Annotated in this window: 49 protein-coding genes, 1 pseudogene and 1 riboswitch; of the genes and pseudogenes, 41 read left to right on the top strand and 9 right to left on the bottom strand. The window is 35.9% G+C overall.

The features are described 5' to 3' along the window. Window positions 1-221: 221 nt before the first annotated feature. Window positions 222-327: riboswitch (SAM riboswitch) on the top strand. A 292-nt stretch (window positions 328-619) separates the two neighbouring features. The 8 genes from metE to NYQ66_RS11600 all read left to right on the top strand — a co-directional run bounded on the left by metE (window position 620) and on the right by NYQ66_RS11600 (window position 9,835). Then, on the top strand, window positions 620-2,908 hold the full coding sequence (gene metE / locus NYQ66_RS11635) for a 5-methyltetrahydropteroyltriglutamate--homocysteine S-methyltransferase (RefSeq protein ID WP_259869616.1): 2,289 nt from the start codon (window positions 620-622) through the stop codon (window positions 2,906-2,908). A 149-nt stretch (window positions 2,909-3,057) separates the two neighbouring features. Beyond that, window positions 3,058-3,999 (top strand): stage V sporulation protein K, encoded by a 942-nt coding sequence (gene spoVK, locus NYQ66_RS11630; protein ID WP_259869613.1) that lies wholly within the window; start codon window positions 3,058-3,060, stop codon window positions 3,997-3,999. Window positions 4,000-4,102: 103 nt separating this feature from the next. After that, on the top strand, window positions 4,103-4,318 hold the full coding sequence (locus NYQ66_RS11625) for a stage VI sporulation protein F (RefSeq protein ID WP_259869610.1): 216 nt from the start codon (window positions 4,103-4,105) through the stop codon (window positions 4,316-4,318). 210 nt (window positions 4,319-4,528) lie between these two features. Continuing rightward, window positions 4,529-5,764, top strand: coding sequence for a GTPase HflX (gene hflX / locus NYQ66_RS11620; RefSeq protein ID WP_259869609.1), 1,236 nt, complete (start codon window positions 4,529-4,531; stop codon window positions 5,762-5,764). A 2-nt stretch (window positions 5,765-5,766) separates the two neighbouring features. Continuing rightward, window positions 5,767-7,011 carry a methionine gamma-lyase family protein gene (locus NYQ66_RS11615; protein WP_259869607.1) on the top strand — a complete coding sequence of 415 codons (1,245 nt, stop codon included), beginning with the start codon at window positions 5,767-5,769 and terminating at the stop codon, window positions 7,009-7,011. Window positions 7,012-7,216: 205 nt separating this feature from the next. Beyond that, window positions 7,217-7,612, top strand: a complete 396-nt coding sequence (locus NYQ66_RS11610) for a MerR family transcriptional regulator (protein WP_259869605.1) — start codon at window positions 7,217-7,219, stop codon at window positions 7,610-7,612. A gap of 29 nt (window positions 7,613-7,641) precedes the next feature. Next, the gene (glnA, locus tag NYQ66_RS11605; protein WP_259869603.1) at window positions 7,642-8,973 is read left to right on the top strand and encodes a type I glutamate--ammonia ligase; all 1,332 of its coding nucleotides are present in this window, start codon (window positions 7,642-7,644) and stop codon (window positions 8,971-8,973) included. Between the two features lie 172 nt (window positions 8,974-9,145). Beyond that, window positions 9,146-9,835 (top strand): abortive infection system antitoxin AbiGi family protein, encoded by a 690-nt coding sequence (locus tag NYQ66_RS11600; protein WP_259869601.1) that lies wholly within the window; start codon window positions 9,146-9,148, stop codon window positions 9,833-9,835. 60 nt (window positions 9,836-9,895) lie between these two features. Here the strand turns inward: NYQ66_RS11600 and lexA are convergent, their stop codons facing one another. After that, a complete protein-coding gene (lexA, locus tag NYQ66_RS11595; protein WP_259869599.1) occupies window positions 9,896-10,522 on the bottom strand; it encodes a transcriptional repressor LexA in 627 nt (208 codons plus the stop codon). 282 nt (window positions 10,523-10,804) lie between these two features. Between lexA and NYQ66_RS11590 the strand changes: the two genes are divergently transcribed. From NYQ66_RS11590 to NYQ66_RS11560, 7 genes are all read left to right on the top strand, one after another. Continuing rightward, a complete protein-coding gene (locus tag NYQ66_RS11590) occupies window positions 10,805-11,470 on the top strand; it encodes a YneB family resolvase-like protein (RefSeq protein ID WP_259869597.1) in 666 nt (221 codons plus the stop codon). Window positions 11,471-11,638: 168 nt separating this feature from the next. After that, window positions 11,639-11,878 carry a DUF896 domain-containing protein gene (locus tag NYQ66_RS11585; protein ID WP_259869594.1) on the top strand — a complete coding sequence of 80 codons (240 nt, stop codon included), beginning with the start codon at window positions 11,639-11,641 and terminating at the stop codon, window positions 11,876-11,878. A 143-nt stretch (window positions 11,879-12,021) separates the two neighbouring features. Beyond that, window positions 12,022-14,022 (top strand): transketolase, encoded by a 2,001-nt coding sequence (gene tkt, locus NYQ66_RS11580; protein WP_259869591.1) that lies wholly within the window; start codon window positions 12,022-12,024, stop codon window positions 14,020-14,022. A 216-nt stretch (window positions 14,023-14,238) separates the two neighbouring features. After that, window positions 14,239-14,667 (top strand): sporulation inhibitor of replication protein SirA, encoded by a 429-nt coding sequence (sirA, locus tag NYQ66_RS11575; protein WP_259869588.1) that lies wholly within the window; start codon window positions 14,239-14,241, stop codon window positions 14,665-14,667. A 72-nt stretch (window positions 14,668-14,739) separates the two neighbouring features. After that, window positions 14,740-14,958, top strand: coding sequence for a YneF family protein (locus NYQ66_RS11570; protein WP_259869585.1), 219 nt, complete (start codon window positions 14,740-14,742; stop codon window positions 14,956-14,958). Window positions 14,959-15,189: 231 nt separating this feature from the next. Then, the gene (locus NYQ66_RS11565; protein ID WP_259869582.1) at window positions 15,190-15,894 is read left to right on the top strand and encodes a cytochrome c biogenesis CcdA family protein; all 705 of its coding nucleotides are present in this window, start codon (window positions 15,190-15,192) and stop codon (window positions 15,892-15,894) included. An 85-nt stretch (window positions 15,895-15,979) separates the two neighbouring features. Beyond that, entirely contained in the window at window positions 15,980-16,453 is a 474-nt protein-coding gene (locus NYQ66_RS11560) for a CcdC family protein (protein ID WP_259869580.1), read from the top strand. Window positions 16,454-16,463: 10 nt separating this feature from the next. Here the strand turns inward: NYQ66_RS11560 and NYQ66_RS11555 are convergent, their stop codons facing one another. Continuing rightward, a complete protein-coding gene (locus tag NYQ66_RS11555) occupies window positions 16,464-16,892 on the bottom strand; it encodes a DUF2621 domain-containing protein (RefSeq protein ID WP_259869578.1) in 429 nt (142 codons plus the stop codon). 250 nt (window positions 16,893-17,142) lie between these two features. On the opposite strand from NYQ66_RS11555, the gene NYQ66_RS11550 reads away from it, so the two are divergent. Continuing rightward, window positions 17,143-18,258, top strand: a complete 1,116-nt coding sequence (locus NYQ66_RS11550; RefSeq protein ID WP_259869576.1) for an ATP-binding protein — start codon at window positions 17,143-17,145, stop codon at window positions 18,256-18,258. A 57-nt stretch (window positions 18,259-18,315) separates the two neighbouring features. Here NYQ66_RS11550 and NYQ66_RS11545 read toward each other — a convergent pair whose 3' ends face one another. Further along, window positions 18,316-18,432: a small acid-soluble spore protein P gene (locus NYQ66_RS11545; protein WP_259869574.1), complete on the bottom strand. Its 117-nt coding sequence runs from the start codon at window positions 18,430-18,432 to the stop codon at window positions 18,316-18,318. 115 nt (window positions 18,433-18,547) lie between these two features. On the opposite strand from NYQ66_RS11545, the gene NYQ66_RS11540 reads away from it, so the two are divergent. The 10 genes from NYQ66_RS11540 (at window position 18,548) to rsgA (ending at window position 28,007) form a co-directional block, all read left to right on the top strand. Beyond that, window positions 18,548-18,745 (top strand): hypothetical protein, encoded by a 198-nt coding sequence (locus NYQ66_RS11540; protein WP_259869572.1) that lies wholly within the window; start codon window positions 18,548-18,550, stop codon window positions 18,743-18,745. Window positions 18,746-19,417: 672 nt separating this feature from the next. After that, window positions 19,418-22,126, top strand: coding sequence for an aconitate hydratase AcnA (acnA, locus tag NYQ66_RS11535; protein ID WP_259869569.1), 2,709 nt, complete (start codon window positions 19,418-19,420; stop codon window positions 22,124-22,126). Between the two features lie 108 nt (window positions 22,127-22,234). After that, on the top strand, window positions 22,235-22,822 hold the full coding sequence (locus NYQ66_RS11530; RefSeq protein ID WP_259869568.1) for a TlpA disulfide reductase family protein: 588 nt from the start codon (window positions 22,235-22,237) through the stop codon (window positions 22,820-22,822). 21 nt (window positions 22,823-22,843) lie between these two features. Continuing rightward, the gene (locus tag NYQ66_RS11525; protein WP_311202019.1) at window positions 22,844-23,020 is read left to right on the top strand and encodes an FbpB family small basic protein; all 177 of its coding nucleotides are present in this window, start codon (window positions 22,844-22,846) and stop codon (window positions 23,018-23,020) included. 135 nt (window positions 23,021-23,155) lie between these two features. Next, the gene (locus NYQ66_RS11520; RefSeq protein WP_259869566.1) at window positions 23,156-23,299 is read left to right on the top strand and encodes an acid-soluble spore protein N; all 144 of its coding nucleotides are present in this window, start codon (window positions 23,156-23,158) and stop codon (window positions 23,297-23,299) included. 11 nt (window positions 23,300-23,310) lie between these two features. After that, window positions 23,311-23,544, top strand: a complete 234-nt coding sequence (gene tlp, locus NYQ66_RS11515) for a small acid-soluble spore protein Tlp (protein ID WP_259869565.1) — start codon at window positions 23,311-23,313, stop codon at window positions 23,542-23,544. Window positions 23,545-23,664: 120 nt separating this feature from the next. Beyond that, complete coding sequence (locus tag NYQ66_RS11510) at window positions 23,665-25,947, top strand: AAA family ATPase (protein ID WP_259869563.1); 2,283 nt, start codon at window positions 23,665-23,667, stop codon at window positions 25,945-25,947. Further along, a complete protein-coding gene (locus NYQ66_RS11505; protein WP_259869561.1) occupies window positions 25,944-26,366 on the top strand; it encodes an acyl-CoA thioesterase in 423 nt (140 codons plus the stop codon). Before NYQ66_RS11510 ends, NYQ66_RS11505 begins: the two co-directional genes overlap by 4 nt. Window position 26,367: 1 nt before the next feature. Continuing rightward, entirely contained in the window at window positions 26,368-26,667 is a 300-nt protein-coding gene (locus NYQ66_RS11500; protein WP_259869559.1) for a hypothetical protein, read from the top strand. 275 nt (window positions 26,668-26,942) lie between these two features. Then, window positions 26,943-28,007, top strand: coding sequence for a ribosome small subunit-dependent GTPase A (gene rsgA, locus NYQ66_RS11495; RefSeq protein WP_259869557.1), 1,065 nt, complete (start codon window positions 26,943-26,945; stop codon window positions 28,005-28,007). A 43-nt stretch (window positions 28,008-28,050) separates the two neighbouring features. On the opposite strand, the gene NYQ66_RS11490 is transcribed toward rsgA, so the two are convergent. The 4 genes from NYQ66_RS11490 to plsY form a co-directional block, all read right to left on the bottom strand. Beyond that, complete coding sequence (locus tag NYQ66_RS11490) at window positions 28,051-28,935, bottom strand: manganese catalase family protein (protein ID WP_259869556.1); 885 nt, start codon at window positions 28,933-28,935, stop codon at window positions 28,051-28,053. 79 nt (window positions 28,936-29,014) lie between these two features. Next, window positions 29,015-29,248 (bottom strand): membrane protein insertion efficiency factor YidD, encoded by a 234-nt coding sequence (yidD, locus tag NYQ66_RS11485; protein ID WP_259869555.1) that lies wholly within the window; start codon window positions 29,246-29,248, stop codon window positions 29,015-29,017. 12 nt (window positions 29,249-29,260) lie between these two features. Next, entirely contained in the window at window positions 29,261-30,190 is a 930-nt protein-coding gene (gene folE2, locus NYQ66_RS11480; RefSeq protein WP_259869553.1) for a GTP cyclohydrolase FolE2, read from the bottom strand. Window positions 30,191-30,414: 224 nt separating this feature from the next. Continuing rightward, entirely contained in the window at window positions 30,415-30,999 is a 585-nt protein-coding gene (gene plsY / locus NYQ66_RS11475) for a glycerol-3-phosphate 1-O-acyltransferase PlsY (protein ID WP_259869552.1), read from the bottom strand. 519 nt (window positions 31,000-31,518) lie between these two features. Here plsY and parE point away from each other — a divergent pair. From parE to NYQ66_RS11445, 6 genes and pseudogenes are all read left to right on the top strand, one after another. Further along, window positions 31,519-33,474, top strand: a complete 1,956-nt coding sequence (parE, locus tag NYQ66_RS11470) for a DNA topoisomerase IV subunit B (protein ID WP_259869549.1) — start codon at window positions 31,519-31,521, stop codon at window positions 33,472-33,474. 15 nt (window positions 33,475-33,489) lie between these two features. Beyond that, a complete protein-coding gene (gene parC, locus NYQ66_RS11465; protein WP_259869548.1) occupies window positions 33,490-35,946 on the top strand; it encodes a DNA topoisomerase IV subunit A in 2,457 nt (818 codons plus the stop codon). 176 nt (window positions 35,947-36,122) lie between these two features. Then, window positions 36,123-36,587, top strand: a complete 465-nt coding sequence (locus tag NYQ66_RS11460; protein ID WP_259869547.1) for a flavin reductase family protein — start codon at window positions 36,123-36,125, stop codon at window positions 36,585-36,587. 196 nt (window positions 36,588-36,783) lie between these two features. Continuing rightward, window positions 36,784-40,413, top strand: coding sequence for a dynamin family protein (locus NYQ66_RS11455; protein WP_259869546.1), 3,630 nt, complete (start codon window positions 36,784-36,786; stop codon window positions 40,411-40,413). A 199-nt stretch (window positions 40,414-40,612) separates the two neighbouring features. Further along, window positions 40,613-40,753: pseudogene (locus NYQ66_RS11450) on the top strand (YozQ family protein); the annotation flags it as partial. Between the two features lie 245 nt (window positions 40,754-40,998). After that, entirely contained in the window at window positions 40,999-41,610 is a 612-nt protein-coding gene (locus tag NYQ66_RS11445) for a DUF421 domain-containing protein (protein WP_259869545.1), read from the top strand. Between the two features lie 86 nt (window positions 41,611-41,696). Here NYQ66_RS11445 and hisJ read toward each other — a convergent pair whose 3' ends face one another. After that, window positions 41,697-42,533 carry a histidinol-phosphatase HisJ gene (gene hisJ, locus NYQ66_RS11440; RefSeq protein WP_259869543.1) on the bottom strand — a complete coding sequence of 279 codons (837 nt, stop codon included), beginning with the start codon at window positions 42,531-42,533 and terminating at the stop codon, window positions 41,697-41,699. A 203-nt stretch (window positions 42,534-42,736) separates the two neighbouring features. Here hisJ and NYQ66_RS11435 point away from each other — a divergent pair, with 203 nt between their 5' ends. The 8 genes from NYQ66_RS11435 to hisIE are packed head-to-tail and all read left to right on the top strand — an operon-like array spanning window position 42,737 to window position 49,084. Further along, window positions 42,737-43,861 (top strand): ATP phosphoribosyltransferase regulatory subunit, encoded by a 1,125-nt coding sequence (locus NYQ66_RS11435; protein WP_259869542.1) that lies wholly within the window; start codon window positions 42,737-42,739, stop codon window positions 43,859-43,861. After that, complete coding sequence (gene hisG / locus NYQ66_RS11430; protein ID WP_259869541.1) at window positions 43,858-44,478, top strand: ATP phosphoribosyltransferase; 621 nt, start codon at window positions 43,858-43,860, stop codon at window positions 44,476-44,478. The genes NYQ66_RS11435 and hisG overlap by 4 nt, the downstream gene beginning before the upstream one ends. Continuing rightward, window positions 44,475-45,755, top strand: coding sequence for a histidinol dehydrogenase (hisD, locus tag NYQ66_RS11425; RefSeq protein ID WP_259869539.1), 1,281 nt, complete (start codon window positions 44,475-44,477; stop codon window positions 45,753-45,755). The genes hisG and hisD overlap by 4 nt, the downstream gene beginning before the upstream one ends. A 43-nt stretch (window positions 45,756-45,798) precedes the next feature. Further along, the gene (hisB, locus tag NYQ66_RS11420; RefSeq protein WP_259869537.1) at window positions 45,799-46,386 is read left to right on the top strand and encodes an imidazoleglycerol-phosphate dehydratase HisB; all 588 of its coding nucleotides are present in this window, start codon (window positions 45,799-45,801) and stop codon (window positions 46,384-46,386) included. After that, the gene (hisH, locus tag NYQ66_RS11415) at window positions 46,383-46,979 is read left to right on the top strand and encodes an imidazole glycerol phosphate synthase subunit HisH (protein ID WP_259869535.1); all 597 of its coding nucleotides are present in this window, start codon (window positions 46,383-46,385) and stop codon (window positions 46,977-46,979) included. The genes hisB and hisH overlap by 4 nt, the downstream gene beginning before the upstream one ends. Beyond that, window positions 46,979-47,680, top strand: coding sequence for a 1-(5-phosphoribosyl)-5-[(5-phosphoribosylamino)methylideneamino]imidazole-4-carboxamide isomerase (gene hisA / locus NYQ66_RS11410; protein ID WP_259869533.1), 702 nt, complete (start codon window positions 46,979-46,981; stop codon window positions 47,678-47,680). The genes hisH and hisA overlap by 1 nt, the downstream gene beginning before the upstream one ends. Beyond that, window positions 47,680-48,438 (top strand): imidazole glycerol phosphate synthase subunit HisF, encoded by a 759-nt coding sequence (gene hisF, locus NYQ66_RS11405; protein ID WP_259869531.1) that lies wholly within the window; start codon window positions 47,680-47,682, stop codon window positions 48,436-48,438. Before hisA ends, hisF begins: the two co-directional genes overlap by 1 nt. Beyond that, entirely contained in the window at window positions 48,428-49,084 is a 657-nt protein-coding gene (gene hisIE / locus NYQ66_RS11400) for a bifunctional phosphoribosyl-AMP cyclohydrolase/phosphoribosyl-ATP diphosphatase HisIE (RefSeq protein WP_259869529.1), read from the top strand. The genes hisF and hisIE overlap by 11 nt, the downstream gene beginning before the upstream one ends. 267 nt (window positions 49,085-49,351) lie before the next feature. Here hisIE and msrA read toward each other — a convergent pair whose 3' ends face one another. Beyond that, complete coding sequence (gene msrA, locus NYQ66_RS11395; protein WP_259869527.1) at window positions 49,352-49,885, bottom strand: peptide-methionine (S)-S-oxide reductase MsrA; 534 nt, start codon at window positions 49,883-49,885, stop codon at window positions 49,352-49,354. Between the two features lie 108 nt (window positions 49,886-49,993). On the opposite strand from msrA, the gene NYQ66_RS11390 reads away from it, so the two are divergent. Further along, window positions 49,994-51,397, top strand: coding sequence for a PAS domain S-box protein (locus NYQ66_RS11390; RefSeq protein ID WP_259869525.1), 1,404 nt, complete (start codon window positions 49,994-49,996; stop codon window positions 51,395-51,397). Window positions 51,398-51,464 lie beyond the last annotated feature (67 nt).

Genomic DNA, 51,464 nt, shown 5'->3' with positions numbered 1-51,464 from the left:
TAGTTGGGGCATTGCCCCTGTGAGAGTAGGACGTCGCTAGGCAAACTTAAAACAACTTATTCTGAATGCTTTTATTCAGAATAAGTTGTTTTTTTGTTGTTTCTTTTGTAATTTAATTCAGTTAATAAATATTAAATTTATTTTTGGAAAATACTTGAATAAATTAACAACATGAAATATACTAAGTTAGAGTTATTAATTTCCAAAAAATTCATATTTAGTTCTTATCAAGAGAGATGGAGGGATTGGCCCTATGAAGTCTCAGCAACCAGCCTAAACTAGGCAAAGGTGCTAATTCCAATAGGTTTATAACCTAGAAGATAAGAAGATCGTTCTTGTATGCAGAGGCCTTTCTTCTTAGAAAGGTCTTTTTTTATTGCTTTTTTGTAGGGAGGTGAAAAATGGTATGTCTTTAAGAGGATCCAATATAACCAATTTTAAGAGTGGATCAAATGAACCTATCAAAGTTAAGTCACCAAGCATTTACATACCTCTAATACGATGGAATTATGCCATTTACCCCAACTAGACATTTAACACGAATCAATCTAGCAGTAGAATTAGCGCAAATTAGGTGATGAGTTTTATATTTATATAAAAATTTAGGAGGTATAAAGAGATGACGAAGGTTATTAGCTCAAATCTTGGCTATCCAAGAATTGGAGAAAAGCGAGAATGGAAACAAGCCTTAGAACTGTATTGGAACAAATCCATTACAGAGCAAGAATTGGGTGTGAGAACAGACAAGATTCGCCTTAACAACATAAAAAAACAACAAGATAAAGGTATTGATCTCATTCCTGTTGGAGATTTTTCTTTCTATGATCATGTATTGGACACCTCAATCATGTTCGGTATTGTTCCAAGTCGCTTTCATTACGAAGGTGGAAAGATTGATTTAGATACGTATTTTGCAATAGCGAGAGGTAATAAAGATGCAGTTGCTTCTAAAATGACAAAGTGGTTTAATACAAACTATCACTATATTGTTCCAGAGTTAAAAAATGTGACCCCTGAGATTACAGAGAACTTGCCCTTAAAGTATTATAAAGAAGCAAAAAGCAAATTAGGGGTAGATGGAAAGCCTATATTTTTAGGTCCTCTTACATTTCTTAAGCTATCTCAAGGATATGAGGAAGAAGATCTTTCGGATTTAATAGATACCTTCACGCCTCTTTATATAACGATATTACAAGAGTTAGAAGAATCTGGGGTAAGCTGGGTGCAGGTAGATGAGCCTATTTTTGGAATGAATCTAAGTGAATATGAGCTTGAACTTACTCATAAGGTGTATCAATCCATCCGACAAGCAGTGCCTTCTTTGAAAATTATCATTCAAACTTATTTTGAAAGTGTCACGAACTACCAAAGTGTTTGCGATTTACCAGTTGATGGCATTGGATTAGATTTTGTGCATGGAGATACTTTTTCCTTACTGAAAAAGTATGGATTTCCTAAAGGAAAAGTGTTGGCGGCGGGGGTTGTAGATGGTAGGAATGTCTGGCGTGCAAATGTGGAGCAAAAACTAAGCTTGTTAGAGGAAATTGTAAGGTATTCAGATAATACACTGATAGTTCAGCCATCTTGTTCATTGTTACATGTTCCAGTTTCGAAAACGCTAGAAAATGAGATTGATCCTATTATCTTGGATCGACTATCATTTGCCGATGAAAGGTTAGAGGAAATAGCTATCTTAACAAAAGGTCTGCGTACGGGTAGAAGTAGTATTCGTAACGAAATAATTGAAAGTAATCGATCTTTACACCGGGTAAAGGAATCTAGTTATCGTGAAAATCAGAATATAAAAGATGAAATTACTAGCTTAAGTGAGGCGGATTTTACACGCACACTGCCGTTTTCGGAGCGAATTAAAGAACAGAGGAAGCAGCTAGGCTTACCACTTTTACCAACTACTACAATAGGAAGCTTACCTCAAACCCAAGAAGTTAGACAAACAAGAATTAAGTGGCGGAATGGGGAGATTTCCGGACAACAGTATGACCAATTCATCCAACAATCCATTCAAAAATGGATTAGTATTCAACAAGATATTGGCCTCGATGTTTTCGTGCATGGTGAATTTGAAAGAACGGACATGGTCGAATATTTTGGTGAGAAATTGAAAGGTTTTATTGTAACGAAGTATGGTTGGGTGCAGTCTTATGGTTCGCGTTGTGTGAAACCACCACTTATTGTAGGAGATGTATCATTTAAGAACCCGATGACAGTTAAAGAAACTATATATGCACAATCCTTAACAGATAAGCCTGTCAAAGGAATGTTGACAGGGCCTATTACTATTTTAAATTGGTCATTCGTTTATGAAGATGTCCCACGTTTTACGGTGTTAAATCAAATTGCATTAGCGCTGAGAAAAGAGGTGGAGGCATTAGAGGGCCATGGAATAAATATAATCCAAGTGGATGAACCTGCACTTAGAGAAGGACTTCCACTAGATCGGGATAAGCAACCAGCCTATTTGGATGCTGCTGTTTACGCATTTAGACTGGCTACATCATCTGTGAAAACTGAAACACAAATCCATACGCATATGTGTTATTCAGACTTTAAAAACATATTTAATGCAATCGATAATCTGGATGCAGATGTCATTTCTATTGAAACTTCTAAAAGTCATGGTGAGTTAATCGCTACATTTGAGGAGAATACGTATGAAAAAGAAATTGGGCTGGGAGTCTATGACATTCATAGCCCGCGTATTCCTAGCCTGAGCGAAGTGAAACAAAACATTAATCGTGCCTTACAGATTATTTCACCACAACAGTTTTGGATTAATCCAGATTGTGGATTGAAAACTAGAAAAGAGGCAGAAACAGTCGATGCGCTCAAACTAATGGTGCAAGCAGCAGAAGAAATAAGAGAATCGTATATTGCGTTTCAGCAATAGTAAAATTAAACCTTTCTTCTAGTCAAAGAAGAGAGGTTTTACTATTATACGGTTCAGTACACATTTTAACTAAGATGCTTTTTATTTTTTGCCTCTTAATATTTCATAGGCATTTGTCACACACCCACATTATCTTACGTATAATATGGATGAATAAGGGGTGGTTTGACGTGGAATCTCAAGTATCATTTAATAAAAATGGGCAAATCAATATTGTTTTGCATGAAAGAGATAATATTGTTACGGAAAGCAATGAGCAAATTAATATGGAGAGCAACGACCCTTTTAAACGCATAGACCAAGATTTTTCATCCTTTATTGGGATGGAACGCCTAAAAGATACGATTAAAGAAATATACGCAAACATTCAAATTAATCAACAAAGAGAAAAAGTAGGTTTGAAAACACAACAGCAAGTCTTGCACATGCTTTTTAAAGGGAATCCTGGTACTGGAAAAACAACAGTGGCTAGAAAGCTTGCTAAGGCGTTCTACGAAATGAATATATTATCCAAAGGTCATTTTATAGAAGCTGAAAGGGCAGATTTAGTGGGCGAATATATTGGACACACTGCCCAAAAGACACGAGAATTAGTTCAAAAGGCAATGGGTGGCGTGCTATTTGTTGATGAAGCATACTCCCTTGCGCGAGGTGGAGAGAAAGACTTCGGAAAAGAAGCGATTGATACGTTAGTGAAGCACATGGAAGATCATCACAGTGAATTTATATTAATTTTAGCTGGATATCCAGGTGAAATGGATCAATTTCTATCTTTAAATCCTGGTTTAGCGTCAAGATTTCCTATTGTGATGGATTTTGAAGACTACACCATCAATCAATTACTAACAATCGCGAAGCAAATGGCTATGGAAAGAGAATATCAAATCACGAAAGAAGCAGAATGGAAGCTACGAGACTATTTAATGAAGCAAAAACAAAAACATTCTTATAATAATTTTTCAAATGCAAGATTTGTTCGGAATACAATTGAAAAGTCTATTAGAAAGCACGCTGTTCGATTAATGAAAAAACAACGTTATTCTACTGAAGAACTAATGTTAATAACCAAGGATGACTTAATGTTAGATTGAATAAATGCCCCTTTAAAAAGTAAGGGGTTTTTATTATTTATACAACAATCGTCCATACCACATTTTAGTACTGACATAAAATATACAAAGAGGTGATGTGGGAATGCGAAATATTAGGAAGCAAATAGAATGGAAAACGGGAATTCCGATGGATAATATTAATAAATTGATAAACTCCTATCAGAAAATGGATTTAAGTGATGAGTATTATGCAAGAAAATTCATGAAACAGATTGGCAGACAAACAGGAATGCCAATCCCAAAAGAAGTACAAAATAGGATTGTTCCCGTATTAATGAAAAGAGGTCGTAAAAAATAAAAAGTGATGTGCAGACCGTGATGGATGGTTTGCACTTTTTTCGTTAACAATAAAAATGGAGGTTAAATTTGTTCGATTTTCCTGTTTGAAACATAAAAAAGAGGCTATATTTTCTTTTCTGTCTTCACTTTGATAAAATAAAACTATTATACATATCGACAAATAATGCAGAAATTACAACTTACTGGACTCGAGAAAGAGGTTTTATTAATGGAAGAAAAAGTGTTAATTATTGCTGTTCACCATTCAGGTTATGATGAACAGCGTTTGCAATTTTCAATTGAAGAACTGCAGTCCCTAACAGAAACAGCAAAGGGAAGTGTGTTAAAAGTGGTTACCCAAAAGCGCGAAAAAATTCACCGTGCTTTATACATGGGGGAAGGAAAGATTGAAGAAATAAGGGAAATGGTAGAAGAATTAGAGATTGATTTAGTTATTTCTAACGATGAATTATCCGCTGGTCAGATGCGTAATTTAAATGAACGTTTAGGCGTTCGTATAATAGATCGAAGTCAATTGATTCTCGATATTTTTGCCCAACGTGCCAATACAAAAGAAGGTAAATTACAGGTTGAATTAGCACAGTACCAATACATGCTTCCTAGACTTCATGGACAAGGACAAGCCTTATCACGATTGGGTGGCGGGATAGGAACTAGAGGTCCTGGTGAAACGAAATTAGAATCTGACCGAAGACACATAAGAAGAAGAATAGATGAGATTAAGCGAAGGTTAACAACGGTTGTTAATCAACGTGAACAATACCGAAAGAGGCGAAGAGAAAACAGAGCATTTCAGATCGCTATTGTTGGATATACAAATGCGGGCAAATCTACTATTTTTAACCGATTAACACAAAGTACTTCTTTGGAGGAAAATCAATTATTTGCAACACTTGACCCAATGTCTAGACAATTACGTTTGCCTTCAGGTCTGCAAACCATCATTACCGATACAGTAGGATTTATACAAGATCTTCCTACATCATTAATTGCAGCCTTTCGTTCGACTTTGGAAGAAGTAACGGAAGCAGATTTTATTTTACATATGATAGATGCGTCTCACCCTGATCAGGTGCAACACCAAAAGACTGTCTTGAAACTGTTGGAAGACTTAAATGCCCAAAACATTCCTATGTTAACGGTTTATAATAAAGAGGATTTGATTATGGAAGAATTTATCCCACATGCGCATCCATTTATCAAAATAAGTGCTTATAAAGAGAATGATTTAGACAAAGTACTTAAGAAAATAGAGGAAATGATTACGGAAAGTTGGGAAGGTTATCGCACAATTGTTCCAGAATCTCAAGGTAAGCTATTACAACAACTAAAACAATATACCATTATACAAGAGCAGCAATACGAAGAAGAATTAGAAGGATATACCGTGAAGGGTTATATTGCACATGATCACCCGTTGAAAAATGGTATGAAGGAGTCGTAAACGTGTCAAAGTTTGAAGAGTTAGCAGATGAAATAGAATTAGAATTAGATCCGCAGTTTAAAGAGATCCAAAAGGTAGCAGAACAGAATCAAAAAAGAGTGTTGCATGCCTTTCGGGATCAAAGGGTAAGTGATAGCCATTTTAATACGACTACTGGTTATGGCTATGATGATTATGGAAGAGATGCGCTAGAAGGTGTATATGCCCAAGTTTTCGGTGGTGAAGATGCGTTAGTAAGGCCTCAAATCGTTTCGGGAACACATGCAATTACGACGGCTTTATTTGGTGTCTTAAGGCCAGGGGATGAGTTGTTGTACATAACTGGAAAACCTTATGATACGTTGGAAAAAGTAATTGGAACAAGCGAGAAAAATACTGGATCTTTGAAAAACTTCGGGATAGACTTTAAGTCTATTGGGTTAATGGACAATGGTGAGATTGATTATAATAATGTGCAGAAGAATATGCATGAAAATACGAAAATGATTGGCATACAAAGGTCGAAGGGGTATGACGATCGACCATCTTTTACGATCAAGCAGATTGAAGAAATGATTAAGTTTGTTAAAGAAATAAAACAAGATGTGATTGTGTTTGTTGATAATTGTTATGGTGAATTTGTAGAATTGCTTGAGCCTAACCATGTAGGAGCCGATTTAATTGCAGGCTCTTTAATCAAAAATCCTGGGGGAGGAATCGTTCGTTCTGGAGGTTACATAGTTGGACGAAAGGATTTAGTTGAACTGGCGGCGAATCGTTTAACAGCCCCTGGACTTGGAAAAGAAACTGGTGCTAGCTTGGGGATGTTACAAGAGATGTTTCAAGGCTTGTTTTTAGCACCTCATGTTGTAAGTGAAGCAGTGAAAGGGGCGGTGTTCTCTTCACGGTTTTTAACTGCTTTAGGATTTGATACCTCACCAAGCCATGATGCTTACCGAACAGACTTAATTCAATCCGTGAAGTTCAGTAGTGCAGACCAAATGATTAGCTTTTGTCAGTCAATACAACACGCATCACCAGTAAATGCTTATGTGACACCATATCCGTCATCTATGCCAGGATATACAGATGAAGTCATTATGGCAGCCGGAACTTTTATCCAAGGAGCGAGTCTAGAATTAACAGCGGACGGTCCAATTCGTCCACCTTATATCGCTTTTGTACAAGGTGGACTTATTTATGTGCATGTTAAATTGGCTTTAATAGAAGCGGTTCTTCAAATGGATGAAAAGGGGTTTATTAGTTAGCTAGTTTGGAATTTGAACTTTATTTTATGTAAAATAGGGTGACATCTAGGGAAAAGTATGGTTTAGTATTAAAAATGCGGTATTTTCTGAATCTTATTTAATTTTTAAAAAATTTAATGTAAACAAAGCTAACACGTGTTGACAATTATATTTTCATGTGTATAATTAAGTTATGGAAAAGTTGATGAAGAAAGGGGTTGATGAAATGAGCGATATAGATAGACGTTCGATGCCCTTATTTTCCATAGGTATTGTCAAGGATTTGACTAACCTGACAGCTAGACAGATCAGATATTACGAAGAACATAACCTGATTCATCCAGCAAGAACAAATGGTAATCAAAGATTATTTTCTTTTAACGATGTAGATCGGTTACTAGAAATTAAGGAACTGATTGAAAAGGGAATAAATCTAGCAGGTATCAAACAGGTACTTTCTATTAAAGAGTTACCAACAACTAAAGAATTGGATGAGGATCAAGAAACTCCTGAATTGTCAGATAAGGAATTGAGAAAATTGTTACACAAGGAATTATTTAATTCAGGAAGACTTGGCAAAGCTTCGTTACGTCAGGGAGAATTATCAAGATTCTTCCATTAAAAAGAAATATTAAAGGAGAGGGAAAAAACATGGGATTAACAAGAGAAGAAATCAAGCAAAAAGTACAAGAGGAAAACGTTAAATTTATTCGTCTACAATTTACTGACTTATTAGGAACAATCAAAAACGTAGAAATACCTCTAAGTCAATTAGACAAAGCGTTAGATAACGAAATGGCTTTCGACGGTTCATCTATTGAAGGGTTTGTACGAATTGAAGAGTCTGATATGAAATTATATCCAGATCTTGATACATTCTTAGTATTCCCTTGGACTTCTGAAAAGGGTAAAGTAGCGCGTTTTATCTGTGATATCTATATGCCGGATGGTACGCCGTTTGAAGGTTGCCCTCGTTATAACTTAAAACGTAACCTTAAGAAAATGGAAGAGTTAGGATTCAGCGCTTTCAACCTTGGGACAGAGCCAGAGTTTTTCCTTTTCAAATTAGATGAACAAGGTGAACCTACACTTGAACTAAATGACAAAGGTGGTTACTTTGACCTTGCACCAACGGATCTTGGTGAAAACTGCCGTCGTGATATCGTGTTAGAATTAGAAGAAATGGGCTTTGAAGTTGAAGCTTCTCACCACGAAGTTGCGCCTGGGCAACACGAAATTGACTTTAAATATGCAGATGCAGTAAAACATGCAGATGATATTCAAACTTTTAAACTAGTAGTTAAGACAATTGCTAGAAAGCATGGTTTACATGCGACATTTATGCCAAAACCACTATTTGGTGTAAACGGTTCTGGTATGCACTGTAATATGTCTCTATTTAAAGAAGGCAAAAATACATTCTTAGATGAAAATGGTCCATTACAGTTAAGTGAAACTGCATATCAGTTTATCGCTGGTATCATCAAGCACGCATTAAGCTTTACTGCGGTAACTAACCCAACAGTAAACTCTTACAAGCGTCTAGTGCCTGGATACGAAGCACCTTGTTATGTTGCTTGGTCTGGAACAAACAGAAGTCCACTTATCCGTGTACCAGCTTCAAGAGGTATGAGTACTCGTATTGAAGTTCGTAGTGTAGACCCTGCTGCAAATCCATACTTAGCAATGTCTGTATTACTAGCAGCTGGTTTAGACGGTATAGAGAATAAATTAGAAGCTCCAAAAGCTGTAGATCGTAACATCTACATCATGGACAAAGAAGAAAGAGAAGCAAACGGTGTTGCTGATCTACCTGCAACATTATATGATGCAATTCAACAGCTTAAGTCTGATGAAATCATCGTAAATGCATTAGGTGAGCACATTTTCGAACACTTCGTTGAAGCGAAAGAAATCGAGTGGGATATGTTCCGTACACAAGTACACCCTTGGGAAAGAGAACAATATCTACAACAGTATTAATAGTTAAAACCCTTACCACTTGCTAAGTGGTAAGGGTTTTTTATATTAGATTCATTCGCACATAATAAAATATGAGATATATGAATGCGTTTTGGGGATGTATAGAGGGCCTTCTGGACACACTATCGGGATAGAAAATCAATAAAATAATCAAAATACGGAGTGAAGCAATATGTTGAAACCTAGATATTACTCCAATATTTATTGGCATTTTACAGGAGGACCTGTCTCAAATAATCAAACAAATATTTGGCATCAATCTAGATCATTAAGGGATGTAAAAGTGCATTCGAGTTTAAAAACACCAAAAGAAGCTTTGGGTAATTTGGAAAATATACTATCTTCTAAAACGTTGAAAGCTACTAGTACGGAATACATATCAGAAGAAGTGGAGACAAAGAAGTTTTGCTGTGTTTGTGATATACCTCTAAATGATCTTATCTATCATCGAATGTATTATGGAGACTATGCTATTGGTTTTAGAGCAAAATATATACATGCTCATTTTCATCCTGTTTTATATATAGATCCTTACTACGCAAGTTTAAACAACACGCATCTACATGCACAGAAGGATGATAGAAGTAATTCAAATAATAGTCATCTCTGGGAGCTTCTTGGAATAAAAAAAGAGAATCCTCTAATTAACTTTTTGAAAATTACAAGTTTCTCCTCCGAGTATGATCATTCTTTTTATGGTGAACGAGAGTGGAGATGTTTAGATGATTATACTTTTTCGGAGGAAGAAGTAGAGGCGATTATTGTACCAAAAGAAGAAGTGGAATCAATTCAGGCTCATTTACGAATGAAAGGGTTTCATAATAAAAGTGTGCTTAGTTGGGATCTTATTGAAAATGTTTAAATAAGAGTTTTGTTATTTTAGATGGTATCGTGAAAAAACACCGACAATGTCGGTGTTTAATTAGTGAATATGTCTATATAGTCCAATAACTTTTCCTAGAATGGATACATTGTGATAAATAAGTGGTGCCATTGTTGCGTTTTCCGGTTGTAATCTAATATGGTCTCTCTCTTTAAAGAACCTTTTAACCGTTGCTTCTTCATCTTCTGTCATAGCAACTACTATATCTCCATTTTGCGCAGTTTGCTGTTGTCTAACGATAACCATATCTCCATCTAGGATACCAGCTTCAATCATACTTTCACCTTCAATGATTAACACGAAAATATTATCATCCGGAGCAGCAATCGTGTTTGGAAGAGGGATATATTCTTCAATATTCTCTATTGCAGTTATTGGAATACCAGCAGTTACTTTACCGATGACCGGTGCAAAAGTAGCTTCTCCTTTTGGTATATTCATATCACCCTCTAAATCTAGTACTTCGATAGCTCTAGGTTTAGTAGGATCTCTTCTGATATAGCCCTTCTTCTCTAGTCTTGATAGATGCCCGTGTACAGTTGAACTAGAAGCTAGCCCTACAGCCTCACCTATTTCTCTCACAGAAGGTGGATAACCTTTATCTATTACTTGATCTTTAATATATTCCAATATTGCTTCTTGTCTTTTTGATAGTTTTGTTGTCATGAAAAGAACACCTCGGACATATTATTTAATAACAAGATTATACCATGATTACCCATTATATACAAACATTCGTTCGAAAAAATCATTGACAAGAACGAGTGTTCTCATTTAGAATACAAATAAGAGAACAGAAGTTCCTATAATTGTGCGGAGGTGTAAAAATGTTTCATAAACTATCAAAAGTTGATTTATTTTATGTTGTTTCATTTCTACTTACTTTAGGGTTTTTGTATTATACAATGGTTACTAGTTAATGTAGCATCAATAGAATAGAGGGAAGTTATGAAAGCAATTATTTATTGTAGAGTAAGTACGGAGAAAGAACAACAAAACTCCTCTTTAAAGAGGCAAAGAACAGAACTATTGGCATTAGCACAAGAAGCTGATATGGAAGTTATAAGAATAATAGAAGAAAAACAAAGTGGATACGCAATAGAGCGTGATGGAATATTTGATATGTTGGAATTATTATCTTCAAAACAAGCGGATTGTTTGTTAATACAAGATGAAACGAGGTTAGGTAGAGGAAATACTAAAATTGCGCTCTTTCATCAATTATTGAAATTAAATATTCCAATTTATACATTATCTCATCAAGGAGAATTACAACTTTCTGAATCTGATTCCATGGTTTTACAAATAGTGGGTGTAGTAGAGGAATATCAAAGAAGACTTCATAATGCGAAAATTAAGCGAGGGATGAAGAAGGCAATTGCAGAGGGTTTTGATCCTAGTAAGAATTTAGCTAATATTGATAAGTCATCGGGAAGAGAACGGATTGAATTCCCAATCAAGGAGGTAATAAGGCTTAGAAATAACAATTTGACCTTTGCAGAAATCGCAACTACATTAAGGGGACTTGGTTATAACGTATCAAAAGCAACTGTCCATCGAAGGTACAGGGAGTATGTATCACTTGAAACGAAACAAAGTATTCATATAGAATGATAGGGCAAGGACCTTAAAATTTGGTGCTTGTCTTTTTATTGTTAGATTTTTATTTAAAATAGGTATAACCCCATCTTGAAATAATCAGGTTATAGGAAAATTATTCTAGAAAGAAAATAACTTTTCTAAATGGGAACAATATAAAAAAAGACGGAAAGGAGAATAATAATGTTATCAAAGGAAAAAATAGAACGGATTAATATGTTAGCAAGAAAGTCGAAAAGTGAAGGCCTTACAAAAGAAGAAAAAGAAGAACAACAAACGTTGCGTCAAGAGTATTTGAAGAATGTGCGTAGTTCATTCAAAAATCAGTTTAAAGGTATGACAGTCTTAGATCCAAATGGTGAAGATGTTACACCAGAAAAAGTGAAGCAATTAAAGTCAAAAAGCAACAAGAAATACCATTAAAAAGTTCACAAAAACGTCAGTTTCAACCTGTATATAGACAGAAATAGTCATAATTTCTTTCTATATAATACTTGTTAATTATCATAATTCATTATAGGATAATACATGTACATATTTTTCTTAATTGGAAAGGGGAACAAAAAATGTCGAAGCAAATCGAACAACTATCGATAAACTCAATTCGAACTTTAGCCATAGATGCTATTGAAAATGCAAACTCTGGTCACCCTGGTTTACCAATGGGGGCTGCTCCAATGGCTTACACACTATGGACGGACTTTATGAATCATAACCCGAAAAACTCTGATTGGTTTAACAGAGACAGATTCATTTTGTCAGCTGGTCATGGTTCTATGTTACTTTATGGACTACTTCACCTATCAGGCTACAATGTATCAATTGACGATCTAAAAGGATTCCGTCAATGGGGCTCTAACACTCCAGGTCACCCAGAAGTGACACATACAGATGGTGTAGAAGCAACTACAGGTCCACTTGGACAAGGTATTGCTATGTCTGTAGGTTTTGCTATGGCTGAGAAACACCTTGCCGCAAAATACAATAAAGAAAGCTTCAATGTGGTAGACCACTTTACTTATGCTTTAGTGAGTGATGGTGACTTAATGGAAGGGATATCACACGAAGCTGCATCTCTTGCTGGACACCTTAAATTAGGTAAATTAATTGCACTATACGATTCAAATGATATTTCTTTAGACGGTGACTTAAACAAATCCTTCTCTGAAAATGTAGAAGATCGTTTTAAAGCATACGGATGGGAAGTTATTCGTGTAGAAGATGGAAATGACACTGCTGAGATCGCTAAAGCAATTGAGCAAGCAAAAGTAAATACAGACCAACCAACTTTAATAGAAGTTAGAACTATTATTGGTTATGGTTCTCCGAACAAATCTGCATCTGCAGCATCACACGGTGCACCACTTGGAGCAGATGAAATTAAATTAACAAAAGAATATTATCAGTGGGGACATGAAGACTTCCACGTGCCAGATGAAGTGTATAATGACTTCAATGAAAAAATTGTGAAACGTGGCCAACAAACGGAAGCCGAGTGGAACGCTTTATTTGAAAAGTATCAACAAGCATATCCTGAATTAGCAAATGAATTAATTGCTGCTATGAAAGGCGAATTACCAGAGGGATGGGATAAAGAATTACCAGTATATGAAACTGGATCATCACTAGCAACAAGAGCATCTTCTGGAGAAGTATTAAATGGTATTGCAAAATCAGTTCCATATTTATTTGGTGGAAGTGCTGACTTAGCAGGTTCAAATAAGACTACAATGAAAGATGCTGGCGATTTTTCAAGAAATGATTACGCTGGTAGAAACATTTGGTTTGGTGTACGTGAATTCGCGATGGCTGCTGCTATGAACGGTATGGCTTTACATGGTGGTTTAAAAGTATTCGGTGGAACATTCTTTGTATTCAGTGATTACTTACGTCCAGCAGTTAGACTTTCTGCAATTCAAGAATTACCTGTTACTTATGTATTAACACACGATTCAATTGCAGTAGGAGAAGATGGACCTACACACGAACCAGTTGAACAATTAGCTGCATTTAGAGCAATGCCAAATCTATCTGTAATTCGACCTGCAGATGGTAATGAAACACAAGCGGCATGGCGCTTAGCTCTTGAGTCAACAAATACACCAACTGCATTAGTGTTAACTCGTCAAAACCTTCCAACATTAGAAGGAACAGATAAAAATGCTTATGAAGGTGTTAAGAAAGGTGCTTATGTAGTTAGCCCTGCTTCGAAAGAAACGCCAGATGCGCTATTAATTGCAACTGGTTCTGAAGTACAATTAGCTGTGAAAGCACAAGCCGAATTAAAAGAAAAAGGAATCGACGCAAGTGTTGTAAGTATGCCTTCTTGGGATCGTTTCCAGAAACAAGATAAAGCTTATAAAGACCAAGTATTACCACCTGCTGTTAAAAAGCGTGTGGCAATCGAAATGGCTTCTTCACTTGGATGGGATCGCTATGCTGGTGATGAAGGTAAAATTATTGCGATTGATACATTTGGTGCATCTGCAAATGGTGACAAAGTTATGGCTGAATATGGGTTTACAGTTGAGAACGTTGTAAAGCAAACAGAATCTTTATTTAATTAATCTCAAGTAAAGAAAAACCCTTGACTTATACGTAAATAGTCAGGGGTTTTTCCTTGTTTTCATTTTAATAGTGGATGATTTTTTGGTTAGTTTATGAAGGAATAGGTGAACAAACCCAGTAAAGAGACAAAACTAGTGGCTTTTTTCTACGTAGTTTGACAGGAAGTTTACTATATCTTCTGTATAATGTTTGTCATAAATAGGAGGGACAAGCATATGCAGAAATATACTATTTTTTGGGTTGAAGAGGAATTTTGCTACCATTATTACTATAAGTCAGAAATTCTTTACCGATTTTTCAAAGAGTATATGGAACAGACTTCAAGAAGAGATCTATTCTCTCAGTTTATTTACATAACGAGAGTTCTTCCGTATAGTAAATTACTAAATCACGTACAAATGTGTCACAAAAATGAGCTTAAATTACACATGTCTGGAAAGAAAATAAATATACAAAAAGATGGTCAATATATGGAGCTTCATCTTCATAAAAGATATATGACCATCTATTGTCAATCTGTTCAAGTAGCGGATGCTTTACTATTTCAACCGCTAAAAGTCTTTCATCCTAGTTTTTTTATTATCGAGAACGGTTCGTTTAATGCTGGGTGGATTACACCTATGAAGAAAGAAGTATTACTTTAAAAACGTACTATTGTAAAATTTTATTTTGTTTACTATACTGTACTAGAGACAACACGAAGGAGGAAATCTGTCATGGAATTATGGCTAGGGATCGTATTAATAATAGTAGCCTTAATTGCTGGTGTCGCACTTGGATTTTTCATTGCTAGAAAGTATATGATGAATTACTTAAAAAAGAACCCACCAATTAACGAACAAATGTTACGAACAATGATGATGCAGATGGGTCAAAAACCATCGCAGAAGAAAATCAATCAAATGATGCGTGCAATGAACAATCAGACGAAGTAAAGAAAATGCACTTGCTGATATATACGCAACACTGATAAACGTGCACATACAAATCCCTTGAGCCCTTATGGTTACAAGGGATTTATATGTTTTATTAACTTTTTTTACGAAATTAGACTTAAAAGTGAGCGAGATTTTAATAATTTTGATAAAATAATACAATGTACCATGCCGAATAGGGTTGTATATAATAAATATAATTACTAGATAATTGATAACAAGGGGGCTATTATGTCCAGTATTAATGTTTTTATGGCGTTTGGTGGTGGATTCCTATCATTTATATCCCCATGTGTATTACCACTTTATCCAGCTTTTCTATCGTATATTACTGGAATGAGTGTTAGTGATATAAAAGAAGATCATGGAATGTTTAACAAAAAAAGTATCATTCATACGATTTTTTTCCTAATAGGCTTTTCGAGTATTTTTATTCTACTAGGATTTGCTACATCCTTTATCGGAGACTTCTTATTTCAGTGGCAAGACTTAATTAGGCAGATCGGTGCTATACTTATTATCTTTTTTGGTTTAGTCGTAGTCGGTGTGTTTAATTTTGAATTCTTAATGAAGGATAGAAAGATAGCCTTTAAAAATAGACCAGCAGGTTACTTTGGATCGCTTCTAATTGGAATGGCATTCTCACTTGGGTGGACGCCATGCACTGGTCCAATACTCATGGCAGTAATATCGCTTGCGGCTTCTTATCCAGAGACAGGTATTATTCTCATGGGCGCATATGCCTTAGGCTTTTCGGTTCCCTTTCTTATATTATCCTTCTTTATTGGTAAGATGAAATGGATTAAAAGAAATGGACCACGTCTGGTTAAAATAGGTGGATATGTCATGATATTCATGGGTATTTTCTTGTTTTTTGATCTGATGACAAAATTAACTTCATTCCTTGCTGGGTGGTTTAATTTTAAAGGTTTCTAAAAGTGAATTTTAAGTGATTTTGTACTTCATACTTAGATATTGAACTACTTTTTAAGTAATGACTAACTAGAAATGAGTGGATTTTATGTTCTGGGCTATAGCCAGCAGTATAGTGGGAGTCATAATGGCTACTGCCATGATAATCATAAGAGCGCGTGCGTCAAAACAACCAGCAAGTATCCGGAAAATTGTACTACCACCCTTATTTATGAGTACAGGTGCATTGATGTTTTTATTTCCTATGTTTCGAGTAGATTGGAGTCAAGTTTTAGAGGCAATAGTCGTTGGTATGGTCTTTTCTATCTTTTTGATTAAAACTACCAAATTTGAGATTCAGAATGAGTCCATTTATCTTATTCCATCGAGACTATTTATTGTTGTTCTAGTTGGGTTACTATTGCTTAGACTTATATTAAAGAGTATTATTGGACAATCTATTTCCGTTGGTGAAACAAGTGGAATGTTTTTCTTATTGGCATTCGGTATGATCCTAACATGGAGATTTTTTATGTTGATAAAATTTAAAAAACTTCAAAAACAAATAATAAAAAACCCTTAGCCAAGGGTTTTTATTGTTCAAATAAATATAGATATGGAGTAACATCTATAGATTTTTCATCCAATTTCTTCTTTAGAAATTTGTGATCCCTTTTTGGCGTTGCCAAAATATACCCCTCAATTAATATTTCTCTTGAAATTTTCTTTTTGCGTTTAGATAGTGCAATCTCACCTATTTTACTCGCTATTTTTTGTCTGGCCACATCTCTAAATAGCTCAGGAACTGGAGAGATTAATTCTTCTAGTAACTCCTTTTGTTCATCGGTCCACATATGTCTCGTTTTATTAACATAATATTCTTCCCAATCTAAGATAGACTTACCATCATCTTTCGGAAGCTTCTTTAAAAATTTTCTGAACATAAAAAATCCACCGATTCCAAGTAAACCTACCAATATAAACGTCCAAAAAACTATAAAAATTGCAAAACTTGTTGACATGTTATCACCCTGTTCTTTCATTTTTTACAAGAAAAATCTTACAAAAGTTTCACTTTTGCTATTTTTGTAGTAATATTACTAATAATCAGTTAAATATAATTACATCAAATATTGCTACTTTTGTACATAATTCTCAAACTTTATACATAATTATTAATATACTGCATTACTAGTAATACAATATAACATAGCTTGTTTTAAGGGAAGTAAAATGAGTCAAAAAAATTATGGGTATAGGGGGGAGATCTGTGTGACGCCTAAAAGTAATATAAGTAGTGATCATTATCAAGGCGAATCTTCTACCAGTTTGTACTCTAGTCAATTCAATCTATCTAAACTTCCAGATGAAATACTTCATTGGATAGGGGCAAACGGCTTTGATTTCCTTACAATTGCCGATGAATTAGGAAATATTTTATATGTTTCACCATCGGTCCAAAAAGTAGTCGGATATGAAGTAAGTGAACTCATAGGAAAACCAACGAAGGACTTTATTTCACCAAGCGATCAACCACAATTACTGAATAAGTTTCAAGTCCATTCTGCTAATGCACAGAAAATCAACCTTTCTTTTCGAGATAATTTAGGGAAGTATATCTGGGTAGAATCTGTTGTAAGGTGTACAGAGATAGACTTGTTTCAAGGGAAAGTTTATATTGCATTAAATAAAGATATCACAGATAAAAAAGAAGCGGAAGAAATGCTAATTCGTTCAGAAAAAATGTCTGTTGCTGGCCAATTGGCTGCTGGTGTTGCCCATGAAATTCGTAATCCGCTTACCTCATTGAAAGGGTTTATCCAACTACTTCAAGCGGGAATCGACAAAAAAGACGAGTACTATAAGATAATGATAGATGAAATTAATAAAATTGATACAATAACTTCTGAATTATTATTTATATCCAAGCCTATGACGGATGAAAAAAAGTTTGAAAAATTATCTTTCATGTTGAAGGATGTTGTTACATTATTGAGATCCCAAGCTAAGTTATACAATATTGAAATTAATTTACAGATCGAAAAGGAACGAATGATCTTTTGCGACCGCACACAAATTAAGCAAGTGTTAATTAACTTAATTAAAAATGCAGTTGAGGAAATGAAAGAGGGCGGTACAATAAATGTGGTCGCCCAATCAAACGAAACGAACTGTTTCATTTCTATTATCGATGAAGGTCCAGGTATCCCGGAACATATATTACATAAATTAAGAGAACCTTTTTTTACAACAAAAAAAGATGGAACTGGTTTAGGACTTATGATATCTTATAAAATCATTGAAAATCATCAAGGCTCAATAGAAATCCAACAAAATAAAGGGAAAGGAAGTACCTTCCAAATTATACTTCCAATTAACCATGAATAACGGCAACTAGCACCGATGTTTGTAAATTAATCATCGGTGCTAGTTTTTTATATAAACTTACATATCATGTGATTTATTCTTTTTTTGTCTACTGTGGTTTTTGTTTTTTACTTTTTTTGATCCGCTTAAAGGTTCATTTGGTTGGTTTTTGTTGTTGTCTTTTTTATTTCCCATGTAAATACCCTCCTCCTTATATGTCTTAGTTTGTTTTTATGGCAATGTATTTATGCATGTCTGCATGGACTACTAAACCTTGAGCAAACTAGTTACTGGAAGGGAGGAAATGCAATTGCCAGATCATAATATGATTAAATCCATAAATGAAGCAGATTACGGAACTGAATTAGCTCATCTAAAAGAAGAAGTACTAGAGGCATACCAACAAATTAACAATGCATTAGAATCTGCTAGTGAGCAACAAGTAGATCAACTAAAGGATTTCAAAGAAAAAATCGATAACATTCAAATTCATATTGAAAATGATTAACGCCATAAAATGCGAATATCATTTATGCATCTTGTTAAACAGTCATCAGTATAGACACCTCCACTGGTGACTTTAGTTCGTAGTATCCATAAACTGTGCAGCAACACTTTCATGTCTTAGAAATAGTGAAGTGTTATAACTCCGTTCCGGCAGAATACTTCGCTTTCCGAGGAGGAATCACGAAAAATCCCAAAACCCGGCTTTTTCTAAGTTCAGATCCTCTTGCGGCCACGGCCTCAGCCTCCTCGTGGAAAGGGCACCACTGCGGGGTCTTCACCTCGCGCTATTCCCGCAGGAGTCTTCGTATTCTGCCTCCACTGTGCATTCTTTCTGGGGCAATGTATTTATATGCTACTTCATTTATCATTTTTTCTCACAATTAAAGGATTCTGTACGAAGCGAGTGTTTTTCCGTAGCGGTGTATTAGCACTCATCTAATAAAGACCGTAAGGAAGTAGTGAAATTGTTCCTGCACAGTATAGACCTAACTGCGTCAATTAGTAATTTTTTAATAATTACGCTAATTTTAGTGAAATTTCTGCTAATTATTTTACTTATAAACCGATTTCATTTAAAATAATATAGGTGCCTAATATATATGAATACTTACATTAGGGGAATGGAGAGATCGGATTATCGATCTGAAAATTCAAAAGGGGGTAACGTTTTTTTATGGTAGCAAATGACGCTTTCAATGCAAAGAAACAGTTTGAACTAAACGGTAAAAAGTATAACTACTACGACCTAAAAGCACTAGAAGATGCTGGACTTGGAGACATTTCACGTTTACCATTCTCCATCCGAGTTTTATTAGAATCATTAGTGAGACAACATGATGGACATGTAATTAAAGATGATCATGTTAAGAGTCTTGCTAAGTGGGGCAAAACGGATGCTTCTGACGTTCCATTTAAACCTTCGCGTGTTATTTTACAAGACTTTACAGGTGTTCCAGCTGTTGTTGACCTTGCTTCACTAAGAAAAGCTATGGTTGACATGGGTGGAGAGCCTGACAAAATTAATCCAGAGGTACCGGTTGATCTTGTAATTGACCACTCTGTACAAGTTGATCGTTATGGAACTAGCGACGCACTTAATGCCAATATGGAATTAGAATTTGAACGCAATATGGAGCGTTATGAGTTTTTACATTGGGCACAAAAAGCATTCGATAACTACCGTGCTGTTCCACCTGCAACTGGTATTGTTCACCAAGTTAACTTAGAATATATTGCTAATGTTGTCCATGCGATTGAAAATGACAATGGAGAATATGATGCATTTCCAGATACACTTGTTGGTACTGACTCACACACAACAATGATCAATGGTTTGGGTGTATTAGGTTGGGGTGTAGGTGGTATTGAAGCAGAAGCTGGAATGCTTGGACAACCTTCTTATTTCCCTGCTCCTGAAGTAATTGGTGTCAAATTTACTGGTAGCTTTCCAAATGGAACAACAGCTACAGACTTAGCATTAAAGGTTACACAAGTATTACGTGAGAAAAAAGTAGTAGGTAAATTTGTTGAATATTTTGGTCCTGGACTAAAAGATATGCCATTAGCAGACCGTGCTACGATCTCTAACATGGCGCCAGAGTATGGTGCAACTTGTGGTTTCTTCCCGGTAGATGCAGAAGCGCTTAATTACTTACGTCTAACCGGTAGAAGTGAAGAGCAAGTAGCACTAGTTGAGAAATATTGTAAAGAAAATAACTTGTGGTACTCTTCCGATCAACCAGATCCGGAATTCACACAGTTAGTTGAAATTAATCTATCAGATCTAGAACCAAACTTATCAGGTCCGAAGCGTCCGCAGGATTTAATTCCTCTTTCAGCTATGAAAGAATCATTTAATCATGCTATTACAGCTCCGGCAGGTAACCAAGGTTTTGGTTTAGATAAATCAGAATTTGACAAAGAAGTTAAAATTGAGCATCCAAGTGGTAAGACTTCTGTAATGAAAACTGGTGCTGTTGCGATTGCCGCTATTACTTCTTGTACAAATACATCGAATCCATACGTAATGTTAGGAGCAGGTCTATTAGCTAAGAAAGCTGTAGAAAAAGGCTTAGAAGTTCCTGCATACGTTAAAACATCTCTTGCACCGGGTTCAAAGGTTGTAACGCGTTACTTAGAAGATTCAGGTTTAATGCCTTACTTAAATGATCTTGGCTTTAACCTTGTAGGCTATGGTTGTACAACATGTATCGGGAACTCTGGTCCATTGTCTGAAGAGATTGAAGAAGCAATTGCTAAGAATGACTTAACTGTTTCTTCTGTACTTTCTGGTAACCGTAACTTTGAGGGACGTATTCATCCATTAGTAAAAGCGAATTACTTGGCTTCACCGCCACTAGTAGTTGCGTATGCACTAGCTGGAAGTGTCGATGTAGATCTTCAAAAAGAACCACTAGGAAAAGACAAAGACGGTAATGATGTGTTCTTCAGTGACATCTGGCCTTCTATGGAAGAGGTTCGTGAGGAAGTTGCGAAAGTAGTAACACCAGAAATCTTCCGTAAAGAATATGAAAATGTATTCGCGTCTAATGAGAAGTGGAACGAAATTAATACAACGGATCAACCTTTATATGCATTTGATGATGAATCAACTTATATTCAAAATCCACCATTCTTTGAAGGACTTTCAAAAGAAGCTGGTAAGGTTGAGTCCCTATCTGGACTACGTGCTGTAGGTAAATTTGGTGATTCCGTAACAACTGACCATATTTCTCCTGCAGGTGCGATTGCAAAGGATATGCCAGCGGGTCAATACTTACAAGAAAAGAATGTATCACCTAGAAACTTTAACTCTTATGGTTCAAGACGTGGTAACCACGAGGTAATGATGCGTGGTACATTTGCCAACATACGTATAAAGAACCAATTGGCACCGGGCACAGAGGGTGGTTATACAACTTTCTGGCCAACGGAAGAAGTAATGCCAATTTATGATGCAGCAATGAAATATCAAGAAAACGGAACCGGCCTATTAGTAGTTGCTGGTAACGACTATGGTATGGGAAGCTCTCGTGACTGGGCTGCAAAAGGTACAAACCTTCTAGGTATAAAAACAGTTATTGCTCAAAGCTTTGAGCGAATTCACCGTTCCAACCTAGTTATGATGGGTGTATTACCTTTACAATTCCAAAAAGGTGATGGCGCTGAATCACTTGGATTAACAGGTAGAGAGTCATTTGATATCGAAATTGGTGAAGATGTTAAACCACATGATTTAGTTAAAGTAACTGCAACGGATGAAGATGGTAAAAAGAAAACATTCGAAGTAATTGCTCGTTTCGATAGCGATGTAGAAATTGATTACTATCGTCATGGTGGCATTCTGCAAATGGTGTTACGTAATAAGATGGCATCAAAATAATATTACACTTTTAGAGGTAGCTTGATTATCAAGCTACCTTTTTGTATGATTTAAAGACAGTAACGTTTTCCAACAAAGACGAACACATCGTAAAAGGAAGTGACGGTTTTGTACAAAAAGATAATCGGTACAACTTTATTAATTGTGTTAATTGGTATTGTCATATACAACGGTATAAAGCCGGAAGATTCATCTGTTAATGAAGTCGATGTTACAGGGGACACATCAGTGAATGGGACGGCCATTGTATCTCCAAATGGATCACAAGGGTTAAAGGTAGGGGAGAAAGCAATTGATTTTACCTTAGAAACTTTAGATGGCAAGAAGGTAACTTTGTCTGATTACTTAGGGAAAAAAGTTTTTATTAATTTCTGGGCTTCCTGGTGTGGACCTTGTCGGGTTGAAATGCCAGATATGGAAAAATTTAATCAAGAATTTAACGAGGAAGTCATAGTATTAGCTATAAATGCTACTGGTTCTGAGTTTAGATTGAAAGATGTAGAAAATTTTCTTGATCAAGGTAACTTTTCATTTACGACTTTGTTAGATCCTGGAGATGAAATCACTGAAAAATACCGAATTGTCAATATTCCTACCACCTATTTCATAGGCACAGACGGAACAATACAAGAAAAGCCACATAGCGGTCCTATGACATATGAATTTATGGTGGAAATGAAGGATAAAATTAACTAATCACTTATATTTTTCAGAAAAATGGTAATCCTTAAATTACTACATGTAAAGGAGAGGATTACTATTTCGCTAAGAAAGAAACCAACATTTGAAGAATTAGTGCAAGAAAATAGAAATGAAATACTAAATGATGAAGCAATTTTAGAGAAGATTGATGAAAAAATAGAAAAAAGATGGAAGGAAGCTTCCAAAAAGTGAGTTGTAAAATGGCCTGATGGGGCCATTTTTTATTTTATCATAGGAAATATTTATCCTTTTGATCATTATCATCCTTGCATAGTTATGACATACAAACAAATAATACAAAGGAATTCCAAATGAGGAGGAATTACATTGAGTAATCCAAAACGTAAGACAGAGGAATTTCGTCCAGATCATCTTGGAACACAACCTCGTAAGGCTAGAGCGAACAAAGGTAAAAAAATGGCTAACAAAAGCAATGAACAGCCTCAATATATCCAAACAAAAGGTGAATAGGAGGTTTTTTCATGAGCCAGCATAACACACAATCAAATCCGGATAATCGTGGAGATAATGTTGAAAAGCTAAAAAACATGGTTCAAGATACGATTCAGAATCTAGAAGCTGCCCATGAGACAATGAAATTTGCTTCTGGTGAAGAAAAAGAAGCAATTCAAGAAAAAAATAAGCGCAGAGAAGAATCCATTGAAGCGATGCGTAATGAAATAAAAGATGAATATCGTCATCAACATGGTGAATAGTAGCTAAGAAAGAGCCCTCTTCCTCGGAGGGCTCTTTCTGTTTATTTAAATTAAAAGCATCATTATCAATAAAATTCGAATGGTATGATAAACTAGAAACTGCAGGAAGGAGCGGACATTTTGACTGAAGAAAAGATAGCTCACATAGAGAAAAAAATTAACAGTTGGCAAACGATTGAAGCATTACCACCTCTAACGGAGGTAGAAATATTACGATTGTTAGATGATATTGAAACAACAACTTTTTCGAGACAATCGATTTCGATTTTATATAGCATGCTTGCCTTTTATCGATTGAAGAGAGATTTCAACGATGATCAAATAACAGCAACGCTTTTAAGTAAAGCAAATAATTATGATGAAACACCAGCTGCCTTAGTAGAGATATTAAATTTGAAGTCATTCTTTCATTTTTATTCGAGATTAGAACAGGTAGCACTAGAACAATGGTCTTTCCGTGAAACGGATTTTGACTCTGCTAAAATGAAGAAAGCGAAAGAGTTGTTAGAAGTGGTAGACGACCTTTTACATGATCAGATTAAAAATGTAACAATGGAGGAGCATAAACTCTTAACCATATACAACGATATTATCCAAGAGTTAAAAGACTTAAAAGAGACATTAGAAAATGTGATTGATTTATTGAAAAACAGAAGATCTGGTGTACCAGTTCAAGTGGCTAATGATCATATTAAGCGTTTGGAGAAATTGCGTAATAATTTTTATGCGCAATTTCCTAATGTGTTTCAAACATCTTCCTATGATAATCCGCTAGAAAAGTTAGACCATATGGTTGGATTAAAAGATGTAAAAAAGTACATTCATGAATATTATCATTACTTAAAGTATCAAAAGGAAAGAAAAGAATTAGGCTTTCAAATGGTGGATGAGCCTAGCTTACATATGATTATTACCGGCAATCCTGGAACCGGTAAAACGACGATTGCACGTCTATTGGCTGAGATTTATTACGAGTTAGGCTTACTCGAGACAAATGAAGTGGTAGAGGTTAATCGCTCCCACTTAGTTGGATCTTATGTAGGGCAAAGTGAAGAAAACACAATGAACTTTGTTAAACAATCGCTTGGGGGTATCTTATTTATAGATGAAGCTTATAGTTTAAAACGAGAAGGGCAAGGGGGGAATGATTACGGACAGGCTGTAATCGACACCCTTGTATCAAGTATGACAAGTAAAGAATTTGCGAATCGTTTTGCAGTTATATTAGCGGGTTATCCAGAAGAGATGCGCCAGTTTCTTTGGTCCAACCCTGGACTTAGAAGTAGGATTCCTGAGCAAAATCAAATTATACTACCTAATTTCCAGATGGAAGAGCTACTGACAATCGCTGAGGATACTGCACTAAGTAATGATTACTTTTTCACATCAGAAGCAATTAATAAATTTAGGAGCTCGATTGAAAAAGCAAAAGTAGACGAAAGTTTTGGGAACGCTCGGACTGTTCGCGACCTAGTGTTAAAAGCAATTTTTAAAAAAGGTGCGTCAAGACCACCTAGTGTCGACGAAAACTGGATTGAGCATATGCGCATTGACAGTGAAGATTTAGATATTATGGATGACAGTAGTTCTGATGGTCAACCAATGCAACAGCTAGAGAATTTAATAGGGTTAAGTAATATAAAGCAAGAAGTTAGAAAGTTATCTTCTTTTGTTCGTGTACAGCAACAAAGAAAGAAACAAGGTTTTCCACCAGTGCCTGTACAACTACATGCCGTCTTTTCTGGAAACCCTGGTACTGGGAAAACAACTGTTGCAAAAATCTACTCGCAGATTTTAAAAGAGTGTGGTCTGTTGAAAAGAGGCCATTTCATTTTAGCTTCCAGAAGTGATTTAGTTGCAGGCTATGTTGGGCAAACAGCGATTAAGACGAAACAAAAAGTAAGAGAAGCCTTAGGTGGTGTTCTATTTATTGATGAAGCTTATTCCTTATTTAGAGGTGAAAAAGACTTTGGTAAGGAAGCAATAGATACATTAGTAGATGAAATGACGAAGCATAATGAAAATTTAGTTGTGATATTGGCAGGATACAAAAATGAAATGGAACAGTTTATTTCGAGTAACCCTGGATTGCAATCGAGGTTCAAAAAGTACTTTGAATTTGATGACTATAATCACGAAGAATTAATTAGAATTACATCACATCATGTACAGAATTATCAATATAAAATGACTGAACAAGCAGAGGTATTTCTAAAAGAGAAATTTACGCAAACAAAGATAGAAGGTAATGCTAGGTTTGTTGTGAATTTAATTGATGAAGCGATCCAATTTCAAGCGTTACGAATGGTAGAAGCAGAATCTCATAGCACAGAAGATTATCAAGCATTAATGAAAGAAGACTTTGAACATGCATGGAAAGTCATTAGGGGGAAACATAATTGAAAAAGGTGAAAACACCTATAAAGGTAAGGTACCAAGAAACAGATCAAATGGGAGTTGTGTATCACGCTAATTATCTTGTTTGGTTTGAAATAGGAAGAACTGCTTTTATTGAAAGTCTAGGATTTGAATATCATGACATGGAGAAAAGTGGTATTGTATCACCGGTTATTGACGCACATATGTATTTTAAACAACCAGTCAGATATGGTCAAAACGCTTTTGTTGAAACGTGGATTGAAACGTATGACGGACTTCGAACAGAATATGGATATCAGATTACCGATGACCAAGGTAATGTCGCAGTTACAGGTTCAACCAAACATGTCATTGTGAAGAAAACAAACTTTCGACCTGTATCATTAAGAAAACAATTTCCAGATTGGCATGAGGCTTATACACAAGCGTTAAGTGAGGGGTAATATGGCTTTTGGAATAAAAAGAAATGAATTGAAACAATGGAAGAAACAAGTTATTAATGAGGAAATTGCTTTCCTGACGCATTATTGGCTTGATCCTAGATTTCCAGGGTGTAAAACAGTAACCAAAGTAGGATGTTCTAATATAGATAAACTGGTAGAGTGGGGAGAAAGGTATGGTTTAGAAGCTAGATGGATTCACCATGATAAAAATTACCCCCATTTTGATCTATTTGGTGATTGGCAAAAGCAAATATTGGTAGCTGAAGGTCAATGGGAGCAATTAGATAGATTTAAATTATGAAATCATTGGAAAAATAGTCAATTATTATATTTACTTTTATAGTCGGTTTATTTATACTAATAGTACTGAATGAAAAGGGAGGTATGTGTTATGGAAAAGTTAATCAATCAAGTAAAGTATAATTTCATAACACTGCCCAACGGTTAAGTTTTCTAGTTTGTGGAAAATTGTGCGGTGGGCGGTGCATGTAGTCCATCGTAGCATAATGTAAGACCTATGAGACCGTGGATGTTCACGGTCTTTTTTTATTTCCACATATTAGGAGGAATTTGACATTGAACTTAAAAGAACTTGGATGGAATGATTTCTTTCAAGCAAATGCGAATACGTATTTAAACGAAGGATTTGAAGTGGGACGAATTAGTAAAGAGCATCGTGGGTTATATCATGTCATAACGGAAAACGATGAAATTATCGCTGAGGTTACTGGCAAATTTATATTTCAAGCAGTAGAACGGACAGAATATCCTGCTGTTGGCGATTGGGTGATCATCCATTCTAGAATAACTGAGCAAAAAGCAACGATTCACAATATTTTGCCTCGATTAAGTAAGTTTTCAAGAAAAATTGCAGGTAATACAACAGAAGAACAGGTTGTAGCAGCTAATATTAATACGGTTTTCATTGTAAATTCGTTAAATAAAGACCTTAATCTTAGAAGAATCGAACGCTATTTAGTCATGACTTGGGAAAGCGGAGCAAATCCTGTTATTATTCTGAGTAAAGCTGATCTATGTGGCAACATAGACGAAAAGCTTGCAGAGGTGGAACGTATCGCCTTAGGTGTACCTATTCATGTGGTTAGCACGGTTGAAGATCAAGGGTTAAGCGAGTTATCCAGTTACCTTCAAGAAGGTCAAACGATAGCTCTATTAGGGTCATCGGGAGTAGGGAAGTCAACATTAACAAACAAACTTGTTGGTAAAGACATCTTAGAGGTACAATCTGTTCGTACAGATGATGATAAAGGTCGTCATACAACCACACATAGAGAATTAGTCATCGTGCCAAGTGGGGGCATGTTAATTGATACACCTGGCATGCGCGAGTTGCAATTATGGGAAGCTGATCAACATTTGGAACAAAGTTTTGAGGATATTGCGCAAATTGCAGCAACTTGTCGTTTTAGAGACTGCTCGCATCAAAATGAACCAGCATGTGCAGTGCAAGCTGCCATTGATCATGGGGAGTTAGCGGAAGAGCGTTTCAGCAGCTATTTAAAATTACAAAAAGAAATACGTTTTTTGGAACGTAAAGCAGATAAACGTGCAGAGTTAAAAGAAAAAGAAAAGTGGAAGAAACTATCGGGTGATCGAACGAGGGTTCATAAAAAAAGGTAAAAAGACGCAGACGCTCCAACTAGGAGCATCTGCGCTTTTTTGTTTAATGTAGATCGTTATTTGGTTGGTTTTCTTCAAAATTAGCTTGATCCATCCCTGGTATGACTTGCCCAGGCATTGTTGTGCCGTGCATATAAGCTGGGGAAGGATTTAATTTAGGGATTTGTCCCATCGCTTGTGGTTGTGCAATATATTCGAAATTACCTAGTCCATCCATGCTTTTGCCACTCGCCCATCTACCTTGTGAGCTTTCTTCTCCGTTTGAGAAGTTCATGAAGGAATAGGATACTTCTTGTTTCTCGAGTGCTTGTGGGAATGTACTAGGAACAATTGCTTTTTGATTTTGTTCTAATTCTTCAATTGCAGCCATCCACTGGTTTTGGTGCATGGTATCACGAGCTATCAAAAATGAGAGCATGTCACGTACACCTGGATCGGTAGTCATCTCATATAAACGAACAACTTGCAATCTACCCTGAGACTCAGCATTTAAATTCGCGCGGAAGTCTGCTAATAAATTTCCACTTGCAACCGTATATCTTGCGTTCCATGGGTATCCAACACTATCCGTAGGTGTAGCACCCAGTCCAGATACTATCGCATGTTGGGGATTCATCCCGCCAAGAACAGCTTCTACTGCAGGATCTTTAGCTGCTTCATCTTGTTCGCGAGCGGGGGCACCGTCTAATAATTGGGCAATCATCGTTGCAATCATCTCAACATGTGCGATCTCTTCAGTACCTATATCCAAAATCATATCTTTATACTTCTCGTCTGCACGACAATTCCAACCCTGGAACAAATACTGCATCATAACGGACATTTCACCAAACTGTCCACCTAGGATTTCTTGCAATTTTTTAGCATATACTGGATCTGGATTACTTGGTTTCGCGTTATATTGCAATTCTTTTGTATGAAAAAACATATAATCCCTCCTATTTAATCAGTCTTATTATGGTTGGGAAGAATTTTTTCATACAAAAAATCTCCGCAAATAGCAGAGATTATAATGATTGTTTATTTTTTTTCTCAGGAACAAGATCGACCCCGCCTGGATGAAAAGGGTGGCATTTTAGTATTCTTTTGATCGTTAAATACCCACCTTTTAAAGCTCCAAATCTCTGTATCGATTCCAATCCATATTGGGAGCAGGTAGGATAAAATCTACATGTAGGCGGCTTAATTGGGCTAATAACTTTTTGGTAAAATCGTATTAATAAAATAAATAAACGCTTCATAACAACGCTTCCTTATTCTTCATTAGTTTTATCGTATGTGACAGAGGCAATTGCATCGTGTAAGTGAATGGACTCTTCATTTCTGCACGAAACTTTAAACTTTTTAATATAATCTAACTCATAAAGGTCAGCAGCTACTAATCGAACAATATCTTCAACAAAACGCGGATTCTCGAATGCTTGTTCCGTCACCATTTTTTCGTCAGGGCGTTTTAAAACTGGATGAATTCTAGCACTTGCATTGCTCTCAGCTGCTTCTAGCAAGGCTTCTTTCCAATCCACTTGATTTTCATCGTAATCTTCCGCTAGGGAAACTTGCATCGTTACATTACCTCTCTGGTTATGTGCACTGTATTCACTAATTTCCTTCGAACAAGGACAAAGCGTAGTAATCATTCCTGCTAAAGTGACTTCTGTATCATAACCATATACTACATCGTAATGGACCTTCATAGTAGCATCTGCGTGATTTAGACCGGTTAATTCGGAAGATGGTCCTTTTCTTTCAAAAAACCAAGGGAACGTGACTTCTACACAGGCATCTTTTTGCTTTAAACGTTGTGCTAATTCTTTTGTGAATTTTTTTAGTCCGTTAATACTAACGACAAAATTAGATGTGTGATATTCATGAAGTTGTTCGGTGAAACGACTCATATTTGTACCTTTACTATCTTTGTCTAAACTTGAAGTAAGTGTGAATTCTCCAATAGTAGTTTGAAAGGTGGGTGCTAAACTACTACTAATTTGAATAGGGTGTTTTACTTTAGCGATTCCTACAGCATCTAAATCGAATATAAAGTCTTTCTTTGTATTTTGTAAATCAGTCATTTTATGTTTATCTACTGGCTTTGTTTTAGGTCCAGGATCAACAGATCCAAATAATTTATGACGTTCTTTTTTATTAGGAAGTGCTTTTTTATGATTAACTTTAGTTATATTCATTATTTCGACTCCTTTTAACCTCTTTCAACTTATACAAAGTATAATCAACAAGTATATTTTATTCAATTTATTTTAACTATTTAGATACATATAATGTAGAATATGTCTTCCATACGACGATAGTTTTGTAAAGCTTGAAAAACCGAATCTATACAGATTCGGTTCCATTTTTAGGACGATTATTTATACGTTCTTCTTATTTGATTCATCAGACAGTAGCTTTCTTACATCCATTTAATCTTGGGCTCCGTTTTGTCTATAATCCGCTTAATGTTAGCTCGATGGCGATAGAACACAAAAACAGTCAATACGGATGTTACAATTATTAATCCAATATCTTGTTGAATGATTGATACGATAATAGCTACAATACCTGTCACCATAGATGATAAGGAGACATATTTAGTAAGAAATAACATGATGAAAAACGAAATAATCATAATTAGAAACAGGATTGGGCTTACTCCAAGTATGACGCCACCTGAAGTAGCAACAGCCTTACCACCTTTAAATTTAGCAAAAATAGGGTACATATGACCAATTACCGCAAAAACACCAATAATTAGTGGATTAACCTCTGTTACACCAACCAGGAAAGGTAGTGATGTAGCAAGCGTACCTTTTAAAATATCGGCAATCGTAACGATTAACCCGGCTTTTACACCAAGGACACGAAATGTATTGGTACCACCCAAATTACCACTTCCGTGTTCTCTAATATCAGTTTTATATCCTATTTTTCCAACGATTAAGGCGAAAGGGATGGATCCTAGTACATATGCAATTAGTGAAAATAATAAATAACTCATCTGTTTACTCCTTTGTATGTAATAAATATAAACAACGAACAATAGTGATTACATTTTTAAGTATCATATAATAGAAATTCTATATAAATAGAGACTAATCTATTTTAACATGAACTATTCGGTTTGCTATACTCTATTTCATTTTTTTGCTCCACTTGTTTATTTTCTTACGATGGTTGATGATCATACTTTATTTTAACAACAAATGGGAGTGCATAATATCGTTTGCGTTAACGAAATAATCAAGCAGTTAAACCGAAAAGTCTTGCTTCTCTGTCATTTTACTATAATAATTAAAGGTATTACATTCGGTAATAGACGAAATGAGGTTGCGAAATAAGAGAAAATCTTTAAAATAGTATAAGTATGCGAACTTCATCTTTACACAAACATATGTTTTAAACTACTATATTTAATTAGATGATTGTTGTGGAAATCTTATTCTAAATAAATTATATAACGAATCAGATAGAGAAAATTAAATCGTTTTAAGAATTGCAGAAGGGAGCGGGTGTACAATTGGTTAAACAGACAGCAACACCATACTCAGATGATTCCATTCAAGTATTAGAAGGATTAGAGGCAGTAAGAAAACGCCCAGGTATGTATATCGGTAGTACGGATTCACGAGGGCTACATCATCTTGTATTTGAAATCGTCGATAATGCTGTAGATGAAGCATTGGCGGGATTTGGTGACGAGATCAAAGTAAGGATACATAAAGATAATAGTATATCTGTAGAAGATATGGGGAGAGGAATGCCCACAGGTATGCATAAGACTGGAAGACCTACACCTGAAGTTATTTTCACCGTACTACATGCGGGTGGGAAATTTGGTAATGGTGGATATAAAACCAGTGGCGGATTACACGGGGTTGGTGCTTCGGTTGTTAACGCATTATCGGAGTGGCTAGTCGTAACCATTTATCGTGATGGACATATTTATCAACAACGATTTGAAAATGGTGGAGTACCTGTTACGTCGCTTGATAAAAAAGGCAAAACAAGAAAAACTGGTACGTCCATTCAATTCAAACCAGATCCGACTATTTTCTCAACCACTACGTATCAATTCGAAATGCTTTCTGAAAGGTTACGTGAGGCTGCATTTTTATTAAAAGGAATGAAGATTAGCCTTTTTGATGAACGAAATGAAATGGAAGAAAAGTATGAGTACCCAGATGGATTACAATCATTCGTATCGTACTTAAACGAGGAAAAGGATGTCCTTCATCCCGTTGTTTCATTTGAGGGTGAACAACAGGAAATTGAAGTCGACTTTGGATTTCAGTTTAATGATGGATACGCGGAGAGTATGCTTTCGTTTGTAAATAATGTGCGTACAAAAGATGGAGGTACGCATGAATCCGGTGCAAGATCTGCCATTACACGTGCTTTTAACGAATATGCACGTAAGCAGAATGTATTAAAAGATAAAGATAAAAATTTAGAAGGTAATGATATTAGAGAAGGATTTACTGCAATTGTTTCTGTTCGAATACCAGAGCAAAAATTACAGTTTGAGGGACAAACAAAGGGGAAACTTGGTACATCTGACGCAAGATCTGCGGTAGATGGCGTTGTTTCGGAGAATTTATCTTATTTTCTTGAGGAAAACCCTGACATTGCTAGTATGCTTATAAAGAAAGCTGTACGAGCAAAAGAAGCACGTGAGGCTGCGCGTAAAGCTAGAGAAGAAGCAAGGACTGGAAAAAAGAAAAAGAGAAAAGATGCCTTATTAAGCGGGAAATTAACTCCTGCGCAATCACGTAACCCAGATAAAAATGAATTATACCTTGTAGAGGGAGACTCCGCTGGTGGGTCAGCCAAACAAGGACGAGATCGTAGGTTCCAAGCGATCTTACCTCTTCGTGGAAAAGTAATTAACACGGAAAAAGCAAAACTTGCGGACGTGTTTAAAAATGAAGAGATCTCGACAATCATCCATACTATTGGTGCGGGTGTAGGTGGAGACTTTAATTTAGATGATGTTCAGTATGATAAAGTTGTTATTATGACAGATGCGGATACGGATGGTGCCCATATTCAAGTATTATTACTTACTTTCTTTTATCGTTATATGCGCCCTTTAATTGAAGCGGGCAAGATATATATTGCTTTACCACCACTCTATAAAATTTCTAAAGGCAAAGGAAAAAAAGAAGAAATTCGTTACGCATGGAATGAAGATGAAATGAAAAAATCGATAAAAGAATTAAAAAATGGCTATCTACTACAACGCTACAAAGGTCTTGGTGAGATGAATGCTGACCAACTATGGGACACGACGATGAATCCTGAAACACGGACTTTAATTCGTGTTACCATTGATGATTTGGCACGTGCAGAAAGAAGAGTTACAACGTTAATGGGAGATAAAGTCGAGCCACGACGCAAATGGATAGAATCAAATGTACAATTTGGACTAGAAGAAGATACAAATATCATCGACAATGAAAATATTCACTCATAAAGGGAGGGCATCTTTTTGTCATTTACAGAAAAATTACTAGATTTACCTTTAGAAGATGTCATCGGCGACCGCTTTGGAAGGTATAGTAAATATATTATTCAAGATCGAGCACTACCAGATGCTAGAGATGGGTTAAAACCAGTACAAAGAAGAATTTTGTTTGCGATGCATGAGGAAAGAAACACACATGATAAAGCATTCAGAAAATCAGCTAAAACGGTAGGTACAGTTATTGGTAATTATCATCCACATGGTGATACATCTGTCTATGATGCAATGGTTCGTCTTAGTCAAGATTGGAAAGTGCGGAATGTCTTAGTAGAAATGCATGGAAATAATGGTAGTGTAGATGGTGATCCGCCAGCTGCTATGCGTTATACGGAGGCAAGGTTATCAAGTATTTCTTCAGAATTACTTCGTGACATTGATAAAGAAACAGTGGACTTTATACCGAATTTCGATGATACCATTGATGAGCCCGTCGTTCTTCCTGCAAGATTTCCTAATCTTTTAGCAAATGGTTCCACAGGTATATCAGCAGGTTATGCAACGGAAATACCACCCCACAACCTTGGCGAAGTTATCGATGCAGTAATAAAGAAAATAGATAAACCTGATGTTACGATTGACGAGTTAATGCAGGTTATTAAAGGTCCAGATTTTCCAACTGGTGGAACTATTCAAGGCGTTGATGGGTTAAAGCAAGCATATAAAACCGGAAAAGGGAAAGTCGTTGTTAGAGGAAGAGCAGAGGTTGAACAGCTTAGAGGAAACCGTGAGCAAATTGTCATTGATGAAATACCATATGAAGTGAATAAAGCGACCTTAGTGAAACGTATGGATGAACTTCGACTCGATCGAAAAGTAGAAGGTGTTGCAGAAGTACGTGACGAAACAGATCGTACTGGACTACGGATCGTTATTGAATTAAAAAAAGATGCAGATAGTGAAGGTGTTCTTCATTATTTATACAAAAATACAGATCTACAAATCACATATAACTTTAATATGGTAGCCATTAAAGATAAAACACCTACATTACTTAACTTAACGTCTATGCTTGAATCTTACATCTCTCACCAAAAAGAGGTTGTAACACGTCAATCTAAATTTGACTTAAGAAAAGCACAGGAACGCTCCCATATTGTAGAAGGACTAATCAAAGCTATTTCTATTTTAGATGAGTTAATTGCGACAATTCGAGCTTCCAAAGATAAACAAGATGCTAAGAAACAAATTAAAGAGGCGTATGGATTTACGGAAGAACAAGCAGAAGCAATCGTAAATTTACAGTTATATCGCTTAACGAACACAGATATTACGTCTTTACAACAGGAAGCAAAAGAGCTTCAAGAGAAAATAAATGAGTTAGAAGCGATCTTAAATGATGAGCGAAAACTCTTCACCGTGATAAAAAATGACTTGAAAGACTTAAAGAAGAAGTATGCAGATAAGCGAAAAACAATAATTGAAGAAGAGATTGAAGAGTTGAAAATTAATTTAGAAGTTATGATCGCAAGTGAAGATGTATTAGTTTCCGTTACACGTGATGGCTATGTGAAACGAACTAGTCTCAGGTCGTATGCAGCCTCAAATGGAGAAGACTTCGCTATGAAAGATGAAGATCATCTCGTCGCCTTACAGGAGATCAATACGACAGATAAATTACTGTTATTTACTAACAAAGGGAGATATATTTTTGCTCCAGTCCATGAGCTTCCAGACATCAGATGGAAAGACTTAGGACAGCATATCTCTAATATCGTCACAATTGATAAAGATGAGATCATAGTAAAAGCAATACCAGTAAGGAATTTTGTTGAAGAAAAATATTTAATTTTCTTTACAAAAAACGGTATGATTAAACGAACTGAATTAAAAACCTATGAGGCGCAACGATATTCGAAAGCGCTTGTTGCCATTAATTTAAAGGGTGACGATCAAGTAGTGAATGTACATGTTTCTGATGGTCATTCGGATGTATTTATAGCATCAAATAAAGGGTATAGTTTGTGGTATCATGAGTCAGAAGTAACACCAGTGGGTCAAAGGGCTGCAGGTGTGAAAGCTATTCAATTAAAAGATGATGAGTATGTCATTAATGGTATCGTATTTGATGACTTAGTAGCAGAGCCTAACCTCGTTTTACTTACACAACGTGGAGCGGCGAAACGGATGACTTTAAAGGAATTTGAAAAAGGTGCTCGTGCTAAACGAGGGCTTGTAATGTTAAGAGAATTAAAAAGAAAACCACACCGTGTTATCGGTTTCTTCCTAGTAAACGATGAAGGAACGATCCAATTTAAGACGAGTAAAGGGTCTACCCACATGGTCTATCCACTTGAATTAGCTAATAGTGATCGTTATAGTAATGGATCATATATTATTGATGCTGATGAACAAGGGGATGTTGTGGAAGTATGGGAACAAACTAACTATACAAAACCATTTTTAAGCAATGAGGAAAGTTAATTATAATTATATTATGTAAACTAAAACTGACATTTCCTTTGTGGATGATGTCAGTTTTTTTATGAAAAAAATAACGGAACTCTTCATATGCTATTTGTATATGCTTTTTTCTAGGAAATGCCTTGGGAAAGTGATATTCTTTAGTAGTACATGAGAGTAAAAGGGGATCTATATACATGGATAATAAATTGTTTCGACAGGCTATGAGCAAGTTCGCAACTGGTATTAATATTGTTACCATTAGACATAACAATGTCATCCACGGCATGACAGTTAATGCATTCATGTCCGTATCTTTAGATCCTAAATTAATTGCTATTTCTATCGACGAAAAGGCTAGTATGTATCAATTAATTCAAGATACAAAGGAATTTGGGATTAGCATATTATTAGAAGATCAAAAAGATATTTCCATGATACTTGCAAAACAAAAAGCTGCAGATAAAGAGATAGAATATAAGGATGTAAATAATATTCCTGTTTTAAAGGATGCACTAGTAACAATGTCTTGTAAAGTGGATGAAATGGTACCAGCGGGAGACCATATGATTTTTATTGCAGAAGTTACGTCCATTGAAGTAAAAGAAGGTAATCCCATCCTTTACTATAATGGAAAATATCGCAAAGTTGATAAGGAGTAGAAGTAAAACAGTCGTTTGTGCTGTTTTATTTTTTTTAAAAATATTTTGACGAGACTATCATACAAGCTTGCATCGTTTAAATCTCTGACCATCGTAAGAACGGACGCTTCCTGCACTTAGAGTAATAACTAGCAACTATAACCCGAAAACCGTATAATAGACGAGAGAATATTCAGACAAAGGGGTAACATCCACTATGATTTCTTCTGTTACAAAACTAGTTGAAGCAAGTCAAATCGCTGCACTGTATGATGAATTTATGAAATCAGAGCACGTAACACAAGCAAATAAAGCATTAGACCTTTTAGAGAAATTTGATCGTAATGAACTTGTTCTATGTTTTGCAGGACACTTTTCAGCAGGAAAATCAAGTATGATTAATCATCTTTTAGAAGAGGAGATCCTTCCAAATAGTCCTATTCCAACGAGTGCAAATGTGGTGAAAATCACATCTGGTGGGGGCTATGCTAAAGTATATTTTAATCAGGAAAATCCAGTTGAATACAAAGAACCTTATGATTTAAATCAAATCAAACAGTTTTGCAAAGATGGCGATTCAATAAATAAAGTAGAAATCAATAAAAAAACAAGCATTATACCAAATGATGTAGCTATTTTAGATACACCTGGAATTGATTCATCTAATGATGCTGACAGAATCATGACTGAATCATCCTTACACACAGTAGATGTTGTTTTTTATGTGATGGATTATAACCATGTTCAATCGGAAGTTAATTTAACGTTTCTTAGAGATTTGGAAATACAAGGAATACCCACCTATGTCGTTATTAATCAAATTGATAAGCATAGTGATCATGAGCTTACTTTTAAGCAGTTTAAAGATAGTGTGAATCATGTTTTTGCTGAGTGGGGTATTCATCCAAAGCATACCTTTTATACATCTTTAAAAGACTTACAAGCACCTAACAATCAGTACAGTAAGTTAAAGCAGGAATTTCAGCAGTTAATGACCAACCACGTTGATCGCATAGAGGAAACCATTCAAAAATCATTACAAGTACTAATTGAGAAACATTTGGATTGGGTAGCCCTACAATACGAGGAACAAAAAGAATCGTTAGAAAATGTGTTAAACGAGCTTAAACCTCGTCTTCCGCATGGTGATCAAAACCACCTTGAAAGTGAAATGAGCCAGTTAGAAGAAATACCGAAAATTGTTGAAAGTGGATTAAAATCATTGATAAACACTACCTTGCAAAATGCCTATTTAATGCCATTTGAAGTCCGAGAACATGCAGATGCTTTATTGAAATCATACCAGGATGGCTTTAAGGTAGGATTGCTATCGACGAAGAAAAAGGTTGATGTGGAACGTCAAACACGTTTAGACGCGTTTTATGATGCGTTAAAACCAGTCATTGATGCTTCTCTAGAATGGAAAATTAGAGAAAAATTATCGACATTCGCAAAAGAAAATGATATTACGAATCCAAAAATAATCCATCATATACAGGCTTTGCAAGTGCCTTTTGAGAAGGAATCGTTAGTCGACCTGATCAAAACAGGTGCTGGAATGACTGGTGAATATCTATTAGTTTATACAGATGATATTGCGAATGAAGTGAAGAGGAAAGCGCAAGAGGCAAGTTTTTTAATAAGAGAATTGATGATGGAAGAAAAACAGGAACAAGTGCAAGGTAAGATACAAAAGCTTAAAGATCAACTTGATTTACTTACCAAGATGCAGGCAGTTGAGACAGAATTATCTCAAATTGATGAGAAGTTAAATGCATATCATGCAAAATTGAATGCCCTGTTACAGGATAAATTACCAAATAATTCTCTGGTTAAAGAAGTAAGAAAAGTTATTGAAAATAGAGAGAATGAAGTTTCTTTAAGTCCTGTTCCACCTAAAGAAGATACGGACGATGTTACAGAAGCATTTGAGCAAGGTGGAAAGAAAGACACACGAAATGTGCGAGAGTCTGTAGTCAATGTAGATACAGCTATAAAACACATTGAATTAACCTTAAATCAGTTACACTTGCTACCTGGACTGCAAACGATTGAAAAAGATTTAATGCAGAAAAAGCAACGATTAGAGAATAGACAATATACGGTAGCTCTATTTGGAGCATTTAGTGCTGGTAAATCATCCTTCTCCAATGCACTAATGGGAGAGAGTGTATTACCAGTTTCACCTAATCCTACTACTGCAGCGATAAATAAAATAAGTGCACCAACAGACAATTACAAAAATAAAACAGTAGTGGTGAAAGTAAAGGATAAGAGAACGATCCTTACAGATATCCAATCCATTATGTATGAAGATCAAGAGCATTTGGATGGACAAATAGACAAAATTGCGAAAGAGCTATTACAAGTCCAAACGATTACACAAAAGCAACGCTCTTTCTTGCATGCGGTTTTAGAAGGATATGATCAACTGTTTTCTAACCTAGGACGAGAAATAACCATCTCTTTTGAAGAATTGTCTACTTATGTTTCAAAGGAGTCGCTGGCGTGCTATGTAGAGTGGATGGAGTTATATTATGACTGTGCACTTACAAGACAAGGGATCACACTCGTAGATACCCCTGGTGCGGATTCGGTCAATGCACGTCACACAGATGTCGCATTTCAATACATTAAACAAGCGGACGCGATTCTGTTTGTAACTTATTACAATCATGCTTTTACACAAGCAGATCGAACTTTTTTAATGCAACTAGGGCGTGTGAAAGATGCGTTTAGTCTTGATAAAATGTTCTTTATCGTTAATGCAGCAGATCTTGCCAAAGATGAAGAAGAGTTAGAGTTGGTGAAAACGTATGTTCGTGAACAATTGCAAATCTATGGTGTAACAAATCCAAAAATGTATGCCTTATCAAGCCATTTAGCATTAAAGGAAAAACAAGCAAATGATCATGATCATCAATCAGGAATCAAGCAATTCGAAAAGGATTTTGATTCATTTATCAATCAGGATTTAATGCAGATATTAATTCAATCTGCTTTGTATGACATCAATCGTTCACACACACAACTAGAAAAGTATATTTATTCAGCACAATTAAATAATGATGAAAAGCAAGCGTTACTTTCTTCATACAAAGGTAAGGAACAAAGTGTTAAAGAAGTGATTAAAGAAGAAGATTCCAGTACCCTTGCAAAAGGAATAGATCAAAAAATTGATAAGCAGTTATATTATGTTCATGAGCGGTTATCCATTCAATTTGGTGATCGATTTAAACAAGCTTTTAACCCATCAACAATCCAAAGTAATGGGAAACAAGCAAAAGTTGAACTTGATAAATGTTTATCTCACTTATTACATGCCATTGGCATTGAACTTGCAGAAGAATTAAGAGCTGTCTCTTTACGAATAGAGGCTTTTATCAATGAGAGAGCAAGAGAATTTAATGCCTTGTTAGATCAACGTTCTAAAAAAGTAGAACCAGACTTAGCTTTACCACAACCGGAATCGTATCAATTTGAAACTCCGAATTTTGATCAGGCTTTTCAAGATGCAAATCGAGGGAATTTTCAGAAAGCGTTAGCTACCTTTAAAAATACAAAATCCTTCTTTGAAAAAAATGAAAAAGAAGTAATGAAGGATGAACTTTGGAGTAGCATAAGTCCGTTAGTAGAAGTGTATATAGCACAAAATAATGCTTATATGCAATCGTACTATCGAGAAGGATGGTCAGATTTTTGTAACCTGATACGAGATCATGCACAAGGTGCGATTGATACCTATTTTGAAGGCATATATCATTCACTAACGGAAGGAATGGATGTGGATAAGTTACAAAGTGCTAAGGATCACATAGAAGCAATCATACGTAACTTTGAACAATGAAATTACTTTAAATCCTTTTTTATAAGCAGATAATCCTTTTGGGCAAATCGATAAAAAGAGTATGAATTGTGGCAAGTCATCTAACTTTATATGAAGAGCATGAAAATGTCCTACTTACAAATAATACTTCTGAACAAGTATTAATGATGCAAGGAGGATTACAGTGGACAATAAAAATAAAGTGACTCTAGAAGATAGTAAAAAGGTAGCGGAAAAAAGCTTTGAACCAAAGGATTATCAAGGGAAGACACAAATTGAGCAAGGATTAGCTGAAACACATGAACAAGTTGGAGACGATTATTTTGAAGGTGCGATTGATCAAAAGTTAGATAAAAAATAACTGTACTAAAGAGATGCAAATCACATTAGTGATTTGCATCTCTATTTTTTGTTTAATTTCCCCTAGTTTTATAATTCTTTGAAACACTGAAGTAAGGTACCCTTCTTCCAATTCAGGAATATTTTTGCTTGCTTTTTAGCAAGATATAAATATCGAATCACTGAAGTTAATTGTTACTTATAGAATTCAAAATAGAGTTGTGGAGCGATAAAAAGTATTATAGTTCTGCAAAAGGGGGAGTAATGTTGGATTTTCATTTCATATGGAAAGCGATAGTCATTGTCATTGGAGGCGTGCTTATTTTAAGGTTAGCTGGGAGAAAATCAATTTCTCAACTTACTGTTGCTCAAACGGTGATGATGATCGCAGTAGGTTCATTAATTATTCAACCTGTTGGTGATCGGAACATTTGGATTACAATGGTCATAACACTTTTAATGGTCATTACACTTATCTTAATTGAGTATCTCGTTCTTAAATCGAATAAAATGGAGACTTTTATTTATGGAAAGTCATTTATCGTTGTTGAAAATGGACGAATCAATGAACAAAATCTTAAAAAGCTAAGGTTAACTGTCGATATGCTGGAGGTGCGATTGAGACAACAAAATATTGGTAAAATTAGTGATTTACAATGGGCAACAATCGAATCAAATGGTCAGCTAGGGTACATGTTAAAACCTGAACAACAATATGCTACGAAAGAAGATATCCAAATGTTGAAATCACTAATGGAATCCTATCAATTGAATCCGCCTACAGATAACACAACACCTCCAACAAATATGTCAGATAACATATTTACGGAGGTGAGAAATAGGAAACATGTAGAAAAACCAGAAAAGAATTTAGATTAGACGGATTGATAACTGAATGAAAGTAAAATCATACAGGAAACATACGTTAACAAGTGTTTTCTAAACGATTGATTGTATAAAAATCATTAATTTCTGATATTATCTGGCGCAACAAACTCCATGTGATCTGGAAGTAACTCAAACCCTCTCCCGATATGCTTACTTGTATGACTATCAGAACCTATCACCATGGGGATGCTCATTTCCTTAGCTTGCTGCATAATACCCGGATTAGGGTAAGTAAGACCACAATACTCTTTGTAAAGTCCAGCAGTATTTATGTCTAACTGGAGGTTTTTCTTTTTTATTAATCCAAGTAATTCCATAATTTTTTCACGAAAGTCTTTTTTACTCGGGTATAGCTTGGAGAATTTTTCAATTAACGTGAGGTGACCGATACGCATTGGTTTGCAAGTGCCTAGATCAGATTGGACTGCTTGCTTTACCGTGTCATAATAACAAGCATATACTTGTTCAACTGAGCCGAATAACTTGATAATTCTTTCAAATTCATCTGCACTAAAGTCAACACAGGCATATTCTCCATTAGGTGCCTGTAACATATGCACCGACAAGATAGCATCTTCAATAATAGGACCATATTTATTTAGAAATTCCATTGTTTCACCTTCGAAACCAACAATATAGTCAACCTCAAACCCTACATTTATTTGCAATTTGTTTTCATAAAGCCTTTTTAACCGGTTTGCCTCGTCAAAATAGGCATCTATATCTTCCCATTTCATGGCACTATCTTTTTCGGGCGTTGGATCTTGAAAAGCTTTTGGAAGTGGCGCATGTTCCGTAAAAGAAATTGATTTCATTCCTTTATTTATTGCAGTAACAACATACGATTCCATGTCATCTTTAGAACCATGTGGACAAAAATTTGTATGAATATGAAAATCCCCGTGCAAAACCATGTCGAATTCTCCTTTATATTGTGCGAATTTTAGAAAAAAAACTGATGTTAGTATATTATATAAGAAAGAGGTTGTCATTTATAGTGCAAACCATTTTAGAATGGTTGACTTGGTAAGTGTCATTGTGTAAAATGAAAATCAAGCGAAATACTTTACTGTGGTAAAGTGGTACAGTGATAAAGAATGGACAGGGATGTGAATACATGTTTTTACCAGCAGGGAGTCAAGATGAGATCGGAAAAAGATTGATAAGTCGCTCAAAGGCTTATGAGATATTTGGAAACGTAACAGCTAACAGAAACTATAAACAAATTTCAACGCCTGTAGTAGAATATGCAACGACGTTTACGAACCAATATGCAGGGATGGAATTACAAAATATGTTGAAATGGTTTAATCGCGATGGTGAGATAGAAGTTCTTCGACCTGATTGGACAACTGCGATTGCTCGAGCGCTAGTAAATCAGCACCCTTCTCAATTAAAATGGTCCTACCAGGGTTCTGTATTCCGTAGTGATAAAGCAGGCATGGAGAGCAGGCAAGCAGGGGTTGAAATTGTACATACATCGTCATTTTTAGGTGAGAGCGAATGTTTATTAACTGCAGTTAACTATTTAGATGAGTTGGAGATTAACGATTATTTAATAGAGTTAGGACATACGGGAATTTTTGATGAGCTTACGTCCCATCTTAACTTAACGGATAGTGAGTTGGAGAAACTACGCGAAGCTATGCATGATAAACGAAGAGATGAAGTATATCAAATTGCAATTACAAATGGTCATGAAGAGGTTGCTAATGAACTAACACAATTGGTTGACGCCTTTGGTTCCATTGATGTAATTGAAAAATATGAAGACTTGTGGCGTGATCAAGAAATTTTACTAGGAATACTAAAACATATGAAACAATTAGCTGTTCTTTTACAAGAACTCGGTGTACCGGATGTATTAGTGGATCTAGGCAGAGTAAAGAATTTGCCTTATTACTGTGGCATTATGTTTAGAGGTTTTATTAGAAGTAACGGGAATACGTGCTTTTCTGGTGGACGTTATGACAAATTATATGAACAATTCGATGAAAGTATTTCAGCGGTCGGCTTAGCATTTGACGTCGATGTGCTAGCAGATAACCTAATCATTGAAAATGACAGGCAAAAGATTTGTATTGTAGCATCCGAGCAGTCACATGCATTTGCAGAGAAACTTCGAACTTCTTTTGATAATGCAATCGTAGATATTCAATATAATCTTACTGATGAAGACCGATTTGACAAGGTTTTAGAAGTTATAGAAGAACATAATGAGTATAAGGTGGTGGAAAGATGAAGCCGTGTATTGCTTTAACAAAAGGTAGAATAGAAAAACAATTTTTAGAGTTTTTTCAGTCGTTAAACTATGATATAGAACCATTAATTAATAAAGGTCGAAAACTACGTGTGGAGACGGATGACTTTCAGTTTGTGTTTGCCAAAGGCGTTGATGTTACGACCTATGTGGAGCATGGAATTGCTGATCTAGGGATTGTTGGTGAAGATATTTTAGCTGAATTTCAACCGGACGTATATAATTTATTACCTTTACCATTTGGGAATTGCCGCATGGCACTTGCGGTGGAAGAAGGCAAAGAATGGCCAGAAAGAAAAAGATGTATTGCTAGTAAATACACGAATATTACGAAGGCGTTTTTCAAAGAGAAAGGCGAATCCGTAGATATTGTAAAACTTGAGGGGTCAGTTGAATTAGCGCCTATCCTTGGTTTAGCTGATGGCATTGTTGATATTGTTGAAACGGGAAACACGCTAAAGGAAAATGGTCTAATCGTCAAAGAGTCATTTATGGAATTTAGTGCCCGTTGTATCGCTAATCGTTCATCATTAAAAATTAAGCGTGATTTGTTAGCACCGGTAATTGAGGCTTTACAGAAAGGAGTTGCCGTAAAGTGATACCTGCATTTTCTATAGAGTCATTTAAGGAAACGTTTCTGTCAAAAAAAAATGTTAGTCAGCAAGACGACCGGGTGATTCGAACAGCAAAAGAAGTTATCGATGATATTAGAAGTAATGGGGATCAAGCATTAAAGAAGTACGTAGAAAAGTTTGACGGATTCGTACCACATAATTTGGAAGTGTCTGAATCAGAGCGAAAAGATGCTTGGGAACAAGTAGATCAAAAGACAATAGAATCACTTCAAAAGGCTGCAAAAAATATTCGAGCTTTTCATGAAAAACAACTACAATCCTCTCGTTTTATGAACGTGGATGAAAATATTGTATCTGGTCAGTTGTACCGTCCGATTGAGCGTGTTGGAATTTACGTGCCTGGTGGAACAGCCTGTTATCCATCATCTGTCTTAATGAACGCAATTCCAGCAGTACTTGCAGGTGTAGAGGAGGTAATCATGGTAACTCCAGCTAGGGATGGTGAACAAATCGCACCAATCTTGTCCGTTGCAGCAGATATTGCTGGTGTGGCTACCATTTATAAAATTGGTGGCATTCAGGCGGTTGCGGCACTAGCTTACGGAACAGAGTCTATTCCTTCCGTAGATAAAATTGTAGGACCAGGAAATGCTTATGTAGCTGCGGCAAAATCTCTTGTCTATGGTGATGTGGGGATTGATATGATTGCAGGTCCATCAGAGGTTGCTATTATTGCTGATGAAACAGCTGTACCTGCCTATATAGCAGCGGATTTAATTGCCCAGGCAGAACATGATGAGAATGCTAGAGCATTTTTATTTGCAACTTCCCAAACGATGATAGAAGAAACAAACGCAGAGTTAGTGAAACAATGTGCAGACCTACCGAGAAAAGCCATTGCTGAACAGGCGCTTCTTCATAAGAGTGCAACGGTATTGGTGAATGACTTGGATCAAGCATTTGATCTTGTAAACCAATTAGCACCAGAACATTTGGAAATCCAGTTAGCAGATCCACTTAACTACTTAGGGAAAATCAAAAATGCTGGATCCGTTTTCCTAGGGAATTATACACCTGAAGCATTAGGCGACTATTATGCGGGTCCTAACCATGTATTACCTACTTCTGGAACAGCAAAGTTTTCATCTGGACTATCCGTTGATGACTTTATTAAGAAAACGACATTCTTATACTATACACAACAAGCATTAAAAGAAGCATCAAGTCATGTTGTTAATATTGCAACTGAAGAGAGATTAGATGGTCACGCTCGTGCGGTACAAAAGCGTTTAATAGATTAATAACCAAGCTCTATAGTTAGGGCGTTAAATTGGAGTGATGATAGTGCGAACAGCAAGTAAAGCAAGAAAAACAAACGAAACATCCATTGAAGTAACAGTTGATTTAGATAACAATAAAGACGTCCATATTCAAACTGGTGTGGGATTTTTTGATCATATGCTAGAGCTATTGGCACGTCATGGGCGAATCGGGTTGGTCGTAAAAGCAGACGGGGATTTGCATATTGATAGTCACCATACAGTAGAGGATGTTGGCATCGTTCTTGGTCAACTTATTCGAGAGGCTTTAGGTGATAAGAAGCAGATCAACCGCTATGGTAGTGCCTATGTGCCGATGGATGAATCGTTAGGTTTTGTCGCTATAGATATAAGTGGGCGTCCATTTTTAGTTTTGGATGCAACCTTTGACAATCAAAAACTAGGTAACTTTGACACAGAGTTAGTAAGAGAATTTTTGCAAGCTTTTGCTTTCCAAGCAGGGATTACGCTACATGCAAAGGTATTATATGGTCAAAATACACACCACAAAATAGAAGCGATTTTTAAAGCGCTTGGAAGATCGTTGGCAGAAGCGATTCGAATCAATCCAGATATTGAAGGAGTTAATTCGACAAAGGGGTTAATCGAATGATAGCAATAGTAGACTATGGGATGGGTAATGTAGCTAGTGTATCGACTGCTTTTAAGCGACTTGGGTATGAAGTTGTATTAACGGATAACGTAGGTGAGCTAGAAAAAGCATCACATATTATCCTGCCAGGTGTAGGATCATTTCAAGCAGCGGTCAAAGAGATTAGCGAGCGCGGACTCAAAGAACCATTACAACGATTAGCTAAGGAAAAACCCTTTTTAGGCATTTGTCTCGGTATGCAGTTACTTTTCACGGAAGGTTATGAAGGTGGAACTTCACAGGGATTGAATCTTATACCAGGTACAGTGGAAAAAATAAAAACACCCTATTTGTTACCACACATTGGTTGGAATGGACTTCATATCCAACCAGGGCATCCGGCATTTGATCCCTTTCAAGATAAACATGTTTATTTTGTCCACTCCTTCGAGGCAAGAACAGAGAAGGAGTATCTCGTGGCTTCAACGGAATATGGAAGCGACATACCAGCAATCGTTCAGAAAGATAAGGTATATGGCATTCAATTTCACCCGGAAAAGAGTGGAGAAGTTGGTGTTGGAATTCTAAAGGCATTTTTGCAGGAGGTTAAATAATGAAAGTCTTACCAGCAATTGATTTAATAGATGGCAAATGTGTACGTTTATACCAAGGTGACTTCAATCAAACAACACAAGTAGGTAGTGATCCAGAAACACAATTGGCAACATTTATCGCAGACGGTGCTGAAATTGTTCATATCGTAGACTTAGATGGCGCACGTAACGGAGAAGCAAGACAATACGATCTCATTAAAAAGCTGTGTGAGAGATCGACGGTGCCAATTCAAGTTGGCGGTGGTATTCGTACACTTGAAACAATTAAAAACTTAGTAGATGCAGGAGCAAGCCGTCTTGTACTTGGAACAGCTGCTTTAGAGGATGAAGCATTTTTAAAAGCTGCACTTGAAGAGTATGCTGAATACATCGTTGTTGGAATTGATGCTAAAGATGGAAAAGTAGCGACACGAGGATGGGAAACACTATCTGAAATCAACTACATCGATTTTGCGAAAAAGATGGAAGCATTAGGTGTAAAAACAATTGTATTTACAGATATATCTAGAGACGGGACGATGTCAGGACCAAATGTACAGGCTTTACAAGATTTAATGAAAGCAGTTAGTTGTAAAATTGTTGCTTCTGGCGGGGTAAGTAAAAATGAAGATTTACAAGCATTGGCAGATATCGGAGTGGAAGAAGTAATCGTTGGAAAGGCCATTTATGAAGGCAAAGTCACGGTTATGGGGGTATCGTAATGATTGTAAAAAGAATTATTCCTTGTCTTGATGTGAAGGAAGGCAAAGTGGTTAAGGGAACTAACTTTGTTGGTTTACGTGAACTCGGTGATCCTGTAGAAATGGCTTCCGCCTATTCTAAAGCAGGAGCAGATGAAATTATATTTTTAGATATATCTGCTACAAATGAAGGTCGACAAACAATGGTGGATATTGTAAAGAGTACTGCCGAAAACGTTTTTGTACCTTTTACAGTTGGTGGAGGAGTTAGAACAATCGATGATGTCACAAGACTTTTAAAAGCAGGTGCAGATAAGGTAGGGATGAACTCAGCTGCTGTTGCTAATCCGGAGCTTATTGCAGAGTCATCTGCAAGATTTGGTGCGCAGTGTATCGTCGTTGCGATCGATGCAAAGCGTTTTGACGATGGATGGCACGTTATGACACACGGTGGAAGTAAGGATAGCGGGATTGATGCTATTGAATGGGCAAAAACTGTTGAGCAAAAGGGAGCTGGAGAGATTCTGTTAACGAGTGTAGATACAGATGGGGTGAAAGATGGCTTTGATATAGCTTTAACTAAAGCCATTGTTGATACCGTGCGAATTCCTGTAATTGCATCAGGCGGTTGTGGAAAGCCAGAGCACTTTCCTGAAGTTTTTGAGAAAACAGATGTGTCAGCTGCTCTTGCTGCGTCCATCTTTCATGAAAATACTTTCTCAATAAAGGAAGTAAAGGATCGTTGTACATTACAAGGAGTGAATATTCGTGAAGCCTGATTTTTCTAAAGGATTAGTCCCTGCTATTGTCGTAGACCAATCCACAAATCAAGTATTAATGCTAGCTTATATGAATGAAGAAGCTTATAGCAAAACATTAGAGACAAAACAAACGTGGTTCTTCTCTAGATCTAGAAATGAGCTTTGGAATAAAGGTGCTACATCTGGAAATATCCAAAAGGTTACATCTATGCATTTAGACTGTGATCATGACACATTACTTGTACATGTAATCCCGGCAGGGCCAGCCTGTCATACTGGTGAGACATCGTGTTTCTTTCAGGAGATTGACGTTAATCCTGACGAAAACTTGGACGTTAATCCTTCGATTCTAGATGAAGTAATGGCAGAAGTAGAGAAAAGAAAGCAAGTAAAAGTAGAGAATTCCTACACCAATTATCTATTTGATAAAGGGGTTGACAAAATAGGTAAAAAAGTGATTGAGGAAGCTGGAGAAGTTGTTATTGCAGCCAAAAACGAAGATAAAGAAGAAATTGTGAATGAAATTAGTGATCTTATTTACCATAGCTTTGTTTTGATGGCAGACCAGGGTGTATCGTTACAAGATGTTAAAAGAGAACTAACGAAACGCTTTTCTAAAAAAGGGAATAGTAAGGGAGACCGTCCGGAGATAAAAGAGTGGTAACACTCTTTTTTTTCTTGGATTAATCTTTAAGCAAGGAATAAACTTATTAACTATAATAATATTATGTAAACTATAATACTCGTATCTTTCACATTTGATTTCCTAATCAATTAGTAAATGTTGTTGTTTTGTACTTTCATAACATCAAGAGATGGTACATTAAATTTTTTACTACGTTGATTACACAACTTAGCTAAAAATTTTTACTTCTTAACGTACAAAAAAAGCCCCTCATATAAATGAGGAGCCTCTAATGTTTGGTTTAAATTAGTTCCAATGCGTTTCAATAAATTCATCTCGACCAGAATTCTTTCGGTCTTCTTCGTATTCTTTTTTATTTGTTTTATAAAAATCTTGGTGATAATCTTCTGCTGGATAAAAGGTAGAGGCGGGTAATATTTCTGTAGCAATGTTTTTTTTGAATTTGCCACTTTCCTCTAATCCCTGTTTTGATGCAGTTGCTTCTTTCCTTTGGTTTTCATTATGATAAAAGATGGCAGTACGGTATTGTGGACCTCTATCTTGAAACTGTCCTTCTGGGTCAGTTGGGTCAATTTGGGGCCAATACAAAGATAATATTTCTTTAAAGGTTATTTTACTAGGGTCATATGTGATCTCAACTGCTTCATAGTGCCCGGTTTCACCAGTTTTTACTTGTTCATAAGTAGGGTTATCTACATGTCCACCTGTATATCCTGAAATAACTTGTTCCACACCATCCCATTGATCAAAAGGTTTTACCATACACCAGAAGCAACCACCTGCAAAAGTTGCTTTTTCAAAAATACTATTGTTTGTCAAATCGAACACTCCTATGTCATGCTTATAAGTACTTAATGTTAATAATTTACATAATATGTTTACAAATGTCCACTATTGATGTTTAATTTTAATGGAAGGAGGGATATTTTGTCTATCACTACGAATAAAATTGATTTCTCACAATTAGTAGAGAATTCATTAACCGGTATCGTGATATTAGACGGTCGAGAATTACTTTATGCGAATCAACAGGTTTATAATATGTTAGGTTACTCTCCTGAAGATGTATTAATTTGGGATCAAATTATCCATCCAAACTATCGAAAATTAGTCGATGATAGAATAAGATATGTAAAAAGTGAACAGCGGACAACAGATCCAATTGAGCATAAGTTAATTAAAAATGATGGTTCTATTGTTCATGTAGAGACGTTTTCTTTACCATACATAAAGGATGATCATGTTTATGTGCAAGCCCACATACATGATATTACAAAACGAAAAGTGTTTGAGAAAGAATATGAACTTAGAAAACAACAATATCAATTAATTAGTCAAAATACATCCGATATTATTGCTGAATTAAATCAAGATGGTGAAATAATTTATGTTTCACCATCTGTTGAAGAAGTACTAGGGATTAAACCATCATTTCTTGTTGGTATGAGTTGTTACGACTGTGTTCATCCTGAAGACTTGTCACTGGTGAAACAAAATGGAAAAAACTTAATAAAAACAAAACAACCCTATATTATTAGATACCGACTTAGAGGTAATAATAATAATTATATCTGGGTAGAAGCTAAGGTAAAACTAATTGAATCAAATGGTATTTCAAAAGTCGTTGTGGATGCTAGAGACTGCACAGAACAGATAGAAGCAGAGAAGTTACTTAGACAATCGGAAAAGCTAGCAGTTCTAGGGGAATTAAGTGCTGGCGTTGTACATGAAATTAAGAATCCATTAACTTCAATTAAAGGTTTCTTACAACTTATGCAAGCCGGGACCATTGAAACGAAAGACTACATATCGATATTGAACACGGAGATTGAACATATAGAACAAATTGCAAGTGACCTGCTAGGCTTCGCTAAGCCTTCGGATGAAATGAAAAAACAAGATCTATCTGTGTTGCTAGATTCAGTCGTATTTTTAATGAATGCACAATCAAAAAAACATAATGTTGAATTAAATTGGGCTGCACCACAAGATGAATATCCTGTGCTTGGCGATGAGTCTCAAATAAAACAAGTTTTTGTAAATCTAATTAAAAATGCAATTGAGGCTTCTGAAGAGCATGGTACAGTGGAGATCCACTTATCTAATCGAGATGACCAGGTGGTTATTCAAGTCCAAGACTACGGATGCGGTATTCCTGAGGAGATGTTAAACCATATTGGTGACTCCTTCTTTACTACAAAAGAGAAGGGTACAGGATTAGGTCTAATGATTACACAAAAAATCATTCACAATCACCACGGTAAAATTAATATTCACAGTATTGTTAATGAAGGCACGACTTTTAGCGTGATTTTACCTAAATATTATTGAGTTGGTATTATTTTATATACATAAATCTATTTTCTCTCCTTGGTAAAATTATTAATCTATGAGAATA

It is taken from the genome of Aquibacillus koreensis (assembly GCF_025154055.1).
Taxonomy (GTDB): Bacteria; Bacillota; Bacilli; order Bacillales; family Amphibacillaceae; genus Aquibacillus_C; species Aquibacillus_C koreensis.
The sequence above is the reverse complement of the archived record's forward strand: the minus strand, read 5'-3'. Positions and strand labels throughout refer to the sequence as shown.

Excerpts from the sequence above, each read along its gene's own strand:
- NYQ66_RS11545 (WP_259869574.1), bottom strand. The coding sequence starts at position 18,432 with ATGGGAAATAAAAAAGACAACAACAAAAACCAACCAAATGAACCTTTA.
- tkt (WP_259869591.1), top strand. The coding sequence starts at position 12,022 with ATGTCGAAGCAAATCGAACAACTATCGATAAACTCAATTCGAACTTTA.
- lexA (WP_259869599.1), bottom strand. The coding sequence starts at position 10,522 with ATGACAACAAAACTATCAAAAAGACAAGAAGCAATATTGGAATATATT.
- folE2 (WP_259869553.1), bottom strand. The coding sequence starts at position 30,190 with ATGAATATAACTAAAGTTAATCATAAAAAAGCACTTCCTAATAAAAAA.
- plsY (WP_259869552.1), bottom strand. The coding sequence starts at position 30,999 with ATGAGTTATTTATTATTTTCACTAATTGCATATGTACTAGGATCCATC.
- NYQ66_RS11455 (WP_259869546.1), top strand. The coding sequence starts at position 36,784 with ATGATTTCTTCTGTTACAAAACTAGTTGAAGCAAGTCAAATCGCTGCA.
- NYQ66_RS11610 (WP_259869605.1), top strand. The coding sequence starts at position 7,217 with ATGAGCGATATAGATAGACGTTCGATGCCCTTATTTTCCATAGGTATT.
- NYQ66_RS11600 (WP_259869601.1), top strand. The coding sequence starts at position 9,146 with ATGTTGAAACCTAGATATTACTCCAATATTTATTGGCATTTTACAGGA.
- NYQ66_RS11560 (WP_259869580.1), top strand. The coding sequence starts at position 15,980 with ATGTTCTGGGCTATAGCCAGCAGTATAGTGGGAGTCATAATGGCTACT.
- metE (WP_259869616.1), top strand. The coding sequence starts at position 620 with ATGACGAAGGTTATTAGCTCAAATCTTGGCTATCCAAGAATTGGAGAA.
- NYQ66_RS11435 (WP_259869542.1), top strand. The coding sequence starts at position 42,737 with ATGTTTTTACCAGCAGGGAGTCAAGATGAGATCGGAAAAAGATTGATA.
- NYQ66_RS11590 (WP_259869597.1), top strand. The coding sequence starts at position 10,805 with ATGAAAGCAATTATTTATTGTAGAGTAAGTACGGAGAAAGAACAACAA.
- NYQ66_RS11565 (WP_259869582.1), top strand. The coding sequence starts at position 15,190 with ATGTCCAGTATTAATGTTTTTATGGCGTTTGGTGGTGGATTCCTATCA.
- NYQ66_RS11555 (WP_259869578.1), bottom strand. The coding sequence starts at position 16,892 with ATGTCAACAAGTTTTGCAATTTTTATAGTTTTTTGGACGTTTATATTG.
- NYQ66_RS11585 (WP_259869594.1), top strand. The coding sequence starts at position 11,639 with ATGTTATCAAAGGAAAAAATAGAACGGATTAATATGTTAGCAAGAAAG.
- NYQ66_RS11625 (WP_259869610.1), top strand. The coding sequence starts at position 4,103 with ATGCGAAATATTAGGAAGCAAATAGAATGGAAAACGGGAATTCCGATG.
- hisF (WP_259869531.1), top strand. The coding sequence starts at position 47,680 with ATGATTGTAAAAAGAATTATTCCTTGTCTTGATGTGAAGGAAGGCAAA.
- hisA (WP_259869533.1), top strand. The coding sequence starts at position 46,979 with ATGAAAGTCTTACCAGCAATTGATTTAATAGATGGCAAATGTGTACGT.
- NYQ66_RS11490 (WP_259869556.1), bottom strand. The coding sequence starts at position 28,935 with ATGTTTTTTCATACAAAAGAATTGCAATATAACGCGAAACCAAGTAAT.
- hisH (WP_259869535.1), top strand. The coding sequence starts at position 46,383 with ATGATAGCAATAGTAGACTATGGGATGGGTAATGTAGCTAGTGTATCG.
- hflX (WP_259869609.1), top strand. The coding sequence starts at position 4,529 with ATGGAAGAAAAAGTGTTAATTATTGCTGTTCACCATTCAGGTTATGAT.
- sirA (WP_259869588.1), top strand. The coding sequence starts at position 14,239 with ATGCAGAAATATACTATTTTTTGGGTTGAAGAGGAATTTTGCTACCAT.
- yidD (WP_259869555.1), bottom strand. The coding sequence starts at position 29,248 with ATGAAGCGTTTATTTATTTTATTAATACGATTTTACCAAAAAGTTATT.
- hisJ (WP_259869543.1), bottom strand. The coding sequence starts at position 42,533 with ATGGTTTTGCACGGGGATTTTCATATTCATACAAATTTTTGTCCACAT.
- acnA (WP_259869569.1), top strand. The coding sequence starts at position 19,418 with ATGGTAGCAAATGACGCTTTCAATGCAAAGAAACAGTTTGAACTAAAC.
- spoVK (WP_259869613.1), top strand. The coding sequence starts at position 3,058 with ATGAATAAGGGGTGGTTTGACGTGGAATCTCAAGTATCATTTAATAAA.
- NYQ66_RS11570 (WP_259869585.1), top strand. The coding sequence starts at position 14,740 with ATGGAATTATGGCTAGGGATCGTATTAATAATAGTAGCCTTAATTGCT.
- glnA (WP_259869603.1), top strand. The coding sequence starts at position 7,642 with ATGGGATTAACAAGAGAAGAAATCAAGCAAAAAGTACAAGAGGAAAAC.
- NYQ66_RS11500 (WP_259869559.1), top strand. The coding sequence starts at position 26,368 with ATGGCTTTTGGAATAAAAAGAAATGAATTGAAACAATGGAAGAAACAA.
- hisG (WP_259869541.1), top strand. The coding sequence starts at position 43,858 with ATGAAGCCGTGTATTGCTTTAACAAAAGGTAGAATAGAAAAACAATTT.
- NYQ66_RS11525 (WP_311202019.1), top strand. The coding sequence starts at position 22,844 with ATGGTAATCCTTAAATTACTACATGTAAAGGAGAGGATTACTATTTCG.
- NYQ66_RS11460 (WP_259869547.1), top strand. The coding sequence starts at position 36,123 with ATGGATAATAAATTGTTTCGACAGGCTATGAGCAAGTTCGCAACTGGT.
- tlp (WP_259869565.1), top strand. The coding sequence starts at position 23,311 with ATGAGCCAGCATAACACACAATCAAATCCGGATAATCGTGGAGATAAT.